The sequence below is a fragment of the Sphingobacterium sp. UBA7855 genome (genome assembly GCA_002500745.1).
Lineage (GTDB): Bacteria > Bacteroidota > Bacteroidia > Sphingobacteriales > Sphingobacteriaceae > Sphingobacterium.
In genome coordinates, this window is the sequence record DLST01000011.1 from 115,343 (window position 1) to 173,013 (window position 57,671).

At 40.5% G+C, this 57,671-nt stretch carries 55 protein-coding genes and 1 tRNA gene (2 of these 56 running past the window's edge); 21 read left to right on the top strand and 35 right to left on the bottom strand.

Annotated features, from left to right (window positions below):
• Positions 1-409, bottom strand: partial view of an ABC transporter permease gene (locus B2107_RS09255; RefSeq protein WP_293955257.1) — the beginning only. It extends 809 nt beyond the left edge of the window; the window shows 409 of its 1,218 coding nt (coding positions 1-409); the start codon lies at positions 407-409; the stop codon falls past the left edge of the window.
• 142 nt (positions 410-551) lie between these two features.
• On the opposite strand from B2107_RS09255, the gene fmt reads away from it, so the two are divergent.
• The gene (gene fmt, locus B2107_RS09260; RefSeq protein ID WP_293955562.1) at positions 552-1,469 is read left to right on the top strand and encodes a methionyl-tRNA formyltransferase; all 918 of its coding nucleotides are present in this window, start codon (positions 552-554) and stop codon (positions 1,467-1,469) included.
• A gap of 5 nt (positions 1,470-1,474) precedes the next feature.
• On the opposite strand, the gene B2107_RS09265 is transcribed toward fmt, so the two are convergent.
• Positions 1,475-1,687: a helix-turn-helix domain-containing protein gene (locus tag B2107_RS09265; RefSeq protein ID WP_209575684.1), complete on the bottom strand. Its 213-nt coding sequence runs from the start codon at positions 1,685-1,687 to the stop codon at positions 1,475-1,477.
• A gap of 388 nt (positions 1,688-2,075) precedes the next feature.
• Between B2107_RS09265 and B2107_RS09270 the strand changes: the two genes are divergently transcribed.
• Positions 2,076-2,936 (top strand): sigma-70 family RNA polymerase sigma factor, encoded by an 861-nt coding sequence (locus B2107_RS09270; RefSeq protein WP_209575686.1) that lies wholly within the window; start codon positions 2,076-2,078, stop codon positions 2,934-2,936.
• Positions 2,937-3,002: 66 nt separating this feature from the next.
• Here the strand turns inward: B2107_RS09270 and B2107_RS09275 are convergent, their stop codons facing one another.
• Complete coding sequence (locus B2107_RS09275) at positions 3,003-5,858, bottom strand: M16 family metallopeptidase (RefSeq protein WP_293955259.1); 2,856 nt, start codon at positions 5,856-5,858, stop codon at positions 3,003-3,005.
• Between the two features lie 240 nt (positions 5,859-6,098).
• On the opposite strand from B2107_RS09275, the gene xerD reads away from it, so the two are divergent.
• Positions 6,099-7,001, top strand: a complete 903-nt coding sequence (gene xerD, locus B2107_RS09280; protein WP_293955563.1) for a site-specific tyrosine recombinase XerD — start codon at positions 6,099-6,101, stop codon at positions 6,999-7,001.
• Between the two features lie 206 nt (positions 7,002-7,207).
• Positions 7,208-7,279 (top strand) — tRNA-Arg (locus B2107_RS09285).
• Between the two features lie 404 nt (positions 7,280-7,683).
• Here B2107_RS09285 and B2107_RS09290 read toward each other — a convergent pair.
• From B2107_RS09290 to B2107_RS09300, 3 genes are all read right to left on the bottom strand, one after another.
• Positions 7,684-8,775, bottom strand: coding sequence for an acyl-CoA dehydrogenase (locus B2107_RS09290; RefSeq protein WP_293955261.1), 1,092 nt, complete (start codon positions 8,773-8,775; stop codon positions 7,684-7,686).
• A complete protein-coding gene (gene pnuC, locus B2107_RS09295; RefSeq protein WP_293955263.1) occupies positions 8,750-9,367 on the bottom strand; it encodes a nicotinamide riboside transporter PnuC in 618 nt (205 codons plus the stop codon). Before pnuC ends, B2107_RS09290 begins: the two co-directional genes overlap by 26 nt.
• Before the next feature lie 217 nt (positions 9,368-9,584).
• Positions 9,585-11,084 carry a malate:quinone oxidoreductase gene (locus B2107_RS09300; RefSeq protein WP_293955265.1) on the bottom strand — a complete coding sequence of 500 codons (1,500 nt, stop codon included), beginning with the start codon at positions 11,082-11,084 and terminating at the stop codon, positions 9,585-9,587.
• A gap of 467 nt (positions 11,085-11,551) precedes the next feature.
• On the opposite strand from B2107_RS09300, the gene fabG reads away from it, so the two are divergent.
• Positions 11,552-12,295 carry a 3-oxoacyl-[acyl-carrier-protein] reductase gene (fabG, locus tag B2107_RS09305; RefSeq protein ID WP_293955267.1) on the top strand — a complete coding sequence of 248 codons (744 nt, stop codon included), beginning with the start codon at positions 11,552-11,554 and terminating at the stop codon, positions 12,293-12,295.
• 249 nt (positions 12,296-12,544) lie between these two features.
• Complete coding sequence (locus tag B2107_RS09310) at positions 12,545-13,525, top strand: acyl transferase (RefSeq protein WP_293955269.1); 981 nt, start codon at positions 12,545-12,547, stop codon at positions 13,523-13,525.
• Between the two features lie 111 nt (positions 13,526-13,636).
• On the opposite strand, the gene ypfJ is transcribed toward B2107_RS09310, so the two are convergent.
• Positions 13,637-14,506, bottom strand: coding sequence for a KPN_02809 family neutral zinc metallopeptidase (ypfJ, locus tag B2107_RS09315; RefSeq protein WP_293955270.1), 870 nt, complete (start codon positions 14,504-14,506; stop codon positions 13,637-13,639).
• A 281-nt stretch (positions 14,507-14,787) separates the two neighbouring features.
• Here ypfJ and B2107_RS09320 point away from each other — a divergent pair, with 281 nt between their 5' ends.
• Positions 14,788-15,369: a PhnA domain-containing protein gene (locus B2107_RS09320; protein WP_293955272.1), complete on the top strand. Its 582-nt coding sequence runs from the start codon at positions 14,788-14,790 to the stop codon at positions 15,367-15,369.
• Positions 15,370-15,454: 85 nt separating this feature from the next.
• Here B2107_RS09320 and B2107_RS09325 read toward each other — a convergent pair whose 3' ends face one another.
• Positions 15,455-16,378 carry a polysaccharide deacetylase family protein gene (locus tag B2107_RS09325; RefSeq protein WP_293955274.1) on the bottom strand — a complete coding sequence of 308 codons (924 nt, stop codon included), beginning with the start codon at positions 16,376-16,378 and terminating at the stop codon, positions 15,455-15,457.
• A 234-nt stretch (positions 16,379-16,612) separates the two neighbouring features.
• Positions 16,613-17,125, bottom strand: coding sequence for a hypothetical protein (locus B2107_RS09330; RefSeq protein WP_293955276.1), 513 nt, complete (start codon positions 17,123-17,125; stop codon positions 16,613-16,615).
• 223 nt (positions 17,126-17,348) lie between these two features.
• Between B2107_RS09330 and B2107_RS09335 the strand changes: the two genes are divergently transcribed.
• Positions 17,349-17,924 (top strand): NADPH-dependent FMN reductase, encoded by a 576-nt coding sequence (locus B2107_RS09335; protein ID WP_293955278.1) that lies wholly within the window; start codon positions 17,349-17,351, stop codon positions 17,922-17,924.
• Between the two features lie 51 nt (positions 17,925-17,975).
• On the opposite strand, the gene B2107_RS09340 is transcribed toward B2107_RS09335, so the two are convergent.
• Complete coding sequence (locus B2107_RS09340) at positions 17,976-18,842, bottom strand: aminotransferase class IV (protein WP_293955280.1); 867 nt, start codon at positions 18,840-18,842, stop codon at positions 17,976-17,978.
• A gap of 19 nt (positions 18,843-18,861) precedes the next feature.
• Positions 18,862-19,908: an RluA family pseudouridine synthase gene (locus B2107_RS09345; protein WP_293955282.1), complete on the bottom strand. Its 1,047-nt coding sequence runs from the start codon at positions 19,906-19,908 to the stop codon at positions 18,862-18,864.
• 18 nt (positions 19,909-19,926) lie between these two features.
• On the opposite strand from B2107_RS09345, the gene B2107_RS09350 reads away from it, so the two are divergent.
• The 7 genes from B2107_RS09350 to B2107_RS09380 all read left to right on the top strand — a co-directional run bounded on the left by B2107_RS09350 (position 19,927) and on the right by B2107_RS09380 (position 26,516).
• Positions 19,927-20,874 (top strand): 1-aminocyclopropane-1-carboxylate deaminase/D-cysteine desulfhydrase, encoded by a 948-nt coding sequence (locus B2107_RS09350; RefSeq protein ID WP_293955284.1) that lies wholly within the window; start codon positions 19,927-19,929, stop codon positions 20,872-20,874.
• Between the two features lie 129 nt (positions 20,875-21,003).
• Positions 21,004-21,567, top strand: a complete 564-nt coding sequence (locus B2107_RS09355; protein ID WP_293955286.1) for an NADPH-dependent FMN reductase — start codon at positions 21,004-21,006, stop codon at positions 21,565-21,567.
• A gap of 78 nt (positions 21,568-21,645) precedes the next feature.
• Complete coding sequence (locus B2107_RS09360) at positions 21,646-22,224, top strand: DJ-1/PfpI family protein (protein ID WP_293955288.1); 579 nt, start codon at positions 21,646-21,648, stop codon at positions 22,222-22,224.
• A 10-nt stretch (positions 22,225-22,234) separates the two neighbouring features.
• Positions 22,235-22,612: a hypothetical protein gene (locus B2107_RS09365; protein ID WP_293955290.1), complete on the top strand. Its 378-nt coding sequence runs from the start codon at positions 22,235-22,237 to the stop codon at positions 22,610-22,612.
• A 150-nt stretch (positions 22,613-22,762) separates the two neighbouring features.
• Complete coding sequence (gene ppk1 / locus B2107_RS09370) at positions 22,763-24,832, top strand: polyphosphate kinase 1 (protein WP_293955292.1); 2,070 nt, start codon at positions 22,763-22,765, stop codon at positions 24,830-24,832.
• A gap of 110 nt (positions 24,833-24,942) precedes the next feature.
• The gene (locus B2107_RS09375) at positions 24,943-25,623 is read left to right on the top strand and encodes a M15 family metallopeptidase (RefSeq protein ID WP_293955294.1); all 681 of its coding nucleotides are present in this window, start codon (positions 24,943-24,945) and stop codon (positions 25,621-25,623) included.
• Between the two features lie 2 nt (positions 25,624-25,625).
• On the top strand, positions 25,626-26,516 hold the full coding sequence (locus B2107_RS09380; protein WP_293955296.1) for a helix-turn-helix domain-containing protein: 891 nt from the start codon (positions 25,626-25,628) through the stop codon (positions 26,514-26,516).
• On the opposite strand, the gene B2107_RS09385 is transcribed toward B2107_RS09380, so the two are convergent.
• From B2107_RS09385 to B2107_RS09410, 6 genes are all read right to left on the bottom strand, one after another.
• Positions 26,499-27,206 carry an HAD family hydrolase gene (locus B2107_RS09385; RefSeq protein ID WP_293955298.1) on the bottom strand — a complete coding sequence of 236 codons (708 nt, stop codon included), beginning with the start codon at positions 27,204-27,206 and terminating at the stop codon, positions 26,499-26,501. The two genes, B2107_RS09380 and B2107_RS09385, sit on opposite strands and share 18 nt — an antisense overlap.
• The gene (locus tag B2107_RS09390) at positions 27,207-28,196 is read right to left on the bottom strand and encodes a lysylphosphatidylglycerol synthase transmembrane domain-containing protein (protein WP_293955300.1); all 990 of its coding nucleotides are present in this window, start codon (positions 28,194-28,196) and stop codon (positions 27,207-27,209) included.
• Complete coding sequence (locus B2107_RS09395) at positions 28,186-29,139, bottom strand: CDP-alcohol phosphatidyltransferase family protein (RefSeq protein WP_293955302.1); 954 nt, start codon at positions 29,137-29,139, stop codon at positions 28,186-28,188. The genes B2107_RS09390 and B2107_RS09395 overlap by 11 nt, the downstream gene beginning before the upstream one ends.
• Entirely contained in the window at positions 29,120-30,004 is an 885-nt protein-coding gene (locus B2107_RS09400) for a hypothetical protein (protein ID WP_293955303.1), read from the bottom strand. The genes B2107_RS09395 and B2107_RS09400 overlap by 20 nt, the downstream gene beginning before the upstream one ends.
• 13 nt (positions 30,005-30,017) lie before the next feature.
• Positions 30,018-30,743, bottom strand: coding sequence for a nucleotidyltransferase family protein (locus B2107_RS09405; RefSeq protein WP_293955305.1), 726 nt, complete (start codon positions 30,741-30,743; stop codon positions 30,018-30,020).
• Between the two features lie 167 nt (positions 30,744-30,910).
• Entirely contained in the window at positions 30,911-32,239 is a 1,329-nt protein-coding gene (locus tag B2107_RS09410; RefSeq protein ID WP_293955307.1) for an inositol-3-phosphate synthase, read from the bottom strand.
• A 507-nt stretch (positions 32,240-32,746) separates the two neighbouring features.
• On the opposite strand from B2107_RS09410, the gene B2107_RS09415 reads away from it, so the two are divergent.
• Positions 32,747-34,606 carry a CocE/NonD family hydrolase gene (locus B2107_RS09415; RefSeq protein WP_293955309.1) on the top strand — a complete coding sequence of 620 codons (1,860 nt, stop codon included), beginning with the start codon at positions 32,747-32,749 and terminating at the stop codon, positions 34,604-34,606.
• Between the two features lie 391 nt (positions 34,607-34,997).
• Positions 34,998-36,308, top strand: a complete 1,311-nt coding sequence (locus B2107_RS09420; RefSeq protein ID WP_293955311.1) for an NYN domain-containing protein — start codon at positions 34,998-35,000, stop codon at positions 36,306-36,308.
• A 170-nt stretch (positions 36,309-36,478) separates the two neighbouring features.
• Here B2107_RS09420 and B2107_RS09425 read toward each other — a convergent pair whose 3' ends face one another.
• Positions 36,479-37,144 carry a DUF2625 domain-containing protein gene (locus B2107_RS09425; protein ID WP_293955313.1) on the bottom strand — a complete coding sequence of 222 codons (666 nt, stop codon included), beginning with the start codon at positions 37,142-37,144 and terminating at the stop codon, positions 36,479-36,481.
• A gap of 196 nt (positions 37,145-37,340) precedes the next feature.
• Here B2107_RS09425 and B2107_RS09430 point away from each other — a divergent pair, with 196 nt between their 5' ends.
• Positions 37,341-37,871, top strand: a complete 531-nt coding sequence (locus B2107_RS09430) for a YfiT family bacillithiol transferase (protein ID WP_293955314.1) — start codon at positions 37,341-37,343, stop codon at positions 37,869-37,871.
• A gap of 78 nt (positions 37,872-37,949) precedes the next feature.
• On the opposite strand, the gene B2107_RS09435 is transcribed toward B2107_RS09430, so the two are convergent.
• Both B2107_RS09435 and B2107_RS09440 read right to left on the bottom strand, forming a co-directional pair.
• The gene (locus B2107_RS09435; protein ID WP_293955316.1) at positions 37,950-38,174 is read right to left on the bottom strand and encodes a hypothetical protein; all 225 of its coding nucleotides are present in this window, start codon (positions 38,172-38,174) and stop codon (positions 37,950-37,952) included.
• A gap of 93 nt (positions 38,175-38,267) precedes the next feature.
• Complete coding sequence (locus tag B2107_RS09440) at positions 38,268-39,995, bottom strand: WG repeat-containing protein (protein WP_293955318.1); 1,728 nt, start codon at positions 39,993-39,995, stop codon at positions 38,268-38,270.
• Between the two features lie 221 nt (positions 39,996-40,216).
• On the opposite strand from B2107_RS09440, the gene B2107_RS09445 reads away from it, so the two are divergent.
• Positions 40,217-40,696: a hypothetical protein gene (locus B2107_RS09445; RefSeq protein ID WP_293955320.1), complete on the top strand. Its 480-nt coding sequence runs from the start codon at positions 40,217-40,219 to the stop codon at positions 40,694-40,696.
• Between the two features lie 151 nt (positions 40,697-40,847).
• On the opposite strand, the gene B2107_RS09450 is transcribed toward B2107_RS09445, so the two are convergent.
• The 5 genes from B2107_RS09450 to B2107_RS09470 form a co-directional block, all read right to left on the bottom strand.
• The gene (locus tag B2107_RS09450) at positions 40,848-41,552 is read right to left on the bottom strand and encodes an NUDIX hydrolase (protein WP_293955321.1); all 705 of its coding nucleotides are present in this window, start codon (positions 41,550-41,552) and stop codon (positions 40,848-40,850) included.
• Positions 41,553-41,555: 3 nt separating this feature from the next.
• Positions 41,556-42,467: a hypothetical protein gene (locus B2107_RS09455; RefSeq protein ID WP_293955324.1), complete on the bottom strand. Its 912-nt coding sequence runs from the start codon at positions 42,465-42,467 to the stop codon at positions 41,556-41,558.
• Positions 42,468-42,571: 104 nt separating this feature from the next.
• A complete protein-coding gene (nadE, locus tag B2107_RS09460; RefSeq protein ID WP_293955326.1) occupies positions 42,572-43,354 on the bottom strand; it encodes an NAD(+) synthase in 783 nt (260 codons plus the stop codon).
• Positions 43,344-44,840, bottom strand: a complete 1,497-nt coding sequence (locus B2107_RS09465) for a nicotinate phosphoribosyltransferase (RefSeq protein WP_293955328.1) — start codon at positions 44,838-44,840, stop codon at positions 43,344-43,346. Before B2107_RS09465 ends, nadE begins: the two co-directional genes overlap by 11 nt.
• 4 nt (positions 44,841-44,844) lie before the next feature.
• Positions 44,845-45,657, bottom strand: a complete 813-nt coding sequence (locus B2107_RS09470; RefSeq protein ID WP_293955330.1) for a hypothetical protein — start codon at positions 45,655-45,657, stop codon at positions 44,845-44,847.
• A 314-nt stretch (positions 45,658-45,971) separates the two neighbouring features.
• Here B2107_RS09470 and B2107_RS09475 point away from each other — a divergent pair, with 314 nt between their 5' ends.
• Positions 45,972-46,463 carry a hypothetical protein gene (locus tag B2107_RS09475; RefSeq protein WP_293955332.1) on the top strand — a complete coding sequence of 164 codons (492 nt, stop codon included), beginning with the start codon at positions 45,972-45,974 and terminating at the stop codon, positions 46,461-46,463.
• 21 nt (positions 46,464-46,484) lie between these two features.
• Here B2107_RS09475 and B2107_RS09480 read toward each other — a convergent pair whose 3' ends face one another.
• Genes B2107_RS09480 through B2107_RS09515 form a run of 8 tightly spaced genes read right to left on the bottom strand, consistent with a single transcriptional unit; the run spans position 46,485 to position 55,147 of the window.
• Entirely contained in the window at positions 46,485-46,727 is a 243-nt protein-coding gene (locus B2107_RS09480) for a hypothetical protein (protein ID WP_293955334.1), read from the bottom strand.
• On the bottom strand, positions 46,696-47,667 hold the full coding sequence (locus B2107_RS09485) for a Gfo/Idh/MocA family oxidoreductase (RefSeq protein WP_293955336.1): 972 nt from the start codon (positions 47,665-47,667) through the stop codon (positions 46,696-46,698). The genes B2107_RS09480 and B2107_RS09485 overlap by 32 nt, the downstream gene beginning before the upstream one ends.
• On the bottom strand, positions 47,660-48,871 hold the full coding sequence (locus B2107_RS09490; RefSeq protein WP_293955338.1) for a M20 metallopeptidase family protein: 1,212 nt from the start codon (positions 48,869-48,871) through the stop codon (positions 47,660-47,662). Before B2107_RS09490 ends, B2107_RS09485 begins: the two co-directional genes overlap by 8 nt.
• Before the next feature lie 40 nt (positions 48,872-48,911).
• Positions 48,912-50,477 carry an SLC5 family protein gene (locus B2107_RS09495; protein ID WP_293955340.1) on the bottom strand — a complete coding sequence of 522 codons (1,566 nt, stop codon included), beginning with the start codon at positions 50,475-50,477 and terminating at the stop codon, positions 48,912-48,914.
• Positions 50,458-51,849, bottom strand: a complete 1,392-nt coding sequence (locus tag B2107_RS09500; RefSeq protein ID WP_293955342.1) for a hypothetical protein — start codon at positions 51,847-51,849, stop codon at positions 50,458-50,460. The genes B2107_RS09495 and B2107_RS09500 overlap by 20 nt, the downstream gene beginning before the upstream one ends.
• Before the next feature lie 3 nt (positions 51,850-51,852).
• Positions 51,853-52,620 carry an SDR family NAD(P)-dependent oxidoreductase gene (locus B2107_RS09505; RefSeq protein ID WP_293955344.1) on the bottom strand — a complete coding sequence of 256 codons (768 nt, stop codon included), beginning with the start codon at positions 52,618-52,620 and terminating at the stop codon, positions 51,853-51,855.
• A gap of 16 nt (positions 52,621-52,636) precedes the next feature.
• The gene (dgoD, locus tag B2107_RS09510; protein WP_075991901.1) at positions 52,637-53,815 is read right to left on the bottom strand and encodes a galactonate dehydratase; all 1,179 of its coding nucleotides are present in this window, start codon (positions 53,813-53,815) and stop codon (positions 52,637-52,639) included.
• Positions 53,816-53,824: 9 nt separating this feature from the next.
• Positions 53,825-55,147 carry an aspartate aminotransferase family protein gene (locus tag B2107_RS09515; RefSeq protein ID WP_046675766.1) on the bottom strand — a complete coding sequence of 441 codons (1,323 nt, stop codon included), beginning with the start codon at positions 55,145-55,147 and terminating at the stop codon, positions 53,825-53,827.
• Positions 55,148-55,307: 160 nt separating this feature from the next.
• On the opposite strand from B2107_RS09515, the gene B2107_RS09520 reads away from it, so the two are divergent.
• Positions 55,308-56,105 (top strand): SMP-30/gluconolactonase/LRE family protein, encoded by a 798-nt coding sequence (locus B2107_RS09520; protein ID WP_293955348.1) that lies wholly within the window; start codon positions 55,308-55,310, stop codon positions 56,103-56,105.
• A gap of 33 nt (positions 56,106-56,138) precedes the next feature.
• Here B2107_RS09520 and B2107_RS09525 read toward each other — a convergent pair whose 3' ends face one another.
• Entirely contained in the window at positions 56,139-56,777 is a 639-nt protein-coding gene (locus B2107_RS09525; protein WP_293955350.1) for a GntR family transcriptional regulator, read from the bottom strand.
• Between the two features lie 66 nt (positions 56,778-56,843).
• Positions 56,844-57,671, bottom strand: the 3' end of a protein-coding gene (locus B2107_RS09530) for a hypothetical protein (protein WP_293955352.1). The gene runs 1,821 nt beyond the window's last position; only the last 828 of its 2,649 coding nucleotides appear in the window; its start codon lies beyond the right edge, outside the window — the gene reads right to left on this strand; its stop codon occupies positions 56,844-56,846.

The window sequence follows — 57,671 nt, forward strand, 5'->3', positions numbered from 1 at the left end:
CAATCAGCATACGCTGAAAGGGCTGTTGATTATACAATGAATCGATACCTTTGAGCACTACGCCTTCAACCTCATTATTTACATTAATAATCCCTGCCTTAGTCGCAAAAGAACTGATCGAACTCACTTCTGGAATAGCCAGTATTGACTTTTGAAGCTTTGGCGTAAGCGAAATGGCGGCATTCTCGTATGACTTATTGAGGTCGTAACGTAGCACCAATACATCTGCAAAAAAGCTTCTTTGCTTACTTATAATTTCGTCTTTGAATCCACGCAATACTGCAATAGAGATAATTATTGCTGCAATTGCAAGAGCAATAGCACCAATAGTTACCCGAACGATCAATTTTGAAAACGTTCTCTTGCCAGAAAATGCAATCCGATTTGCTAAAAAATAAGGAAAATTCAAGCTTTAAATATATTTATGTAACTTCGCAAAGTTATAAAAATTTGTTAGTCTCAAAACTGAAATGACAAATAATTAGGTGTTTTGTAGCAGGTCATTTCAGGACCCGTTAGGACACGTGCTTAAAGAGTTTAAAAAAAATATGATGCGTATTATTTTCATGGGTACTCCCGATTTTGCTGTCGCTTCACTGGAGGCACTTATTCAATCTGGCGAACAAGTCGTAGCTGTAGTAACGGTTCCGGACAAACCTGCTGGGCGGGGACAAAAAATACACGAGTCGGCCGTAAAAATATTTGCTAAGCAACATAACATTCCTGTTCTCCAGCCGGTCAAGCTGCGCGACGAATCTTTTTTAAACGAACTGAAGAGTTACCAAGCGGACCTACAGGTTGTAGTTGCTTTTCGCATGCTTCCTGAAGTTGTGTGGAATATGCCTAAATTTGGAACAATCAATGTTCATGCCTCTCTTCTACCACAATATAGAGGGGCAGCACCTATTAATCATGCGATTATAAATGGAGAGAAAGAATCCGGAGTAACCACCTTCTTACTGCAACACGAAATCGACACCGGCAATATTTTATTGGCAAAAAAAGTAACGATCAAAGACACCGATAATGCGGGCGATCTTCATGACAACCTCATGGTTGCTGGAGCAAAAACGCTTCTTCAAACTATCCAACAATTAAAAGCAGGAACTTTACAGCCTAAGCCCCAAGAAGTCCTCGCAACGGGCGAGCCTTTAAAACATGCGCCAAAAATTTTTAAAGAAGACTGTAAAATAAATTGGGATCAACCAACAGAAAAGGTCTACAACTTCATTCGTGGATTAAGCCCCTACCCCGCTGCATTTACGCTGTTAAATGAAAAGGTATTGAAAATCTATGAGGCGAAAAAAGAAACGGTCAATACCCCAACTGTGCCAGGCACACTGGCCACCGATAAAAAAAGTTTCTTAAAGATTGCGACTCAAGATGGATACCTTATTATCTCTGACCTTCAGCTGGAAGGCAAAAAAAGAATGCATATCGTGGATTTTCTAAAAGGCTATCGATTTTAGCCTTTCTAGTCTCCACCATCATCGTATTGCAGCAGATCACCGGGCTGGCAGTCTAATGCTTTGCATATCGCTTCAAGGGTGTCTAATCGCAATGCCTTTGCTTTTTGGTTCTTAATGATTGAAAGATTAGACAATGTAATTCCGACCTTGTCACTCAATTGATTGAGTGACATCTTTTTCTCTTTCATTATTCTATCCAAGTGAATTAAGATTGGCATAATATAATTTTTATTCTTTAAAATTTATTAATGTCATTGGTAAAACAAAAACACGCACAGTTTTGTTTTATCATAAAATTATCATTTTAAAATAAATTTCGAAAAATTAGAATGGCAACATGAATCAACTATCGGACCGTTAGATTGTCAATAACAAGAAAAAATTAAACCCTTTAGCACTTTAGCAGTCAAATAGTTGAATACGATTAGTGGTAAATATAAGAAAAAAAACATTAAAATGGAATAGTTTTTGATAGCTTTAAATTCCATTTCAAAAAACCTTAACTCATTAAATATGAGTGGTTAGTTAATCAATTTTCCATTAATAATTCAAAAAATTTTCGTATTTTCGCAAACATTTCTTAGAGAGGAGAATTAATAAAAATTAATGAGACAGCTCAAAATTACACAATCTATTACCAATCGTGAGTCACAGTCTTTGGACAAATACTTACACGAAATTGGTAAAGTAGACTTAATTACAGCAGAAGAAGAAGTTGAATTAGCACAACGCATCCGTGAAGGTGACCAAGTTGCCTTGGAAAAATTGACTAAAACCAACCTTCGTTTCGTCGTATCAGTAGCAAAACAATATCAAAATCAAGGTTTAACCTTAGGTGATTTAATCAACGAAGGTAACTTGGGCTTAATTAAAGCAGCTAAACGTTTTGACGAAACAAAGGGGTTTAAATTTATTTCTTATGCGGTTTGGTGGATTCGCCAATCTATTCTTCAGGCAATTGCTGAACAATCACGTATCGTACGTCTGCCATTGAATCAAGTTGGTTCACTGAGCAAAATCAGTAAGGCTTTCTCAAAACTAGAACAAGAATACGAACGAGAGCCGTCTCCAGAAGAATTAGCAGATATTCTTGAAACTACGGTAGACAAAGTTTCGGATACCCTAAGTAACTCTGGGCGTCACGTATCTATGGATGCTCCCTTTGTTCAAGGTGAAGAAAACACACTTTTGGACGTACTGGAAAACCATGATCCAGACACAGACAGTTCTTTGATCGATGAATCACTATCCGAAGAAATCAAACGATCATTGGCTACATTAACAGAAAGAGAACGTGAAATTATCGTACTTTTCTTTGGATTAGGTTCCAACCACCAACTGTCGCTTGAGGAAATCGGAGAGAAATTCAGTTTGACACGTGAACGCGTTCGTCAGATCAAAGACAAAGCCCTTCAACGTTTGAGACACACTTCAAGAAGCAAAATCTTAAAATCCTACTTGGGTTAATAAGAGATACTTATTAAAAATTTTGGCAATCCCAATCAGAAATGATTGGGATTTTTTATGTACCTCCTATTTTGAATCCGGCATCAAAATAAATTCAAAAAGTCGATCCTTTTTCAAATATTTTACTGCAACGTCCTGTACGGACTTTGGTGTCACCTTTTTCAAATTATCCAACCTGCGCGTATAACGCATAAGATCAAGATCATTTTGGTAAGAGCTGGATATGTAGTTCAACCAATAGCTATTTTCACGAAGATTTAACTCATTTTGTCGCTGTTGCTCTGCCAGAAATTTATCCAGATCACCTTTTTCGGGCCCTTGATCCTGAATCTTTTTGACCTCGTCCAATGCCGAGGCGATTAAGGCATCTGTCTTATCAACTGCCGAACCAAAGCCAATAGAAAAAGCATAGCGGGGTTTCGGTAGCTTACTGAAACTTGCCTGAGCCCCAACACCATAAACTCCACCTTCTTTTTCACGAAGTCGTTCAAGTAATTTGATCGTCAACACACTTTCTAGCGCTTCCATATTGACATTTTCAGTTTCTCCATAACTATAGTCTCCATAATACGCCAGTTGTGTGCTCGCCTTTTCTTCTTTGCCCTTATGGACAATTACGCGTTCGCCTTTGCTTGGCTCCACAATATTCAGATCTTTGTAACTTTCGCCTCTTTTTTGAATCGGTAGAGAAGCGAGATAAGTTTCTAAATAAGGCTTAATCTGATTCTCGTCAAACGAACCTACGATGGTAAACACAAAATCAGAGGCATCGGCAAAGCGTTCTTTATAGATCGCCAACGCACGGTCCCTATCGATTTTGCTGATCATTTCGACCGTCGGATTTTGACGGCGGACATTATTACCGTACAATACTTCTTTCACTTTGTCGGAAAACACATTATTGGGGTTGCTTAATCTATTTTCCAAAGATCCTTTCGCTCTGGTCATTGTACTCTGGAAAATATCCTGATCTAAACGAGGTTCGGTAAAATAGCCATAAATCAATTCAAAAGCGTTTTTTAAACCTTCTTTATCTGTACGGCCTGAAATACCCTCATAACGTTCGGAGATGTATGGAGAGATGGAAACATCCTTTCCTGAAAGGTACTTTGTGAGCTCAATGTTGCTCATTTGTCCTACACCACTGGCATCAATTAAAGAGGATGCGTTGGAGGCCGAAAAATAATCCGCATCGCTATAGAGTGAAGTTCCGCCCGGACTATACGCCATAATCTGGATCTCATCGTTTTTAAAATCCGTAGGCTTAAGGATCACTTTTACGCCATTACTTAGTGTCAATTCTTTTGCTTGAACGGCATCAATACTTTTAGACGATACTACCTCACCTTTCACAGGTTCTTTTGAGAGCAACGGAAGATCAGACATTTTATCATCATAGGCTGTGACGGGGCTCTCTTCAACTGCTTTTACCCAGCCCATTACCGCAGCTTCAGTAGGTAAGGTTGCTTTATCTTTTTCGGGTGCCATCACCAATACATCGCGGTTCAGATCGGTATAATATTTTTTTACTAAGCCATTGACCTCAGACAATTTTAAGGTAGGTAGCAGCTGCTTAGTGAGGCGGTAGGCATCTTCATTGCTTAAAGCAGGTTCGCCATCGATAAAATAATTGAGATAACGATTGACATAGCTATCCGATTTCTTTTTATCGCGTTCGATAAAAGACATCTCATTCCCTTTTTTCATATCTGCAATGGCACGGTTTAGCTCCGTCTGCGTGAAACCATACTTTTGGATGCGCTCAAATTCGGTTAACATAGCTTTAAATCCCGACTCGAGCTCTCCGGGCTTAGGCACAACCAACAATGAAAAGGTATTGAGGTTAGCGATAAAATCACTAATACTTCCACCGGCTTGCATAAATGGAGGATTTGGCTGTTGCATCAATTCGGAAAAACGACCAGCGATCATCTTGTTGAAAACACTTTTCAAAAGTTCGTTTCGGTAATCCCCTACCGTTTCAACTTTATCCTTTTCGCTTTTGATGAGAATCTGCGCCACCGTATACGGTAACTCTGGATCTGAAATTGCTAAGAACTGATTTTTGTTTAACAGGTCTACCCGGTATTTTTTACGCTCCAATGCTTTCTTGGGCATTTTCATATCGGCAAACAACACCTTCACCCGTTCTTCCATTTCTTTGGGATCAATGTCTCCGACGATAATTAAGGCTTGTAAATCGGGACGGTACCAGTCTTGGTGAAATTTGCGTATTTCCGAATACGGGAATGTTTTAAGTATTTCCTCGGTACCTATTGGTAAGCGTTTGGAGTAAAGTGAACCATTCAGCAACATTGGAAAATACTGATCTTGAAGCCGTTGTTGCACTCCTCTCCCTCCACGCTTCTCTTCCAAGATAACTCCGCGTTCTTTATCGATCTCCTCGCCATCCAATAATGCATCTTGGGCCCAGTCGCGCATGACTTGCAAACCATTTTTCAAAAGTTCAGGGTCATCAGAAGGAATCGGTAATTGGTAAACGGTCTGATCGAAGCTGGTGTAGGCATTCAGATCCGACCCAAAGCGAACCCCGGCCTTTTGCAGATAATTAACCAATTCATTTTTCGGAAAATGCTTGAGACCATTGAAATTCATGTGCTCCAAAAAATGGGCTAAGCCCAGCTGCTTTTCATTTTCCAGAATAGAGCCTGCTTTCATGCCCAAATACATCGTAACACGACCTTTTGGCTCGCCATTTTTACGAATAAAGTATGTAAATCCATTTTTGAGTTTACCTGTAACAACTTCATTGTCGAAGGGTAATTTCTGATTCAAAGCCAAACTATCTTGCGATAGAATCGCTCGCGCTTCCGCAGTTAACGTGGTTGGCATTGTTGCTTCCGCTACATAGAAGGTAGCTGGTAAGAGAAAAGCTAATGCTAATGGTTTAATGAATTTCATAGAAAAAATTTCTTTTTTTTCAGTTATTTTTATCAATTGTTTGCTATTAGGGTAAAACGGAACTGGAGATCAATGTTCCGATAAATCATAAAATATAGCTTACTACGATTGTTCTCCAACACCTTATTGAACAGTATGCCGCTGCCGCTTTTAGTGGATGTGGTTCACGCTGTAGAAACCGTTTTAAAAATACTGAATATCTTTCAAAAAGAACGACAGTTAATTGTAATTTTGCTGCAAATGGATTTTAAAAACTGGAACGTCATCAAAAAGGAATTCGAACAATTCTTAAAGTTCGAAAGAGGCTTAAGTGCAAATTCTATTGACGCTTACTTAAATGATGTATCCAAATTTCAGATTTATTGCGAAGACAATCAACTGGTTTTAAATACCATAGCAAGAAAAAATATTCAGGAATTTTTGGTTTGGCTGCAGCAATTCAATATTTCACCTTTCACGCAGTCGAGATTGATATCTGGACTCAAAACCTTTTTTAGCTTTTTGATGATTGAGCATGAATTCAGCAACAATCCGACAGACCTTATTCAAGCACCGCGATTGGCGCGCAAGCTGCCCAGTGTTTTGAGTATACAGGAGGTCGATCAGTTGATTTCTGCAATTGATCTCTCTTCATCCGAAGGCCAACGAAATAAAACAATCATCGAAATCTTATACGGATGTGGCCTTCGTGTTTCGGAACTTACCACACTCAAACTATCCAATCTATTTTTAGATGTAGAATTTATAAAAGTCGAAGGGAAGGGAAGCAAAGAGCGTCTCATACCAATTGGTCAACATGCCATTAAATACCTTCGCATATACCTGGAAACCATCAGGCCGCATATCAAGATTAAACCGGGAAATGAAGATATTGTATTTCTCAACAGACGAGGAGCTGCATTATCCCGGGTCATGGTTTTTTTGATCATCAAAGAACTTGCCTTAAAAATAGGGTTACAGAAAAACATTAGCCCACATACCTTCCGCCATAGCTTTGCCTCTCATTTAGTGGAAGGCGGGGCCGATCTGCGGGCTGTACAGGACATGCTCGGACATGAAAGTATCACCACTACCGAAATATATACGCATATAGACAAGGAATACCTGCATTCTGTAATCACGCAATACCACCCGCGGTCATAACCAACCTGCTGTCAACTAGCATCATTTTTTGATCCGAAGTATGCACAAACGAATCATTAGCACTGAGTTAAAAAAAAAACGAGGAGCGGGTGAAATTTATATGCAAAAAAAAGGCGCTAATTATCGCTAAAAATTGCCTGCTAAAAGTTTCAATTTTATCGTAAAGATATTTGTTAGATCTAGAAAATAATATATCTTTGCGGGACGTTCCCGTAGTTCAATGGATAGAATTTCAGATTCCGGTTCTGACGATGTGGGTTCGACCCCCGCCGGGAACACAAAAGGAGACATTTCGATGAGATGATCTCCTTTTTTTTACGCTACGAACTCCAGCTCCGTGTTGACGTGGGCACGCGAATATTTTTCAGCAATGTATACGAATCGGTTGGCCATTTCATGGCGAAAAAAATAGCTAATATACCAATTAGATAGCAGATATCCAAACACCAATTTACCCCTAGGCACAGCCTTAGAACAATTGTTACCCAGTACTCGTTCAGTGCTTGTTCACTCGTCACTGAATCATCACTGAACAAGCACTGAACAAGCACTGAGCAATCACTGTAAAAACGGGCAAGTTGGTTACTAGCGGTTCTTCTTTTGGCACACCAAAAATTAGCAGCGGAAAATCTGTAGATAACCCAGCATTTGTAACAAAAAATTTTTAAAACGAAGCTATTGTCTATATACTCTTCTGCAACAACTTATGCTGTGAAGCAGTAAAAATATTTCGGAAGATGATATTGATCTCTTGGTCGACGGCAGCCCCCAAAATCCCTGCCTGAGGATAGAGTTTAACGATATTCGTTAAAATGGAAGAGACAAAATCACGGCTTTGCGTGGCTATTTGCGCATAAATTGTGGTATTATCGATACCATTACTGAGGTTATCCCAAGAATGGGCAGCCAAATGCAAGATAGCATCCTTTCGTATGGTGTAATCCTGTTGAAGCTCATCGAGCATGCCGAAAGCAGCTTTACTCGCTGCCTGTTCCCAATTGGACGCTTTACTTTTTAACACAAACAGTTTTTCAATCAAATCCAGAAATCGCTTATACATCCCGATAAAATTGGCCAGCAAGGTCAACTCAGCAAAAGGCATAAAGGGATATTGATAGCGTAGATCACTGCGTGTGCTTTTCGCCGCATTGATTTCAAAACACTGTTTACCATCAACTAGGACGTCCTGCAGCGAAAAAGAGTGCGAGGCAGTCACCTCTAATCCGAACGTATCCCAGTCATAATGAACCAGCGCATGTTCTCTATCGACAAAAAATGATTTTACAAGTGGATTCCCTTTGTCATCCATTACGGGTTTCCCCCCTTCCTGAATCGTTGCATTCAACGTAAAATGGGTTAAATGTGGAGCCCCAGTAGCGTACTTCCAAAACCCTGTGAGTCGATAATGTTCACCATCGCGCGTTGCTGTGCCCGATGCCTGCCCGCTACCACCGAAACAAACCCGTTCCATTTTAAAGATTTGATCGCCTAGAACGCGATCAATAAAACCGACAAAAAGATTTGCTCCCGAACATAATGTCACTGTCCAGGCCAGTCCGCCGTCCCAATACGCTAAATCAGCCAATACATTCAGACCTTCTGGTACCGTTAAACCTAATCCACCCAGTTCAACGGGAATCCAGATTTTAAACCATTTTCTGCGATAGATTAGTTCCAACTGTTCATCCGACAAAGATTTCTGCTGAATACCTTTTGCCTGACTGTCTTTCAGAATGGCAATATCCGCACTATTGAGTTGCATATCTCTCTTCACGTATTATTTTCCTCCAATTTAAATATCCACTAAATGCCATCACAAATAAAAACAAAGTCAGTCCGGAATAGAGAAACAATCCTTTATGGATCAATAATGGAATGGCCATTAGATTGCTAATATTCAACAGTATCCAATTTTCTATTTTGCGTTTTGCCAACAACCACATTCCTGCCCAAGCGGTGCAGGAAACGGCGGAATCCCATAGTGGAACATCGGAGTCTGTTAAATGCACCAATCCAAAATAGAACAACAAAAAACCAGCGGTGCAGATAAAGCATACTATCCACCAATCTTTCTTTTCACAACGTGTGATCGGCGTAGCAGCGTCACTGCTATATTTCCAATACATCCAGCCGTAAATGCTCATGACTAAATAATACAGGTGCAGCAATATTTCAGCATACAGTTTTGCGTGAAATAATACATATACGGATATCAGTATACCTATAATGCCAAAAATATAATGGATTGATTTATTTTGCCGTGAAAACCAGACTTGCAAAATGCCGAAAGAAACACCTAGCCATTCTGCCACTGTGGCTTGTTGCATCTGTTTTATCAAAGCTTCGATCATGGATTCGGGAGTCATTCGAATTGTTTATTAGTGCGTGCGATCTTATAATAAACCTTCGGGGAGAAAACAGCTGTTTTTATTGAAATTAAATCCCTACGCCAGCATTACCTGGATCAGGTATATAAAAGCGATTGTACAAAGAGGAACAATCGCTTTTATTGGGTATAATCTCAGCCTAGAACGGCAGAAGCCGTTCGAAGCACCCCTCAAGTATATTGTTGGTCGGGCCTGATTAATCGATAGCGATTAATTTCAACGCTTTGTGTGTGCGTATACGTGTTTCTTTACAAAGCTGTGCGTCGTCGTTCAATGATTTCCCGTGTGATGGTATCATCTCACGTAACTTCTTCCTGTATTCATCTGATTTAGCACGTTCAGGGAAACATTTCTTCAGCAAGCTGATCATGATCGCGACAGAGGTAGAAGCGCCAGGAGAAGCACCCAATAACGCGGCAATAGAACCATCTGAACTAGAGACGACCTCTGTTCCAAATTCCAAAATCCCACCTCTCTTTTCATCTTTCTTGATCACCTGAACCCGTTGTCCCGCCTTCTCAATAACCCAGTCCTCCAATTTTGCTGTGGGCATAAATTGTTTCAATGACTCCAGTTTATCTTTCGGAGATTTCATGACTTCTGTGATCAAATACTTGGTCAAGGGCAAATTATCAAGTCCGGCAGATAGCATCGGACGGATATTCGACAACTTGATCGAAGCAGGTAGATCGAAATAAGAACCCTGTTTGAGGAATTTTGTGGAAAAACCCGCATAAGGACCAAATAACAAAGCTTGTTTGCCATCAATATAACGCGTATCTAAGTGCGGTACAGACATCGGTGGAGCGCCCACAGAAGCTTTGCCGTACACTTTGGCGTGATGTGCTTTAATAATCTCATCATTCACACAACGTAGCCATTGGCCTCCTACCGGAAAGCCACCATAGCCTTTTGCTTCTGGTATTCCGGATTTTTCCAACAACAGCAAGGAGTGTCCACCAGCACCAATAAATACAAATTTCGCTTTGATTTCTCTCTTTACTCCTGTTTTTAAATCTTTGACCTCCACTTCCCAACGACCATCATCTTCACGTTCAATGTCAATGACTTCATGGTTTAGCGAAATGGATATATTTTCTTTATTTGCAAGATTAGTGATCAAATCACGTGTCAATGAGCCAAAATTGACATCTGTACCAAGATCCATTTTCGTTGCAGCAATCTTTTCATTTTTATCACGCCCCTCCATCATCAATGGAATCCATGATTTCAGCAACTCAGCATCTTCAGTATACTCCATTCCCTTAAACAAGTTTTGGGTGGTTAACGTTTCCCATCTTGTTTTTAGAAATTTAGCATCTTTTTCACCAAAAACTGCACTTAGGTGTGGAATACTACGGATAAAATTTTCAGGTTGGGTAATGACGCCTTTATCAACGAGGTAGGACCAAAACTGCTTAGATACCTCAAATTGCTCAGCAATTTTCACTGCTTTATCAATCTTTACAGAACCATCTTTCTGTTCGGGTGTATAATTTAGCTCGCATAAGGCAGAGTGACCCGTGCCAGCATTATTCCAAGCGTCTGAACTTTCAGCAGCCACAACATCCAAACGCTCAAGAATTTCAATATTAACGTCTGGGCTTAATTCATTGATTAGAGTACCCAAAGTAGCACTCATAATACCGGCGCCGATTAGAACAACGTCAACTTCTTTATTTGATTTTTTGCTCATGTTTTTGTGATTGATGCAAATTTAATATAGTTTTTGATAAACGTCCAAGTCTTTTGTCAAAAAACTGTACTTTTTAGAGGCACTTATTCAAAAATACCATGGATTTATTAAAATTATATAAAGTGAGTAAACGCTTACTGCTAAACACGAAATCCGTTTGCTAGAAAAATAAAAAGCAACGCCTTTGTAAACATCCGCAGCTGGCATCATGTTCTGCTAATTTAAAACCTTATTTATCGAAAGATTTTGTGTTATAATATAGTTTTAACATTTTTGCAAAATGTCTATAGACGACAGCGATAAAAAATAAAAAAAAGAATCGTTGTGGCATAGCTAGATGGCGGCCGAAGGAATTGAGCACGTTTGGTATTGATCTCCATAATGAGTGAGATGAGCAACGCAGCAGGAAGTCGGGACGATGGCTCTATGTCGTATCGTAAATAATTAAAGATAAATAACTTATACAGATGAAAATACTCGAAGGAAAAATCGCTTTAATAACAGGAGCATCGAAAGGAATCGGAAGGAAAATTGCAGAAGTTTTTGCACAACATGGTGCTAACGTCGCTTTCACCTATCTTTCTTCTGTCGAAAAAGGACAGGCGTTAGAACAGGAGCTTCAGGCTTTCGGTACGAAAGTAATCGGCTATCGTTCTGATGCTTCAAAATTTGAAGAAGCAGAACAATTAGTCAACTCCATTGTTGCCGATTTCGGCGGACTGGATATTGTCGTAAACAATGCCGGTATCACAAAAGACGGCTTATTGATGCGTATGACTGAAGAAAATTGGGACGATGTCTTAAATGTCAATCTAAAATCGGTCTTTAACGTGACCAAGGCAGCTTCAAAAATTATGATGAAAAACCGCAAAGGTTCATTTATTAATATGTCTTCCGTAGTGGGTGTTCAGGGAAATGCTGGTCAGGCGAATTACGCTGCGTCAAAAGCAGGTATTATCGGATTTACAAAATCTGTCGCAAAAGAATTAGGTTCGCGAAATATCCGTGCGAACGTGGTTGCTCCAGGTTTTATACGGACGGAAATGACGGATGTATTGGATCCGAAAGTTGTTGCCGGATGGGAAGCAGGAATTCCGTTGAAACGTGCTGGACAGCCGGAAGATGTTGCTAATGCCTGTCTTTACTTAGCATCAGATTTATCGGCATACGTAACCGGTCAGGTCCTTCCTGTTGACGGCGGTATGCTATAAAATTGAACAAGCTCAGATGCTTTTTTTAAAATTGGATCTGAGCTTGTTAGACGATTTGTAGGACATGCGTTTTCCTATAGTACACAATTGAATAAGTGCACTGCAGCTTAGTCCGAAGAATAATTACCTACACTGCTCATCGGCTATGCTATCATTCAATATCACTACGCTTTCGATAAAACTGAAACAATAAGACCTGTTAATGTTTCTAAATTTTAATTAATTTTGTCTATCAAATTTTTAAATGCTATGACGAATTGGAAGGATTTTTTTGAGATTAAAACCGAGGACGATTTTAATCAGCAGTGTTTAGAGATCTACCAATTCCAAAGCCAGCATTGTAAAATTTATCGGGACTATATCCGCATCCTGGGAAAGGATAAGGCCCCCATTGAACACTATACGCAGATTCCTTTCCTGCCCATTGAATTTTTCAAAACCCAGCAGGTTATCACCGAAGGAATGGAGGCTGAAATAGTCTTTTCCAGCTCCGGTACAACGGGAATGATTACTTCAAAACATTATGTAGCCGACCTCAATATCTATGAGCGTACCTTTCGTGGGATCTTCGAAGATTTCTACGGCCCTTTGAGCAATATTGCCGTACTCGCGCTTCTCCCATCCTACTTGGAGAGAAGTGGATCTTCTTTGATATATATGGTTGACGATCTTATGGAACAAAGTGACCAACCTGAAAGCAATTACTTTCTGTATAACCATCAAGAGCTATACAAAACCCTTGTACAGCTCAAAAATAAGGGGACGAAGACGATTCTCTTTGGAGTAACGTATGCGCTTCTCGATTTTATCGAACAATATGCCTTCGATTTTCCAGAATTAATCATTATGGAAACAGGAGGAATGAAAGGAAAGCGCAAGGAAATGGTCAAAGAAGAAATCCATCAGCTTCTTGAAAAAGCGTTTGGTGTGGTCGGAATTCACTCTGAATATGGAATGACGGAACTGCTATCTCAGGGCTATTCCTCTGGTCAAGGAATTTTTCAGCTACCAAAATGGATGAAAATACTGATCCGGGATACGAATGATCCACTGAGTTTGATTGATTCAAATAAATCTGGAGGAATTAATGTTATCGATCTAGCGAATCGTTATTCCTGTTCGTTTATCGCAACACAGGATCTAGGGAAAGTACATGCGAATGGATCCTTTGAAATATTGGGCCGCTTTGACCAAAGTGATATACGGGGTTGCAACTTGCTGGTTCAATAAGGATTTAAAAAAGAGTATAAGATAGCATTGTACCCGATTGCCGGTACTTAAATAAAAAAAACACTTGATCACGTTGTGCTCAAGTGTTTTTTTATTGCATTAAAATCAACCTTATTTCAGGCTTGGGTCCTCAAAAGTGTTACCCGATCGCATATCCCCAGAATCATATCCTTTTTTAAACCAGGCCATTCGCTGTGCAGATGTTCCATGGGTGAATGATTCGGGTACAGCATAACCCTGTGCTTCTGTTTGCAGCTTATCATCGCCGACCGCCTCAGCCGCTTTCATGCCATCCATAATATCGTTATAATCAATTTTTATATCGGTATACTCGTTGAGATAATGTGCCCATACGCCTGCATAAAAGTCCGCCTGTAGTTCGGTCATGACAGAGATTTTATTATTTTCCCGCTCACTAAGCTTAGCGCGTGCTGCATTGGTTTGGGGTAACAGTCCAACCAACTGCTGAATATGATGTCCAACCTCATGTGCTATCACATAAGCCATCGCGAATTCTCCTTTTGCGCCAAATTTATCTGACAACTCTTTACTAAAGCTTAAATCGAGGTAAATTTTTTGATCACCAGGACAATAGAATGGGCCATAAGACGCTTGTCCCATACCACAACCGTCTGTTTGCGTGCCACCATCGTAAAATACGAGTGTTGTTGGTGTATAGTTTTTCTGCATTTGTTCTTTAAATAGCTTTGTCCAGACATCTTCGGTGCTTTGGAGCACAGTCAATGAAAACTCTGTTAGCCTTTTTTCTTCAGGATTTAACTCACGCGGCTGCCCCGACTGTTCGGTCTGCGCCCCCATATTTTGGGCTTGTTGTAAGAGTTGCGTCGGATCTCCTCCCATCAGAAATCCTATCACTAAAACAATAATTCCCCCTATTCCTCCTAATGCTATTTTTCCACCCCCCGACATCCCCCTGCGGTCTTCAAAATTACCACTTTGTTTTCCACCTTGCCATTTCATAGTATTGCCAAATTATAGTTAATATTCGTTTCCAAAGCTGGACTAATACAAAATCAATACCAACGTTCTAGATACAGAGGTTTTATTTTAAGAAAAAAATTGTAACGCATTTTGCAGGCCAACATTTTTTAGGTCCATAAATTCACCGCTATCGAAAGATGTTCATCATCCAAAGTAATGCATTAAAATAGCACTAGAGGCGGCAAAATTAGTAAAGTTGTGATATTGGTCATTGTGTGTCAGAACAAATTTGGCTAAGTTTGGACTTTCAAAAAATAGATATGAAGTTAGAAGAACAATTACAGGCGAGAGCTGGTGGAAAATGTGAATTAACGGGCAATGAATTGACATTAGTTGCCTATACACTACCTCCAGAAATAACGGCAAATTTGGACAATACCTTACTGATTTCAGAAAAATTAGTCAACCAGCTCAATAAAACAGAACAATTAAATCCCGAAGACTGGAAATTTCTTCCAAATGCGATGTGGTCTGAAAATGCGGCTGTACAAATTGTATGTTGGCGGATGTTAAGCCGTTTAAAAAATGAAGGCTGGGCATCGGAAGCATTGGATATTTTATATTTGGATGACGAAACGTTAGCTGAAGCTAAAAAAACCGGCGACCACGAAAATGACGGCTATGTTTCCTTTCATGAAGATAGCATTGGTCAAAGACTCTTTGAAGGTGACACGGTTGTATTAACAAAAACACTCGACGTAAAGGGCTCTTCTCTCAAAGCCACGTTAGGTACAGTTGTGAAGAATATCAGACTGGTAGCCAACAATATCGAGCAGATTGAAGGAAAGATTGAAGGTCAGACGATCGTTATTTTAACCAAATATCTCCGTAAGCAAAACTAAGTATCGCCACTTTCAAAAGCGAAAGGCTTAAAAAGAGTGGAGTAACCCGCTCTTTTTAAGCCTTCTTATTTTTTAACTATTTTCATCATCTGGGATAATTCCGCACAAACTCAAAGTGATAGTTTGGATGTTGTTTTAGGCTATCGATTAAATCTGATAAAAGTCGCTGCCCTTTTTTAGTCTGGTACATATTATCATGTGTCAACAGTACCACATTGTTTTTCGTATACGACGTTCCTTTACGAAGTAGATTCTTCATTTGGGTATATAATTGATTTACGGACAGGTCTGGCTTTCCCGTCACACCATTAATTTTCCATTCACAATCCCAACCAATGACCTTATAACCATTCTGATGTAGTAATTCGGCTGTCGACCCCCCTGTTTTTAAATCAACTTTCTTACGGTCTCCGATATACCAGATATTCCTTCCCGGCAATCGCACGATTTTATGCTCGAGCCCCAAGGATTGCTCAGCAAGTTCAAAATCCTCAAAAGCAGCCTGCGGATTGGAATAAAATACAGTATACTTGTCATGTGCGTGCCAAAAGCTATGGTTATAACAATCAACTAAAGGATTACGCTTGTAACGTTCGGTATAGCTGTGCAACTTCTTACTCATTTTATCATGATGACCGATCAGAAAAGTATTGATTTTAATACCTTTTGCAGTTGCAATGGAATCAAGATACTGACTTCCATTCAGAGGCCCATCGTCAAAAGTAAGATATATATAACGCGGAGAAACAGTATCGGTCAATAATACAGTTGTATCCTTGGCGCTTTTAAAGGGCTTATCTTCCTCTATTTTATTCAGGGTGTCTTTTTGTAAAGAATCTACGCTACTGACCGAGTCCTGCACTGTAACTAAACTATCTTTTACGGCCGGGATGGAATCATCCGGAGTACCACCATTTTTAACCTTGCTCTCCCCACCTTGATTACAGGCATATAACCCTAAACTAACAATCCCTACCCATACCGCACCGAAACGAATCCCTTTTCTCATTACAAAAATTAACTTACACATTGCTATTGTTTCACAAACCTATGGTAGACACGACATGCAGCTCCGATAGATTTATTGTAGCGCAAAAATAAGATAATTTTTACGAATCAAGGTATTCTGTTTTTTAATTTATTTAGGAGTAAAAAAAAGAAGAATCTATGGCCTTATAGATTCTTCTTTATACTTCAATTGAACGACGTACTCAATTAAACGATCGTATTTCAATGTAACGAATTAGTGCCTGTGCTTTCCAGGTCCATGCCCAATACCGCGTCCATGATGACCATGTCCTCTATCTTGTCGACGACCTTCGTTCCATGAATGTCCACGGCTTACCTTGCGGCGCTCGCTGGCAAATGAATACCCACCGCCGTGACGGCTGTCGCGAATTGCCACCTGTCTTCCGCGGTATCCCCCGTAACGACTTCTATACCGGTCGTGATGATGCCACGGTGTACGGTCATTAATAACCACCTTGTGCACTCGGTAAAAATCATAATGTCTATATCTTCTTGGAAGGTTAGCTCTCCTTACCCAGCCGCCATGGTCGTAATAAACATAACATCTCGCGGGCACATCGTAATACATATTATACTCTGGAATATAATAATATCTGGCATAATCATAACCAACTGGGCCCCAACTAGGCTGACTTCCGATGTTGACGCGAATACTGACTTGCGCCTGTGCAGCATTCACCATAAAAAGGCCTGCAATGACAGCAGCTGCATAAAGCAATTTTTTCATAAGTAACTCCTCCCTTAGTTTGTAATTTCTTCTTTACAATACGACAACAAACTGCATGCAAAAGATTAATATCAAAATGTTAATTTTTGTTAACTAATTGATAAAAAACTCATTATTAACACCTTGACTAACCTGATTATTCACAATAAAGTGAAAACATTATTGGATACTATGTTGTTCAAATAATAGATAATAGTTAATAGAAACTTTAACAACAGATATGATGAGCACATATAACGTAGGTATATTAGTTGGTAGCTTAAGAAAAAACTCTTTTAATAAAAAGATTGCGGAGTACATCGTTGATCAGGAGGAATCTAAATTTCGCTATAGCCTGATCGATATTAGCGATCTTCCTGTGTATAATCAGGATTTCGATGATGAAGGCACTCCGCCGGCTAGCTATACAAGATTTCGTCAAGAGGTTAATGCATTGGACGCTGTACTCTTTATCACGGCAGAATATAACCGTTCAGTTCCTGCTGTATTGAAAAATGCACTCGATGTGGGGTCAAGACCGTATGGTAAGAACAGTTGGGATGGCAAACCTGCTGCAATAATATCTTCTTCCATTGGTGCATTAGGCGGTTTTGGTGCCAATCATCATCTGCGGCAGTCGCTTGTATTCGTCAATCTTTTGACAATGCAACAACCCGAAGCATATATCGGTAATATTGAGTCCAGTATCGGATCTGACGGAAAAATTGAATCTGAAGAAACGAAGGATTTTCTAAATAGCTTCAAGGATGCATTTGAGCAATGGGCTGAGCAATCTATAACTACAAAAGGGCAGGATTAATTCCCGCCCTTTCTAAATTCTTGCCTCTCTTGGCACTATGACTCTACCGTGCTAGTCTTGCTCATCACTGATATTATAGTTCCAAGTGAGTAGTTTTTCCTGCAGAATACGGGATATTTTATTAAAGTAGCGCTTTTGCTTATACCCCATCACCCATTGCACACCTTGTACAGCATTGGTACAAAAAATCTCATCGGCCCTTTTCATAATCTCGGGGCTTATTTGGGCTTCAACGACTTCAATACCTTCATCTTGAGCCATGTCCATGACTACCCTACGCATAACTCCCTCGATACATCCTTCGGACAGTGCAGGGGTATAAAGTACTTTCTCATAAAAGACAAAAATATTGGATGTCAGTGATTCACATAAATAGCCCTCCTGATTTAGGATCAATACATCGTCAAAGGCCATTTTCTTTTTATAAATACCGGCCAGAACATAAATCTGCGCATTTAAAGACTTGATTTTTGACAGATCGCTATATGGTTTCTTAAATTCATTGTACAAGCCGACGATCAGCCCCACCTTCTTATCCCGAAGATTGGGTTCTAGCCGTTGTACCTGCAAAACAAAACCGGGCTTATTAGTTGTCGGACTATACAGACCGCCACCTGATCGAAATACGATCAATCGGATACGAACCTGCTGCCCCAACATATTATTTTTACGGATTAATTCTTCAGACCGCGAACGAATAAAAAATTCGTCAAATAGATTTGCATCGTCCAGATGAATCAATTCCATGCCTTTCTGTAAACGTTCGACATGAAAATTTAGAAAACGGATATCACCATCCTTATAGAGCATGGTTTCGAACAACCCATCCCCGTAACGAAAACCTCTATTCTCAATGCTAAATATTTCCTGATTTTCCGGCACTACATTGCCATTGAAATTAATATAGTTTGTTGGCATCTTAATTTTGTTCTAAATTTTAACCATTTTCTACAGCCATTGAATTTGCTGCGTATCCGCGCCATTTTTCTAAAGCTAAACGAAAATCTTCAGGGTATGGTACTTCAAAGTACATTTTTTCTTTTGTGGTAGGATGAATGAATCCCAGTACTTGCGCATGCAGTGCTTGACGAGGCAGCAAAGAAAAACAGTTATCGACAAACTGCTTATACTTTGAAAACACGGTACCTTTTAAAATCTTGTCTCCGCCATACATAGCATCGTTAAATAGCGGATGCCCGATAGACTGCATATGCGTACGGATCTGATGTGTTCTTCCCGTTTCTAGCTGGCATTCGATTAAAGTGACATAACCTAAGCGCTCCAAAACTTTATAGTGTGTTACCGACCAACGCCCCTTCTCTTCACTATCATACATCGCCATGATGCGTCTGTCCTTAAGATGACGTCCAATATAACCTGTTATCGTTCCGTCTTCTTTTAAATCACCCCATACCATGGCGATATACTTGCGTGTAATGCTGTGGTCGAAAAACTGTTTCGCCAAAAAGGCCATGGACTTTTCATTTTTGGCGATAACCAATAACCCAGATGTATCTTTATCAATTCGGTGTACTAATCCCGGACGATCAGAATTTCCCGGTAGCTGTGGCAGCTGCTGAATATGATAGGTGAGCGCATTCACCAAAGTTCCTGTATAATTATTATATCCTGGATGTACAACCATTCCAGCCTCTTTGTTCACAATCAGAACGTCATCATCTTCATATTTGATATCCAAAGGAATATTTTCTGGATAGACTTCATTATCACGCGGGGGATCAGGCAACACCAATGTAATTACATCACTAGGTCTGACTTTATAGCTCGCCTTAATTTCCTTACCGTTGACCATGACAGAACCTGCTTCTATCGCATGCTGAATTTTACTCCGCGTAGCATTTTCCACTCTGTTCATCAGATATTTATCAATGCGGAGTAATGCCTGCCCCTTGTCCACCTCTATCCGTAGATGTTCAAATAATTCTTGTTCTTCCTGATCTTGTAATCCAATTTGTTCTGTCATCCTACAAAAATAAACCAAATGAAACAATTTTCGTTAAATTTGTTTTCATTTAATGTTATGTTGCCGTTCAAAATCCACAGTCCCGAAACTGAATTGCATCTCCCTGCTTGGGAGAAGAAGCATGTAAAAGTAACGCTTAAGCGGGATGACTTCATACATCCTTTTATTTCAGGGAATAAATGGCGTAAATTAAAATACAATCTAGCGGAAGCAATACGGCTTCAGAAGAATCATCTTGTTACATTTGGAGGTGCCTGGAGCAATCATCTTTTAGCTACAGCCTGCGCCGGAGCAAGCTTTAAGTTTAGAACAACCGCATTTGTCAGAGGGGAAGAAGGCGTCAACAACCCAGTTTTAGCCATGTGCCGACTGTTTGGCATGCAGCTTATTTACGTCGACCGCGAATCATACCGAAATAAAGAAAATTTATACGAGCGTTATTTTGGTCAGGATCCAACGACATTCTATATACATGAAGGCGGTTACGGTACGCTCGGAGCTAAAGGTTGCGCCGAACTGGTCGATGAACTCCAACAAGAATACCAGCATATTTTTACCGCTTGTGGTACCGGCACAACATTGGCGGGAATAGCCAACGCCATAGATAAACGGGATGCATTGACGCGTGTGCATGGTATACCTGTTTTAAAGAATGGAGGCTTTATTCAAGCGGAAGTCGATCAACTTTACCCCAACATAACTGCTCCTATTTTACATCTTAATTACCATTTTGGAGGCTATGCAAAAGCAACTGCCGACTTATTGTCTTTTGTTCAAAATTTTGTAACAACTACTGGGATACTGATTGAGCCTACATATACCGGCAAATTGCTCTATGCCGTGGATGATCTGATAAAAAATGATTACTTCACTCCAGCAGACAAAATACTTGTGGTGCATACCGGCGGATTAACAGGCATTCTTGGTATGTATGAACGTTTCAATTTTATTGATGTACATCAATAAATACACTTCCGTATCCCACAAAGACATTTGATTGACTTTTTTTTAACGATTATATTGTATGTTTGACCATCTTTTAAAGTAAGAAAGACTGTAAATAAAAGGAATAAAGATTAAATTAATAATATAACGATGAAAATATTAGCATTTGCAGGCACAAGCAATAAAAATTCTATCAATAAAATGTTCGTCACAAGTACGTCGAAATACTACAAAGAAGCAGAAGATACCATCGAATTGCTCGACCTAAACCATTTTGAAATGCCTATCTATTCTTACGATAGAGAAGCGGAGCTAGGCATTCCGCAATTGGCTTATGACTTTGCCGCAAAAATGGATGCGGCAGATTTTCTTTTGATTTCTTTGGCTGAACATAATGGTTCGTATACTTCAGCCTACAAAAATATTGTTGACTGGGTTTCGCGTATTCCCAATCGTAAATTATTCAACGGCAAACCTGTTTTCTTGTTAGCTACGGCACCAGGTCCAATGGGTGGTGCAACTGTATTGAACACTGCTGTCAACCGAATTACCTGGGATGGTGCGGATATATTAGATTCATTCTCTCTTCCTGAATTTCACAAAAATTTTGAAGAAGGTAAAGGGATTATAGATCCGACCTTAAGAAGTCAATTAGAGGCTAAAGTAAGAAAGACAAAACGTATTCTTGCGGAAAAATTAGCGATACAAGGTTGACAAAAGATTAACAAATAATCATTGTGAAAACCTCTTTTAATATGTAAATTGAAAACCTATTAAAAGAGGTTTTTTGATATGGCAAAAAAAATATTATTACTAGTAGGAGACTTTGTAGAAGATTACGAAGCGATGGTTCCATTTCAGGCAATGGGTTCCATAGGAATAACTGTAGATGCAATTGCACCAGACCGAAAAAGCGGTGATGTAGTGCCAACAGCAGTCCATGATTTTACGGGCGACCAGACCTATAAAGAATTGCGCGGACATAATTTCGCTATCAATACGGATTTCGATCAGGTAAATGTTGAAGATTATGATGGTTTATATATTGCTGGTGGCCGATCGGCAGAATATATACGCCTTAACAAACGTGTTTTGGAGATTACAAGACACTTCTTTGAACATAATAAACCTGTCGCGGCAATATGTCATGGTATTCAAGTGCTGACGGCATCAAAGGTTCTTGAAGGACGTACGCTCACCGCCTATGTTGCTGTAGGTCCGGATATCGAATTGGCTGGTGGTACGTGGAAAAATATCCCTGCAGATCAAGCAGTCGTGGATGGAAATTTGGTCACTTCTCCCGCTTGGCCAGGACATCAGGCAATTTTGAAAGAGTTTTACAAATTATTAGGCATAACAATTACAATTTAAGTGTATTTTAATGAAGAAGAATAAAAGGTTATGGCTGCTGGCCATACCAATTTTGGTGCTGTTGGGATTTATTTTAAAAGATAGCTTCAATCAAAAAAGTATTGAAGATTTACCAGGGGGGTTTAAGGAAGTTGCGTTTGTCAGAAATGAACAAAATAAAGGTGGTATCATCCGTATCTATGCTGTGACCGTGGGTGACATTTTAAATGCAGATTATACAGGCTGTCTTGAGCTCATGCCTGTTAATGATTATGGAAGTATAACAACCGTGTACTTCTTCGATCGAACGGCTCCTTATCCAACAAGTCTATCGATCGATACACCGCATTTCGACACCACAAAATTCAAAGCAATTCAAATCTCAAAGAAATACGGAAAAAAGGACTAGACCTTGCCAAACGGAAAGATATATCCCCGAAGTTTTTATAAACCTTCGGGGATATTTTTTGGAATAACTTAATAATTCGTTAACACAAAAAAGTTCGATTATACCCGATAGAGCTATAGTTTTGCTTTTTAAATTTACGTATATTTAGTTATGGCGAAGAAATTTATTCCTAGAGATGTTAGTTGGTTGAGCTTTAATGGAAGGGTGCTCCAGGAAGCTGCGGACGAAACGGTTCCTTTACCCCTAAGAATCAAATTTTTAGGTATATTTTCAAATAACCTTGATGAATTTTTCCGTGTACGTGTTGCAGGACTAAAGCGAGCTATAGACCTAAAAGACAAAAGTGCCAACCAGTCATTTTATGAAGACCCACAGCTCATTCTCGAAGAACTCAATATCAGGGTGATCAAACAGCAAAAGAAATTTGACAGTACCTGGAACCGTATCCAAAAAGATATGGCCAAACAACATGTCTATATTAAAACCAGCGAAGAACTGAATGTCGAACAGCAAAAATTTGTCAGTGACTATTATCAGGATGACGTCGAATCGAACGTTATCCCCTTAATATTAGATGACGTACGACCAATGCCCTATATTCGCGACAAGAGTCTTTATTTGGGTATTGCTATGGGGAAAAGGGAATGGCAATATGAAACGAAATTTGCTCTCATTGAGATTCCTACAAGTTCAAATGGGCGCTTCGTACAGTTACCGTCACCAAAGGATGAAAAGCACATTATACTTTTGGAGGATGTGATCAAGTTTAATCTGCCATTGATATTTTCCTATTTTGGTTTCGATGTATTCCATGCTCATGTCTTTAAAGTAACGAAAGACGCCGAATTTGACATTGATAACGACATCAATACAAGCCTTGTTGAGAAAATTAGCAAAGGGGTAAAAAATAGAAGAAAAGGCAAACCGACACGCTTTGTATTCGACCAAGAAATGAACACGAAGTTGGTGGAATTCTTGATCAAAAAACTTAACTTATCCAAAAAAGATAGTATTATTCCAGGGCAGAAAATACACAACTTTAAACACTTTATGGACTTTCCAAATGTATTTAAGTCCTACAATCAACCATTGGAGAGAACGTCTTTTCCGCATCCTAGTTTTCAAAATTACGAGCGTGTAACGGATACTGTACTAAAAAGGGATGTGCTACTCTCCTTTCCTTATCATGAGTTTAGACCGATTATTGATCTTCTCCGCGAGGCAGCGATGGATCCGGATGTGAAGACCATACAGATTACAGCATACCGCTTAGCTTCAAGTTCAAAAATTGCAAATGCCTTGATCAATGCCGCTCGCAATGGAAAAGAAGTCACGGTGATGCTCGAACTCCGTGCAAGATTTGATGAGGAAAATAACCTGGACTGGAAGGAAAAGCTCGAATTGGAGGGCATTAAAGTATTGACTGGTATCCCAAATAAAAAAGTACATGCAAAACTATGTGTTATAAAAAAACGTGCTGGCATGAAAACAATCCAATATGGTTTTGTCAGTACAGGAAATATCAATGAAAAAACAGCAAAATTATATGGAGACTATTGCCTGTTAACGAGTAACAGAGATGTGATTGCCGATATCAATAAGATTTTCAATTACCTTCGACGTCCTAAATCAAACCCCGCTGAAATTATCAAAAATTGTAAAAGCCTTTTGGTATGCCCAACGGATATGCGCAAAGAGCTGCTTCATTATATCGATCAAGAAATTGCAGAAGCCAAAGCTGGGCGAAAAGCTTACCTTATTGTGAAGGTAAATTCACTGAGCGACAAGGAAATGATTAAAAAGCTCTACGATGCGGCAACGGCTGGTGTTAAAATCGACCTTATTATTAGGGGAATCTACTGCGCAACAAACCAGAAGAATTTTAAACTGCAGATGAATGCCATTTCAATAGTAGACGAATATTTAGAACATGCACGTGTGATGTATTTTTATAACGCTGGCCGAGAGCAGCTATTTATTTCGTCAGCGGACTGGATGACACGAAACCTCGATCATCGTATTGAAGCAGCCGTAAAAATAACAAACAAAAAAATAAAGGAGGATTTAAAAGAAATGCTTCAAATTCAGCTTAATGATAATGTCAAGGCACGGATATTAAACAATTCGCTGAGCAATCATTATGTAGAGAATACCAAGGCGCCATGCCGGTCACAAATTGAAATATACAATTACCTGAGAAAGAAATTAGCTGATCATTAGGTGCATTTTCTATTTAAAAGACAATAGACGGAAATTGGCGGATGATTTAAATACGGACGAGAATCAACGTTTTATTATATTAATTCAAGCGCAAGTTGTATCTTCATTCCATGAAAATCAACTTGTGTCTTGCACTTGGTTTAAGCTTTTTAAGTTCATTTATCTGTGCACAGGAAAAAAGCATACCATCGGATTTTGTATATGTCACGGACATCATTCCTAAGATTAGCTTGGAAATGCGTTATTTCGGCAGTCACAACTTTACAGGAAGACCAATACGGGGTTATGCAAAGCCTGTTGCGATTTTAACTAAGCGGGCAGCCATCGCACTGCAGCAGGTGGAAAACCATTTAAATAAAAAAGGTTTGGGCTTGAAAATATTTGATGCCTACCGTCCGCAGCGCGCTGTTGACAACTTCAAGTCTTGGTCATTAAAAACTGACGACACCATTGCAAAAAAAGAGTTTTATCCACATCTCGATAAGAAGAATTTGTTCAGCCTAGGGTTTATCGCTTCCAAATCAGGCCATAGCCGTGGCAGTACAGTAGATCTTACGATCATTAGCCTGAAAGACAACAAAGAAATTGACATGGGCGGGCCGTTCGATTTTTTCGGAGCTGTGTCACACCATCAATATGCAAATCTGACGGCAACACAAAAAGAAAATAGAAAAATTCTAAAAGAAGCGATGGCTAAATTTGGGTTTAAAGCTTACGATAAAGAATGGTGGCACTATACGTTGCAAAATGAACCTTATCGTAAAACTTATTTTGATTTTATCGTGAAGTAAACATGACTGTAAAGGAAATACCATTCGAAAATAAGGGCTTTTATGTTTTTCATTTTAAAGGCAATAAATCAAAACCTGTCTTCAGTTCCGAGCAGCAGCACATCCTAAAAAAGGGTGAACTCTATTCGCTCTGTTTAATAAAAAGGGGCGAAACGTCTTTTATCATCAATAATGAGCGCATACAGGTAGCACAAAATCACTTATTGTTAACCAGTCCATCATCGAGAGTCAATAGCTCTTCTGTAGCCAAATCGTGGGACTGCGAAGTGTATTTGCTTTTCTTCACATTGGATTTCACCTTCAAATTGGACTTTCAGCAGGATTTTTTTGATGTAACCAAAAAATCGCTGGCTATCAACGATAGTTACATCTGGTCGCTATCCAGTCAAGATGCGACTAACCTGTCTAATTTATTTAAGCAGTTTATTCACTACGATCGGCAAGCGTCGAACTACCTATTCAAAAGTCAGATTGTAAAGTCTTTAACAGAAATATTATTTTGTGAAATTGCGCGATTAGGAAGTCAAAACCTACGAAATACATCTGCTATCCCTTCACGGAAACGAGAAATACTGGCAAATTTTTACTTGCTGCTCAAAAAGTCATTTCATAAAGAACACATGGTACAATTTTATGCCGTGCAACTCGGTATCACGGCGAAGCACCTCTCGGTAATTACAAAGGAGCTTACAGGAAAATCAGCAATGGAACTTATTCAGAATGTCTTGGTGGAAGAAGCAAAGTCTTTACTCTGCCAAGGGCTTACGATGCGTGAAATTGCAATGAAATTACACTTCTCGGATCCGTCTTTTTTCGGCAAATTCTTTAAGCGAAATGTGGGTATCTCGCCTAAAGAATTTCGTCAGAACCTCTATTTAAACAAAGTCCATTAAATCAAAGATACTTGTAAACTGCTGATCTGCAGCCGAAGTATCCTGCAATTTGTCTTCGCCCCACGTCTGCCCCTTCAGCCATAAGGTTTGGCATCCAACAGCTTTAGCAGGGACCATATCCTTACTATACGAGTCGCCTACGACAACGATTTCTTGTGCAGGAAGTCCTAATTTGTCGACACCTAATGCATAAATTGCAGGATCAGGTTTGCGTACACCGACAACGGCAGATTCCACAACCGACTGAAAATAAGGTAAAATACCAAAATCGGCAAGCACAGATTTCAGATTGCCATAAAAGTTGGAAACCATCACAATCGGATATTTTTCATGCAGTGAATTTAGAAGCGGCTTCACCTGATCAACTGTATTCTTCGCGAGGGAATAGCCATCAAATGCTATTTTATCAGCTAATGTTTTATCTAGTTCGTACCCTGCAGCAATAAGGTATTCAAATTGTACATTGAGCTTTGCCTTCAATACCGCTAAAAAATCAAAGTCAGGCTTAATAATCGGTTGTAAAGCCATTTGACGTTCTACGTAACTATAGGCTTCCTGAAAAGCGTTCAAATTTACAGGAACCTCGTATTTTTCATAACCCGACCAGATAACGGCTCCCCAATGACCACCATTTGTATCCAAGGTTCCACCATAATCAAAAATAATCCCCTTCATGTTAAACTTATTCATTTATTTCTTTTTTACTAAACTCATCCAGCCCAAGCCGATCATAATCCATACAATTTCTCTAATTCGCGTGACAACGCCCATAAAAATGCCGACTTTAGCAGGTAATCCTATACTCATGACAGCCATGGCTAAACCTCCCTCCCGAGTCCCCAATTGCATGGGAAAGAAAAACACAAGATTAGCAAATAATGATGAACCTGAGCTGATGATCATGGCATCAACAAAATCAATATTGATATCTAAGGCTAAACCGATGAAATAAATCTCAAAACAGCCCACTACCCGAGCTACAAACTCCCAGAAAAGAGCTTTGTAGAAACGGTCGCGCCGATTTTGAAAAAGATTTTTCACCTGCTGATCCACATCATTTAAGGTTTCATACTTCGTTTCTAACAAATGATTGACTTTTTTACCTACCAAAGGTAATTTAGACAATGCTTTCAAAAGCGAAACTGTAATTCCCTTCTTATAAAATTTTGTAAATAGCCAAGTACAAATAATTGCCATTACAAAAATCGCAGCACAGGCCGCGTTTACCATCGTACTGGCCGGTACAAACCAAAGGATAAGGAAAACAGAAGCTACCCAAAATAAAATATGGGACAAGATATGCATGACACCGTACAACAGTACCGAAGAACCAGCCTTCGAGCCTCCAACATATTTTTTGAGTTCAATAATACGATAGGGTTCTCCTCCTAAAGCAACAAATGGCGTAATATAATTTATTGCATAACCCGATATCGTCAGTTGTAACACTTTCCAAAAAGGCACATCCGTCTGAGGTAATTCGGGCTCTTCAATAATTGCCTTGAATGCCATGGCATTCATCCAGTAGAGTACTGCCCAACTGCCAAGTACAGGCAAAAACCACCATCCGATTTTTTCAAGGTTGTTCCAAATCTCATCAATGCCCATTGCCTGAATCATATAGGCAAGTGTACCTATACCAATCAGCATAAAGAGTACTTTATAGATCTTACTCCCCATAGGTTGGATCATTTTTTAATTTATCCACAAAATAACCACTTACTTTCTCCTGTCGGTTACACATATAGATTAATATTGGATTTAAGACAAACATATCAAAGAAAAAATAAATCCAAGGCTGACCAATAAACAACCAAACAAATAGGAAGATCACTCTGGTGTTGAACTGAACAATATTGGTATATTTCATCAATGGCTTATTCTGCGCTCTAAAATCTAACATCAACTGCTGTGGCAGTTCATCTTTATAGCGACTCTTCACAATACGCAATAGTTTTTGCAACTTCGGAGAAAGCTTTTCTTGGTTTCGCGTATAGCCCATATAGCCATTCAAGACAAATTTGCTAAAGAAATTCTTACGCCAAGACAAGGCTTCATAGTCCGCTTTTAAATCACGGGTATTGTCCAGCTCACTTCCGGCTTTACCTTTTATAAAATACAGGTGAACATTGCGGTAATAATCGGCCATTGCTGACTGAATCATATGCGATACACCGGCAAGCACACAAAAGACCCATAACCATTGTGACCATCCCTCATTGATACTGCGCAAGCAGATTGCTATATGAATGGAAGCAAACCAAAAATCGCCGGCAAAACCATCCAAGATGCGGCCAAAACGACTTTTGTTATCTGTCATTCTTGCCAGCTGCCCATCGGCACTGTCTAAAGAATTGGCAAAAACCAATAAAAGCATACCAATTACATTGATCCACAGTGCTGGGTAATAGAATAAAATACCCGCAGCAACGCCAAAGAAAATACTGATAATCGTCACTGCATTCGGCGTAACACCTATTTTAGCACATACTTTTGCGATGCGATAACCAATAGGTCGATAAAACCAGATGTCAATTCGCTCTTCTGTATCATTAGATTTTAAAGATTGTTCGAATGCACTCAAATTTGCGTCTTCGATTACATTAACTTGTTCTTTCTGCATTGTGGTTCTTTTCAGTAAATTTATGGTAAACCATTTGAGCAATAGCCTCAGCCGCCTCGGCCCGGCATGGTGCAAAACTTGGCCAGTCATTTAAATCTATAATATGGAAATCTCCATTGGCATCAATAATCACATCGCCGCCGTAGATATGTACATCAAGGACTTCAGCAGCACGATTAGCGACTTGTTTTAAATTGTCTAGGTCAAAAGGAAAATGTACCACCTCATCATTAATTTGCTCGTACAAATCATATTTATGATGATTGTGTTCATAGGGGTAGAAATAATAAAAGAACGCCGTTCCCCGTACAGCATAAAACTTCAATAAGTCTCCGGCAAGATGTTCAGAAATTACAGCTTCTTTAATTCCACGTAGCGCATATTCATTCAAGATATGTTGCGCTTCCTTGAGACTTGCGGCAAACGTAACGTCTTCTTTATGAATAGCATGAAAATCGCCACGCTTAATCCATACTCCCTTCCCTTTCAATTTCTCAAAAATAGATTGAATGTCTGCTACAGTAGATATCACAATGCTTTTGGGATAAGGAACTCCGCCTTCCAAAAGTTTAAGTGTCATATTCTTACGATAGCAATTTTCAATCCCAAAACCCGAATTCAAAACAGAGGTACCGTTGCTTTGAAGCGATTGCAACTTTTTGACTAAAGTCTTTGTTCTGCCCATCGTTAAGATATTGTCTTGCTTTATGGTTGACAAAGACAAAAATTCATCTTCATTACAAATTTCGACCGAAGTACCTTTTTCGTTCAGTTTTAAAATTACTTCATTGAATATAGCGGCGTCATTTCCCACATGATTGGGTGAAAAGCGATTTTTTCGAGTTACGCCTAAAATTGAAATCATATCGCTCATTTTTCTAACTAACTTCCTCACTCAAAAATTGTTCAGCGACTTCTCGATCTCTTAGATGATCAATGTCGACGACTTTTTCAAACACAAATGCTTCAACTTTCAAACTATTTTCCAGTAAAGCACGCTGAAAATTACGCATTCTCGAATTTCCAGCAGCAACGGAACTTAATGCACAATCCATGGCGGCCTTACGGAAACAATAAATTCCACCAGAAACATACCTCGTTTCGGTTGTCGAACTATCTAAGAAAGCTTCCACTTCAAGTTGTTGATTGGTATTGACATACAAAGGGCTCTCATCATCAATAAAAGGGGTAACAGCCATAAAAGCATCTGCATTTTTATGTTGATGAAAATCATCTAAGTAAGCATGAAATTCATGTGGCTTAAAAACCGTATCGGTTGTTGTAAGACAACAGGAAGCCCAATTAGGATTGTTTTTAACAAGCAAAGCAAAACTGTGTAAGGAACTTTCAGTATCTTCCTCGAGCAGCACAATAGGTAATGCAAAAGTCGTTTTTTCCAAAAACAATTTCAATTCCGGAGATTGTTTATTGATGATGACATGAACTTTTTGTGCTCCTTCTTTGGCAAATATGCGAATCAATCGTTCAATTAATGGAACTCCATGTAATGGTAGCAAGGGTTTCGGTAAATTGAATCCCTCCTTTCGCAATCGAGAACCTTCTCCCGCTGCTATAATAGCAAATTCCATCTCTTCTAATTGCAAAATAAAATCATTTATTAAAAAAAGCAAAACCCCCGTCATTCGCTCTGCGTTGATAAACACAAAAGCCTACAGAGGGTTATATCAAGTCTCCAACCGCATCAATGGTGTTGAAGAAAAAGGGGAAAAACTGTCTTTAACAATTGTTTCCCCCATCTTATTAAGGTCGCTTATTGAATGCTATCTACTAGCTCTTGGTAATAATCCAATCCCAAATGCGTGATTAAATCTTCACCCATAATGTGACGCAATGTATTTTGCAATTTCATTAATTGTTTGAAGATATCATGTTCTGGAGGTAAACCTGGGGCCGTTTGAGGCGATTTCAAGTAGAAGGACAACCACTCTTGAATACCTGACATACCTGCACGTTGAGCCAGATCGATAAAAAGTGCTAAATCCAACGCAACTGGAGCTGCTAAAATTGAATCACGGCACAAGAAATTGATCTTAATCTGCATTTTGTAACCCAACCAACCGAAGATATCGATGTTATCCCAAGATTCTTTATTATCACCATGCGGAGGATAATAATTGATGCGTACTTTGTGATAAAGGTCACCGTACAGTTCCGGATTCTTTTTTGCATCTAAAATTTCTTCCAATACCGATAATTTAGAGACCTCTTTTGTTTTGAAATTTTCCGGATCATCTAATACCAATCCATCACGGTTACCCAAGATATTGGTCGAAAACCAACCTTCAACACCTAAAGCTCTTGCTTGAAGCCCCGGTGCTACGATCGTTTTCATTAATGTTTGACCTGTCTTAAAATCTTTACCTGCAATAGCTACCCCGTTTTCGTGTGCTAGCTCAATGATTGCTGGCACATCACACGTTAAATTTGGTGCACCATTGACATAAGGAGCACCTTCTTTTAAAGCCGCATAACAGTAAATCATGCTTGGCGGAATGCGCTGATCGTCATTATCCAAAGCCTCTTCCAGTTTAGCTAAAGTTGAAAAAGCTTCGTTAGTTTCTATATAACGTTCTGTAGAGCCACACCATACCAATACGACGCGGTCCAATCCATTTTTCTCTTTAAATTCACGAATATCACGTTGTACGGCATCTGCCAATTCACGACGTGTTTTTTCAGATTTGATGTGTGTTCCATCTAAATTTTTAACAAAATTACGATCAAACACAGCCTTCATTGGTTGGATAGCCTCCAATTCAGCTTTAACAGCATCCAATTGACCTTGCTCCAATACCTGTGCTTTTGACGCAGCCTCGTATACGTTATCTTCATATACGTCCCATCCGCCAAAAACTACATCTTCCAATTTTGCTAAAGGGACGAAATCTTTGATTAATGGATTTCTGTTCTCAGTGCGTTTACCCAGACGAATTCTGCTCAGTTGAGAAACAGATCCGATTGGTTTTGAAAAACCTTTGTTTATAGATGCCACACCAGCGATCAATGTTGTAGCCACAGCACCTAATCCCGGAATAAGAATACCCAATTTCCCATTGGCATCTTTCACTTGTTGTCCCATATTAATTCTATATACTTAAATTGTTATTTAATTGATGTATTATGATAAAATAATTCTTAAAATTAGCTTAAAAAAACATAATTCATACCACTTGGCATTATATTTATAAAAATCGCGAAAAGTATCGATAATAATGCGACTTGAGACCTAAATAAATAACCTGAAAAACAATTACTATTCGTATTAAACTACACCATCTCACTGAGATTTAATGATTTTGGCTAAACCTGTCAATCGAAAAATAACCTCCTACTAATCCTACTCAATATATCAACATTCGAAAACTAATCCAAATTCAAAACAAAAAAAGTTTTTATTTCTAAAAAACTGGTCAATTTTTCCTTTTCTATTTCTCACAAATATGACAATAAAATTGGAAAATGGCGTTACTAGCACTACCTTTAGTTTTAAAATCTAATACCCGCAATAATTCTACAGCATTATTAGTAAACAATCTAGTGTAAAATAAGGTTACACCGAGTAAGTACCGAACAAATAATTATCTAAATGAAAAATACGATTTCGTACCTCACCTTAACGTTTTTATGTGCCAGCCACTTATATGCGCAAACAGCTGCCGACTCTGCTTACGTTAGAGATTTTTATGAAAAGACTGAAGTGACAATACCAATGAGAGATGGTAAAAAATTGTTTACTGCGATCTATAGTCCAAAAGATAAGTCGAAGAAATATCCAGTTTTGCTCAACAGAACGCCTTACACTGTTTCTCCCTATGGGCGAAATGAATATAAGAAAAGTCTAGGAAACTTTCCGGCAATGATGCGTGACGGCTATATTTTCGTCTATCAAGATGTGCGCGGTAAGTGGATGAGTGAAGGTGATTTTGAGGATATACGTCCGACTACATACAGCAAAGATAAAAAAGCAATCGATGAAAGTACAGACACCTACGATGCACTGGAATGGTTGCGCAAGAATCTTAAAAACTACAATGGTAACGCGGGGCTTTACGGAATCTCCTACCCGGGCTTCTATTCTACTGTAGGGCTTGTCAAAACACATCCAAGCTTAAAAGCAGTCTCCCCCCAGGCTCCGGTAACAGATTGGTATATCGGCGATGACTTCCATCATAACGGGGTTTTGTTTCTGCAGGATGCGTTTAGCTTTATGTCAACCTTTGGCGTCCCGCGCCCCAAGCCCATCACGCCAGATCAATTTAAAAGCAAAATCCAGATTGAAGAAGCGGATAAATACAACTTCTTTTTAGAAGCTGGAACAGCACGAGAACTTAAAGAAAAATATTTTGGGGATTCTGTTCAATTCTGGAATAACCTATTTAAACATCCCGATTATGACGATTTTTGGAAATCGCGTGTAATTACCAATGCTTTACAGGAAGTGAAACCAGCAGTGATGGTCGTCGGGGGCTTTTTCGATGCTGAAGATGCCTATGGAACATTTAAGACCTATCAATCGATTGAAGATAAAAGTAAAAAAAACAATTCGATTTTGGTTGCCGGGCCTTGGTATCATGGCGGTTGGGTACGATCAGAGGGAAACTTTCTGGGAGATATTCAATTTGATAAAAAAACCAGCATAACGTATCAGGACCAATTTGAGCAACCATTTTTCAAATTTTACCTGAAAGGTGAAGGGAATTTCACTCCTTCAGAAGCTACTATTTTTGTATCGGGCACCAACGAATGGAAACACTTTGAACAATGGCCTCCTAAAAATGTGGAGACAAAAAAACTCTACTTCCATCCTCAGGGAAAACTGGCATTTGACAAAGTGCAGCGTACAGATTCCTGGGATGAATATGTAACTGACCCCAATAAGCCCGTCCCACATCAGGGTGGATTAATTCAAAACCGAACGCGGGAATATATGGTCGACGACCAGCGCTTTGCAGCCAGCCGTCCTGACGTAATGGTATATCAAACAGAGCCATTGACTGAGGATATTACGATTGTTGGTCCCGTCAAAAACCATCTTAAAGTTTCCTCAACGGGTACCGATGCAGACTATGTCGTTAAACTGATTGATGTTTATCCGAATGATGCGCCGAGCTATCAAGGAAAAACAATGGCCGGATACCAAATGATGGTTCGCGGAGAAATTATGGCCGGAAAATATCGAAATGGTTTTGAAAAAGCAGAGGCACTAACGCCAGGAATGGTCGAAAAGGTGAATTTTGAAATGCCAGATGTGGCACATACGTTCAAAAAAGGACATCGAATAATGGTTCAGGTACAAAACTCCTGGTTTCCGCTAGCAGAACGAAATCCACAGGTATTCTTAGCGCCATATACCGCTACCAAAGCTGATTTTCAGAAAGCTACCCAACGGATCTTTCATGATGTGAATAATGCAACATATATTGAATTTGATATGCTTAAGGATTGATAGCTCTAAGTTAGACGACCTATCCGTAGCTCTTTAGCTACAAATATCAAAGGCAATTAAAAAAAAATGAAATAAGATTTGCAGAGGTGTAACATTTACACTATCTTTGTATCATCATAATTTAGGTTTATAATTGGTTATTTAAGGTTTTCATTCTCCCCGTTTGAAAACCTTTTTTTATTACTTTTAAGGTCTATCAACCGTTTTTCAACAACGCTCATTACAAAACAAAATTTACTGATTGCCTGTTCTCGAAGAATAGTGCTTAAATTAATTCTCAAAAAATGAGAGAAGTTCTTCAACAATACTGTATTTTTAGCGGATATATTGGGACTAAAGTACTCAGATGTATAAATAACAAATTTAAATAGTGGAAATATAATCGAAATATATGGCAGAACATGGGGATTTGCAAATCGCAATACTAATTGATGCGGACAATGTATCTTATCGAAAGATCGAAGAGATTTTGAATGAAGTCAAAAGATATGGAATTCCAACCATCAAACGCATCTACGGAGACTGGACCAATCCTTACGTTGAAAAATGGAAGGACAAACTTCTTACCCATGCTATTACTCCAATCCAACAATACAGTTATACACAAGGCAAAAATTCGACCGATTCGGCATTAATTATTGACGCGATGGATATTCTGCATTCGGACAGAGTGGACGGATTTTGTATCGTTTCAAGCGATAGTGACTTCACCCGTTTAGCCACACGTTTACGGGAGTCGGGTAAGCTTGTTATTGGTATTGGTGAAAAAAAGACTCCTAAGCCTTTCATCGCCTCTTGTGATAAATTCATTTACGTCGAAATATTTGAAAAAAATCAAAAGAAAGAAACGGTAGTAAAGAAAAAGCAGCAAACTCAGCCTAAACCAAATCCTGTTGAAAATGTAACGAGCATAGCAGTACTAGATGAGGAAACCCTAGAACTTTTGAAAGACACTGTGGATGATACAGCGGATGAAAATGGCTGGGCATTCCTGGGAGAGATTGGAAGTCTTTTTAATAAAAGGAAGCCTGACTTTGATGCGCGCAATTACGGATACGATAAGATGTCCCACCTTTTCAAAGCGTATAAAGAAGATTTTGAAATTGAGGAAAGGAACACGGACAAATCGCGTATCAAACACTATTATATCCGCAACATCATTAAGCGTCCTTTGTCCGCTGTAATCCCTACACCGCCGCTAGATAGTGAACCAAAAATAGTTTCGAACAGTACAACTACAACGGAACATACAGACAAACCAGCAAATCAAAACGGTAGAAAAAAAGGAAGGCCCGGGAAACGGCAGGATAAAGTACTTGCTGAAATAACGCCAAAAGAGATTGTGCAAAGCCCTGCGGCGCCGGAACAGAAAATAGAAGTGACTGCTCCAACATCAGGGGATTTGCCTAGCAGTATGCTATTCCCTTCGGAAGGCAATAAGATCACTGCGGATGATGTTAAAAAGACACAGATCCGGATCACAAAGGAATTTAAACCTTTGTTTCCAACCAAATCTCAAAAATTAAGGATTATGATCAATGCTGGTGAGTATGAATGTAATTTTACCTATCGGGGCAGAGGCTTTCACATACTTAAATTAGGAAAGGAAGCGGCAACCCAACTTGCACTCGCTGAGGGAATCCAAATACAAATTGTTAGACTGAACGAAGTGAGCTTTAGCCTTCAAAATAAATCTGTATAGGATTGCTGTTACTCCATCTGATTTTTTAGTCGATAAAACATAAGGTTTGTTTTATCGACTAATTAAAGTTTAGCGGTATTCTGCAAATGCAATATGATTTTCGACTGCTTTCGAATTGTTACCGCACTGGTATTAAACGGCTCAATTTTGGCTACTCTCAAAATAACTGATTAACGTCCGCCTGCAAATTCCATGGTAAAGTGGTAGTTCTCGTCAATAGCCACAGACTTACGGTCTACTTTTCGAAAGTCCCGCGCTTCGTCCGTCCATAGAAACGGGTAAAACGAAAATACCTGATTACCATTTAGAGATTTCACATCGTCATTCCAGCCTTTCCATTTGAACGTTTCATAAAACTTTGCGACATCCCCTTTTAATGCCCAAAAGATAAAATCCGAATAGCCACATTCCAAGCTCTCCCATTCTAAAGTATCTTGCGCAAAATAGTAAACCTGTCCAATAGCATCGCCTAGAGCCCCTGCATTGATCGCAAAGTAGCCACCCAAAACGTCATCAGCAATGAGTAGAAAACCACCCTTTTCACCTTCCTTAACAAAACTTTTCCCTTTATTCCACTCCATAATTCCGCGGTTGAGCTTTGGCGAACCTGAACCTAAAATTCGTAGCCAGCCTCCCTCGATTAAAATGCCACCAGTCTGGTGGATAATGGCTCCCATGGGAGATTTCGTGGTGATCTGTGCCCGTAAAAGTTCTTCATCAGCTCTCTTTGGATCGCGGGTAAGCACTTCATATGAATTTGTCGCTTCCTTCATCCAACGCTGCACGAGCTTCCATCCAGTATTACCTGTATCTATCAATTCTTTTAGACTTTTCATTTTTTGCTTTTTATTGCATGGTCAATCGCCCACCAACCGAATGGAACTTCCATGTCCTGATCAATTTTGCCGAAATTACCACAATTCTTTATCGCATCCAAATTGCACGAGCATAAGTACAAATACCAGAAAATATTTACTAAACCATCGCTATAAGTATTAGGAATCTTGCGTTTATTTTAATTAATTTTAGACTATGCAACATGAATTAGAAAAACTCAGATATCCTATCGGTCGCTTCGCCATACCAGATGCTATCGACAACACACTATTGAATGACTGGATTAAAACAATTACAGATTTTCCAACTAGATTAAAGTCCGAGGTCGGGGATCTAACGGACGATATGCTGGAGAAACGCTACCGCCCCGATGGGTGGACCATTCGTCAGGTTGTTCATCACTGTGCTGACAGCCATATGAACAGCTTCATCCGATTCAAATTGGCCTTGACAGAAGAAGACCCTACCATCAAATTATATGAAGAAAAATTGTGGGCCGACCTTCCAGATGCCAAGATAATTCCCATCGAAAGTTCGGTAAAATTGCTTGAAGGCCTACATGAACGTTGGGGGATTCTGCTCAAAAGCCTAACCAATGAACAGCTAGAAAGAGGATTTATTCATCCAGCCACCAAAAGGTTGATCTCTTTAAAGGTAAACATTGGTTTATATGCCTGGCATTGCAACCATCACCTCATGCACATTGCCAATGCCAAAAACCATTAATAGCGTTGGCTTTGTCGCAATGATCATTTCACTGATAAAAGATTATTGCAATAAAGCCAACGACAACATCACGCTTTATTAAAGTGACAATACCCATAGAAAGGCCATTAATCCTGCAATAGCAACCCCAATAAGGCCTGAAAGTAGAAACGACAGCAAATAATACCCTACGGTTCGTGTTTTCTTCTTCACAATATGAATAATACCCACCCCTAGCGTATAAACTGTTCCAAATCCACAAAAAACAATCGTGATCAAATCGATTAGAATGCCGCTGAAATCTATATTTGCTGATGATAACATGATGTTACTTATTATGTTTAACTAATTTATTAAATACGTTTTTCTTCCCTGTATGATAGCGATATTTGTCATTATTCCTTATCGAAATACTGTTCATATCCATCCCCCCTTACGTTTCATCCAGGCTTGATGAAACTGTACAAAATAGCTTTGATCGCGTCCCTGTAGCTGATAGCGCTCAGTATATAAATATTCGAATGCCGTCTCAGGTATTTCTATCACATTTCGGCTTAAGTCAAGATAAAACAGCCTCTCTCCCTTAAAAAGCAACAGGAGTTCGCCTGAGATAGCCATAGGCGCTGGATAGTGAAAAGGCGAACAGATATAATCATAAAGCTCACTACAAAACTTAAGCTTCGTATCGAAATAGCACATTCCCTGAGGGCAGTGTATGCGCATAAAATCCAAAAAGCAATGTTCGATTTTCTGATAGACATCGGCAGGTTCAAGTAACCACTCTCCGCGATGCGCATCATAAATCCCCTGTGTGTGGGAGCAGCGTACGACAAAAATATCTTTACGGTACTGCTGTATAGTATCTACTGCGACATTTTCTATCAGACTATCCTCCAGTCGGAATATCTCTTGTTCAAGCGAATAAATCTGCCATTTCTTCGTCTTGAGATAGGCGATACTTCGGTAGCCTTCTAACACCATAATCCGGTCGATTCCTTCATCCAAGGTATTACCATTGGGTTGAATGACAGTGATTTTTTGTTGTAGCTTATTGGGTTTAATCCAAAAATATCGATTGGCTAACGGCTGGAGGCTACCTTCCAAAAAAGTCCCCAAGTACTGACCGTCCATGAGATAATATTTCCTTTTTATCGTTCCTTTTTGTGGACTATAGAACAGCTTGTTATAGTCATACATAAAAGGTTCGGCCGCAGGATCTGAAATAATGAATTCTCCTTCAACCGAAAGGAGAATGTTGCCCTCCCCTTCCCTCGCATTTAAAAAACCATATGCGATCCAGTCAAGCTCATCGTATAAGGCAGGTACACTCAGCTGTCTGCTATCAATATGTAGTACTCCGCGTTTTCCTGCCACTTCCACTTCTGCGTAGTTATTTCCGTTGATATACCTGGCATCAAAAGCATCGCTATATTGACAAGATATCAATTCTGCGCCGCTTGAATCGATATAGCCGAATCGTCCATTTGCTTCAACTACAGCGATACCCTCTTCATTGAATTCGAATATTTCATCATATATTGCCGGAATCAGGAGATTACCATTCGCATTTTTTAATCCTTTCTTTCCACCTGCTTCGAAAACCTCAGCTCCTTTGTCCCGCAAGAGCTCTTCCGACCATAATCCCAATCCGTAATCAATCCAATCGGTTTGAAGAGCATCCAAAAAAGAAGAATAGCCAGAAGTTTCCACCAGCGCGCCCAACGGATCTAAGGATTGTTCATCGACAGCTTGTTCATACAATAAGGCTTGCATGCTGATTTCATCGGCCCATGCTTTGGCCTGCAGGGTATCTTTCTCCGCGTTCATGCTAAATACATCCCGTCCATCGATCTGAAATGTATCGAAAGGCAATGCTTCCAAAAATTCAAACATTCGGTTCACAGGCTCATAATATTTTTTTTTATAATGCAATTGGTACCTATCGGCCAACAACGCATAAAAATAGCGAAGCTTCGCGATCCCATCTTTCTTATTTGCAAAAAGCTGGCTACCTTTGGACCGGATATTGGCCGATAATAAAGGCCGCATGAGGATGGGAATTTCGTAATTCCATTCGGCCAGATAAAAAGGGTATGTTTCTTTGGTCTTGAGATTTACATTATAAATATAAATGCGATGTGCCATGTGTTAATTTTTCTTTTTTTCGTCTCTGTCGCATTGATCTAAATCATCCTGTGACTCGTGCAACTGTGGTAAAAATACTGCATTTATCAGTTTTTTCGATTAGCGGAAAACAGGGATTTTTTTTCGGTCTCTAAAAAAAATGTATCGAGATCGAATAATGAAAACTACATGTCAATCCATATGTTTATCATCAACGACAATCATTACTAAAAGAAACGACAATGAAATTAATACTAAAGATTATTGTTCTGCCCTGCGTGGCATTGCTTTTTAAAGACCAAACCTCCCTATCCACTGATGACCTTACGGTTTTCAAGCAACTCTATCCCATTACCGTTCTTCAGCCGGAAAGCAAAAATAGTTTTAAAAAATATGGGATCGAATTCTCCGGAGTATGTTATGCCTGTGATCTTGCAGAAATCAAAATCAGTAAAGAACAGTTTCATCTCGTCAACGTCTGTGATTCCAATGAAATCCACCAGATCAAGAATTTCACCTATACCAGCAGCGAGGGGGTCTTAATCCTAAAAACTCAGCACAATGAATTTATCTTCAAGCGAGTAGAGAAAGAACCTATTTTCGAATTGAAAATAAAGGGGGATGCTCTTTTGCTAAAGAACAAACGTATCGCAAAATACTACACACAGAAAGCGCTGATCGATCAGTTCGAAGTCCACGATTGCGGTGATTTTCAGGGCTAGCTAAACGTCACGCTACCTAACAGACGCTACCTTAAAATAACGTACTACAATAAATATGTCCCAAATCTTTGCATAAGATCTTGAAAGAACCCAACAGAAATAAAAGCAGGCAGTAGCTAATTTCTTTACCGCCTGCTCAGCTCGTTAAAACCTATACTTCAAAATAAAAACCCGATTCAGTAAGTTCTTTATATTTTATTCTGTCAAAACTGTAGATTTTCGCGGCCCTTGCACGCCGATCTTTTTGCTTATCGCTGTGGTCGATTAATAACCCCATGCTGAGTATTTTTTTTCGAAAATTCCCGCGGTCGATTGAGCGCTGCAGAACAGTTTCATACAAATTGTGCAAATCGGGCAAAGTAAACTGTTCGGGCAAAAGTTCAAAACCAATCGGCTGGTAACGTATTTTCCCCTTGAGTCTTTCGATGGCGGTATTCAATATCTGCATATGATCAAAGGCGAGATCTATATTTTCATCAATACCAAACCACTTGACCGCTTCAATATCTACACCTGCTTTCAACATATACGCTTCAGGCTTTACAAGTGCATAATAAGCAATGCTGATCACTCTTCCGCGCGGATCACGTGCTAAGTCTGAAAACGTATATAGCTGTTCAAGGAAAATATCTTGGAGACCGGCCTCCTCCCACAGCTTACGAAGGGCACAGTCTTCGGCTGTTTCTTCTTCCTGGATAAAACCGCCAGGAAATGCCCATTTTCCCAAGAAAGGTTCTATTGCCCGTTTGGTCAATAATACCTTGAGCTGATTTTTATCAAAGCCAAAGATGACACAATCCACCGTGACGGCCGGTCTGGCATATGCGTAGGTATATTGTTTTGTTGAACTTGCCATGTGCTACAAATTTACTTCTGTTGACAGTTTGAGCTGTATCCCGTATTTTTCTTTAAGTGCATCAAACTGCAGTAGCGTTTGCTCTTCGAATCCGGCAATCGGCGACATGCAGTCTATCAATAAAGTAATACGGGAGGTAATTGACCGATCATGTTCAAAATATTCCAAAATCTGCAGTGCCGAAGCCAATACGCAGTGGCTTGATGCCTCCCCTGCAATATAAATGGCATCGTATGCGCATATTGCTTCAAGAACAGCATGGTTTACGAATTTATTGTCATCGTATTCGGCTTTAATAATACCATACATCTCCGTGTACGGATCCTGTCCTTTGTAAACCAAGATCGGTTTTACCTTGCGCACCGCACTATGGAAATAGAGCATATTCGTAAATTGACTCTCAAGCTGCGCACCCCAGGTTCCCTCCAAACAGTGGTATGGCCAGATGCACAATTGTTTTTTACCTGCAGATTCCAGCTGCTGGAGATAATCGAGTGCTAAGGCTTTATGGCCATTGGCAAGGCGCCAGAGACCATCGCGGACATCCGCATAGCGAATGATGGTAAATGGCTCCGGATGATTTCCCGCCGCATCCACCCACCAGTCGGCATGGAAAATCTGCATCATCGAATGACAATCAAGACTGCACATCACTTGTGTAAGGGAACCCAAATTGCGGTACATCCAGTGTGTTAGGCGCTGAACATCTCCTTTAGACCCCTTGACGGCAAGGCTCCCAATAGATTCCATAAAGTCGTTCTGAACATCTATTGCCAAAAGCAGGGATCGTTTCGCGTCCAGGGCTGCCGGCTCGACCTTTTCCTCTTTTGCCAAGGCCAGCATTGCCGGTATTTTATCACTTTTGCCGCTGGCAATATCTTGCACATCGACAATCTGATCAAATGATGTTTTCATGCTATTCATTTTCTTTAAATCAATATTTATTGCGTTAAAACACTAGTCTTCTTCGCAATCTGCGCCAGTTGAGCGCATGCGCTAGTTTATTTAAGCAGTTAAAACTACCCCTTAAAAGTAGGTATGGCAGCAAATTTATGTGCAGATTGCGCAATACGCTTACGAATAACTTCGTCTATTACAAGGTCACCCGATGTACCTTTCAAAATAAACCCATCGATTTGCGCATAAGTCATTCCCAGTTCATCTTCATCCGTCTGTCCTTCCCAAAGGCCGGCAGACGGACTTTTATACTGAATAGATTCGGGTACGCCCAGGTATTTTGCCAAGGTATACACTTCCTGTTTGGTAACCATCGCCAAGGGATTCAGATCGTAGGCGCCGTCGCCCCATTTTGTAAAATAACCTACGGTAGCTTCGGCCATATTACCTGTGCCGATGACAAATCTGCTACCCAGCTGCGCAAATTGATACAAATAGGTCATTCGCACACGTGGACGGATATTGGCCAGACTCAAGGCTCTGTTTGCTGCTGTGGCTTCCGTTATAAACTCCTCGTGCTGGATCATCAGGGCGTCAACCGCGGGTTGAATATCATACACATGATAGGGAAAATCAAACTTCTGAATAAGCTCCATCGCATGCTGATGACTTTTACTAGTATTCATATCGCTGCCATACGGCATCATAACCAAGTGTACATCTACTTGTGCAAGGCGGCATAAACAAGCCACAACACTGCAGTCGATACCACCGCTCATTCCCAATACAAGTCCTTTACGGCCGGCCGACTTCACTTGCTGAGCAATCCAAGATGCCATTAATTGTGCATATTTTGCTACGTTTTCATCCTGGATGAAAAACGGTTTTTTTACGCTATTTTCCATATACTCGAATTGTTTCGGTTTTTAATCTATTTCTTATTTCATCAAAGCTAGACGTGTGAATAAATTCACCATTTAAATAGAAGTCTTGCAGCATGTTTCTATTTTCTAATTCAGCTACAGTTTGTGGATTCAGGTCGTCTATTAAACGATACTCATCATTTTCGAACACGACAGCCACCATACCTTTTTGCGATTTTTTAAAGTTTCCAGTATCTGTAGCGGGGCGCTTCTGAATTGCTTTAAATTCTCCATTGACAATTTCGGCAGTTCCTTTTAAGGCAAAACCAAAAGTATCGCGTGTGACATATTGATAGGTGTAAGAGCCTATTCCCAATATGGCATTGGTGGAAGCAAACCCCTTATCAAGCAGACCTTGACAGATTTTATTGGCCCTATCCACCGTAATGGAATCGCCATACACCACGCCGATATGTGAATCCAGCTCCTTAAATCCCTTGCTGTTGGTCGTGCCCCCAAAAAGTTCATATAGACGTTCGACAATACCTTTCCGAACAGTACTGCTATCAGATTCTGCATCCCCACAGATAATTTTTACCGGATCGCCACTATCGGGACGGATGACGACTTTACCTTCTCTTGCCATAATAAGATTCTTCAACTGAGGCAAAACATGATCGACTACATGCCACAGGTCATAAGTGTCCGATACAATGGAGACATTTCCACTTGGGTATACATTCGTGATGAGATGCCGGAAAGCTTCCACTTCATTTGCGCCATAGGAACACATTACACTGTGCTCCGTAGATGGGGTATACATCATCACATCACTTTTTGCATGGTAGTAGGATTTCAGATACTCCCTGACAGAGAGTGTTGCCGAAACACCAAAGCTTAACAAATGCCCACCTGCTGTACGATAAGCTGTTTCGGGAGAACCCATACCGCGCATGGAAAAATCTCCGGCTTGCGTGAAAACTTTATTGACGTCGCCCGTTTTCTCCGCAAAGCCCATTAATACTCTTTTATATTGATCCGCTATGGTCGCCGCAGTCATCGGTGACCAAATATAAGCAGATAGCTGTGTCTCCAGATATCCTGGCAGCCAGAAAAAATCCGGATGCGTATTTTCAATCGTAAACATCGGCACACCGATAGGCACTAGACTACCTTCGGGCAAAGCTTTTACTTTGATTGGGAGATAACCCAATCGATGCAGATCGCGGACATGCTTTGATTCATGCATAGATGCGAACTTTGCGTTTGTATTTTCAAAAACAGCTGCTATTGCTTCCTCATACACAGCAACAACTTCTTCTTCCGGCTGTGCAAAAAAGTTCTCGTCAAATGAATTGGTGATTTCGGCTAGCGCCCCTTGAAGTCCAAAGAAAACAACATGATTGATACCATCTAGGCGTGACATGCGTGGAGTCCAGGTTTCGTATACCCATTGTGTATGATCCGGATATTGATCCCTATGACATAATTTGTAACCATCTGTCCAAAGGATTGGGTTTTTGTTCATCGATTTAAACATGGTGCTCATTTGTTAAGTTGATATAATTTATTTTAGGATGGACCGTATCCATCATTGAGTTGGTGGTAAAGACACAGGCTATCGGTGAATCATCATCCAGCAATGCGCCTTTAAAAATGCGAGGTTCACAATGTGTGACCAAAAGATAGACTGCACTGGCTCCCATTTCTTTCAAAATTTTCCCTGCCCAAAGAAAGGTTCCACCTGCAGAACACAAGTCATCGACAATAATGCATTTTGCGCCGGGAGGAATATCCCCAGCCTTGAGCTCCATCCCTTCAATTCGGCCTGTTTGAGGGTTTCGCTTCTTCTCAAAAATGCAGCTATTTTCATAGCCACTGTTGATATATCGTGCCGCGGCTCCCTTATCCGGAAAAACAATCCGATCTTGATCTGAAAAATCAAGTTTTTCCATTAATTGTGGCAACCAGTCCAGTGCCGGATAAATTCCCACACTGTTCGCCAGTAACTCCAACGTCACATTGGAATGTGGCTCGACAACAGATACCGTATCAAATTGTAAACTATTTATAAAGTCTGCCACATACTGTAAGGTAAACAAATCGCCTTCAATCTTACGATCCATACGGCTATAAGGCATATAACGAATCAGTAGACGGCAAGATTCGCAGGGAACCTCGTCCAATCGCTTTTTGACAAAAAGCAAGCGGATCAAATCGCCATCCCCTTGATAAGTAAATTCGATGAGATTGTTCTTTAAGATCAACTGATCAAAATCTTTCACTTTTGTCTCCCCATTTGGAAATTGCTCTGTGACTATCTGATGCTTATTTAATACAATCATAACTTCTAATTTTTCTGTATACTATTGAGTACTTTTTACTCAACAAATATGAAGATTAAATTTAACGCTTCAAAATATATTGAGTACTTTTTACTCATAAAAGCAAAAATAGAATGTATAATGCTTTAAATCAGACAGATAACTTAAAAAAATCTATGTAACGATCATGTTCATCTAGTTTTCATAGAAATTAGCGGATTATAGGGATTGAAATTTTACGATAAAATAGGATCTTTGTCTATACCATATTCACGAAATTCTTTTCCAGCACGTTTGTAGGCTGAGGGAGACTTTGATTTATTTAAGCATAAAGCATGGAATTAGCCAATCTTATTAAACAAGATATTGAGTCAATTTTACAAATTGAATCTCAGGACATCAACCAATTGGTCGAAAACTATCGCGAAGACTTAATGGATGCGGATACCTATGACGCCATCGATGCGTACAATATGCTCTATTCGAATATTTATGAAATGTCAGAGGAAGAATACCTCGATGCTTTTCGTACATTGGGTGAAACCTATCCGAACTTTGGCAAGGCGGATGAAAATGACTGTGAAAAATCAATTGCTGAACTGGAACGTTTAAAACATGCGTTCAACGAACTGAAACTCCATACGAACGAAGGGAAGCATCTATTAGCCCTGCAATTAGCTGTTTTGGAACTGGACATTCAGGTGTACCAAAAGCTAACCTTATCACCAACGACCACCGAAATAGAGGCTGAAATCAATTTATTGGAAACAGAATCTTTCGGTCTGACGAATCAGATCAATCAGTTTTTAGAACAGTATCACGATTAATTAGGCGATCATTTTATCCTATTAGTCTGAGTGGTCAATAGCTGAAAGTGTGACTTCGTTTAACCTTTTTCCTATCATTTCTACCCATGGTACTTTTTTCTTTTCAAAACAGGATCTTGGTAGGGCAACAGACGTTGCCTCTCTCGTTGCGATCTTCAATAGCGCGCTTTTGATCACGGCACTCAGCTTATGATCACGGTACTCTTTTATCCATATTTCGGATCGGCGCTGCTTATTTTTGAAGCTGAATGGTACTTCCGCCATTTAATTTACTTTCTTCGGCTGCATCTATAAATGCGCATATTGCCAGGGTTTCCTTTTCGTCAACCGGACTTATACCCGTTTCGAAAAATGGAAGGATTTTATCTAACAATGGGCCGTATCCCATAAATTGTCCCAAATGGACAATCTGATCTTTCAAAAAAACCGTTCCCCCAAAATCATCCTTTCCCTCGCGAATGCCCCGAAGTGAGGCAATTCTTCCATCCGCCCACTCCCCAACATAAAACGAGGTACCTTGTTCCTGAATCGTTTTTACCGATCGGCATCCCGGTCCCATCAATGCAAATAACATTTCGACCCCATGGATTCCATACCAATACAGATCCTTATGCGAAGGCTCCGTTACTGCCGGACAATAGACATCTGCGCCTATTACCTTAGTCCTATCTAATTCCTGAAGTCCGGTAATAAAACGCAAGGAGCTTGATGAAAAAACAGGGCAACCGTAGTTTTTTGCCGCTTGAAAAATTTGGAAAGCGTCCCTATAGGAATTCGCTATTGGTTTATCGATAAATAAAGGTTTTTTAGCTTTGATTACTTGAAGTGCCTGCTCCAGATGAAGATTTCCATCATTTGTCTCCAAAAACACATAGTCTACTTTTTTCAATAGCTCGGCAATACTTGATACAATCGAAACACCGAGCTGTTGCACTTCAGCTGTAATTTTCGGAATACGCTCAATACTTAAGGGAATTGTTTTGCTTCCGTAGGGATAAGCCGCAACAACCCTGTATTTTCCGTAGGGATGGTTGCTAGCAGCCGTATTAATCGCTCTTGTAAAAGCAACAGCGTGTGTAATGTCTAGCCCAATGATCCCTATCTTTTTTACGTTATCATGCCCAGAGAACACCTTATTATTCGCATTAACGAAATAGGATAATCCAAATGCAAAGGAGGACATCAAGAATTTTTTTCTATTCATTTGATTCATTCAAAAGGGAAATAGCTGCATTGACTAAAACAGCTATTGATGTTTCGAAAGCCTTTTCATCCAGATTGAACTGTGGATTATGAAGACCATATTGTGTGGCAGAATCGTCATTATTTGTGCCTATCAACATAAACACGGCGGGATAACGATAAGAATAATAAGCAAAATCCTCGGCTGCCATCCAGATTTCGAGATCTTGTGGCACACTATTCCCCATCGTCTCCGCAATAATTGTTTTGACTTTTTGCGTTAACGCGGGATCATTATAAAGCGCGGGATAACCATGCCGGACTTCAACTTCTACCTTTGCACCAAGCGATACAGGAAGCGTTGCCGCTATTTCAGCAACCATTTCCAGCGCCTCCTTGCGCCACACCTCATCCATTGTACGAAATGTTCCGGCTAATTTAACTTCCTCGGGAATAACATTGGCAGCACCATCTCCAATAAAACGACCAAAGGTCAATACAGACGGTACATCAGGGTTGGCTTTCCGACTGACAACTTGCTGTAATGTGGTGAGTAACTGAGCGCCGATCATAATGGGATCAACAGCCCGATGTGGCTCCGCAGCATGGCCACCACGTCCCTTAATGGTGAAATAGAACTCGTCGCTCGAGGCCATAAATCGCCCGGAACGTAAACCGACTTTTCCTACAGAAACACGGGGACTTACATGTAAACCCAGCACAGCTTTAATCGTTCCACCAAAAGATTCCAGAATCCCGGATTCCAAAACCTGAATCGCTCCGCCAGGAATCTTTTCCTCAGCAGGCTGAAATAGCAGAACAATTTTACCGGAAAATTCCGTTTTATAATCATTTAATATGGACGCCGCCCCCAATAGATTAGCCGTATGAAAATCATGGCCACAAGCATGCATGACACCACTATTCTTCGATTTATATCCCACATCATTTTGCTCGTCTATCGGTAAAGCATCAATATCTGCCCGTAATACCACAATATCATCACTCGCCGATTTTTGACCGGTTAGCACAGCCACAACACCTGTTTGAGCAACAATCTCAAATGGTATACCCAATTCCCCGAGTTGTTGCTGAATATAGGCGCTTGTCTCGTATTCTTGAAAGGACAATTCAGGATGCTGATGGATATGTCGGCGTATTGCAACGATTTTCGGAAAAATGGTCTCTATCTTGGTATTTAATTCTTTCCGTATTGGCTCGATCATCTGGATAAGTTTTAAAAGTTTAACACTTCAACAAGTTAAGCTAAAAATAACGTACATAAAAATAGAGCACCAATACCGTTATAATTATCCACCATACCGTCGGATTTCGAAATCCACGGTAAGCGGCTTTATCCTGAACCGGTACCTGAAAAGAATCGCCGGTCAACACAAGATTTTTTAACCTTGCTTCTGAGACCGCAGGTGTCAACAAACTGACTACTGCGCAAGCAATCATACAAGTCCAGAATACAATACCTGTTCTATTAAAAAACGGCATTTCAGGTAAGGCGTATTCCAAAAGTAAAGAAAGGGGAATTGTCAGTAAACCTGCTGTCAAAGCACCCTGCGATGTCGTTCTTTTCCAAAAAACCCCCATTAAAAACATTGTTGCAATGCCTGGCGTAAAAAGACCGTATAGATTCATCAAATAAAGGAAAACTGGTTTATCCGAATAACTGATCAGTACAACCGCACTCATGATTCCGAGCACGATAATAGCGACTCCGGCGCGCTTACCAAAACGGACTGCTTCGTAGTCACTTGCATTTTTATTAATATACTGGCTATAGATATCAACGGTCAGAATTGTTGTACAGGAATTGATCGCTCCTGAAATATGGGACATGATGGCCGAAATTAACCCCGCCATCACCAAGCCAACCAAACCTTTGGGCAATAAGGTTTCCACGAGTGTCGCAAACAGTAAATCGGGCTGATCGAGATGCGGCAGGAATTTTGGCGCCACCAATGCCGGAATAGTAATAATCAAGGGAACCAAAAATTTAAGATAGTCACCAAAGATGACCCCCATGCGCCCATGCCATTCATTTTTTGCAGCCAATACGCGCTGCACAATAAATTGGTTCGTAGCGCAATAAAACACGCTGATACACAACAGTCCGCCTAAATACATCGTCCAGGGAAAGTCAGGATCAGATGCGGGATAAAACATTTTCCAATCCTTGGAGGATTCTACCACAGACTGAAACCCTCCTGCCGCATCAATGGTGGCAAAAGTTAATACTATTCCGCCCAGCACCAAAATGACAAGCTGTACCATCTCCGTCCATATCACCGCTTTTAAACCGCCTAAAACGGTATATAAACCGGTCAAAATTGCCATTCCAAAAATACTGTATAAAATAGGAATGCCGAATAAAGCGTGCAGCGACAGACCGCCCAAATAAAGAACGGCGCCAATCTCCACAAAAACATAGGTAAACAGGATCAAAATAGCGTACAACACGCGGGTAGCGTTGCCGTATCTTTTTTCGAGGTACTCAGGAATCGTATAGAAACCGTTGCGGATATAAAAAGGGAGAAATATCCATAACAATGCATTAAAACCGATGAGAATCGCTCCCCATTCCAGGGTGATCGCCACAAAACCGCGACTATAAGCAGCCCCCATAGCGCCAACGAGATGATGGCTGCTGATATTTGCGGCGATGATACTTCCGCCAATCATCCACCAGGGCAGCTTATCACCTGCAAGAAAATAATCCCGCTTCGAGGCGGAGTTTTTTTTCGAAGCGTATAAGCCCAATACCACTATACCAATAATATATACGGCAAAAATAACGACATCAATCCAATCCAGTTTCATCGGTCAATAATGTTTGAATTCCTAATTTAGTTTGTTCAATAAGTATTTCAAGACCGCCGCTGGCATAGGGGCTTTGCCACACAGCATAAATATTCTTATCATAAAGCTCCTTCGGTGCGAGATACCCCACATAGCCATTCGCGATATTGATAAAAACGATCGTATGATCTGGAAATTGGGCTCTCACTTCGATTTGATAACAGGAATAGGCTTCGTTGGCCTGCGCCACCAACACGGCATCCCCCATTTTCCAGATCCACACCGGAATAATAGCTTCCTGTTGATCGCCAATGGATTTACGGGTATTATATTTCCGCCAAAGGCGATCTTTCATAACACGATCCGTACAGCGTTCGTATTCATTCAAAATTGCTTCGGGACTAGGCAGTTTTTTGTAAGGCACTTTAACAGATAATACCCTTTGCTTAAAATCGATTGGAGCGGTCTGTTCCCGAAATCCCCAACAGGCCAGTGGAGCCCCCGAAATCAAGGATTCCTTAAAAACCCAGTTTTTATGACTATGCTGTTCCTGGGCCAGCGTCGCGAGAACAGCATAACCCAACTGCTTTCCGTTGGCTTCGACCAGTGCTGGATCCTTTACATACTGTCTCCGTGGAGCTAAATCACCTGATGCGCCCTGTAAAAAAAGACAAGGCACGGATAACGAACGCTCTACGGTATTTCGCATTTCGCCCACAAAATCAGGCGAGAGCAGATCATTCTCGTAAGCAAAGCTGGTTGGGTGGCATGCATAATTACAAATAACCGCTTTCAAGCTTTCAGTTTCATCATACAGCCGTCCGACCAACAAGGTTGTATCTGCTGCTTTCAATGGATTGTAACCAATCAAATAATGAGAATCTACTTCCAGATCGCGGTTGCTGGCCAAATCGCATACACCATAGTTCCAGGTTAAACTTCCCTTAAATAACCCATTTTGTGCCATTTCAACACAAGATATCGCCTGTTGTTTGAGGAATTCAAGGTACGGCAAAATCAGTTCACCTCCAGGTTGCGCTGCATCTGTCGAACAGATACTAGGCCCCGCATGGGTATGCGATAGCGCAAAAATCAGCTGCGATTCAGCCAGATTGAAATGACTGAGCAATGCTAATCGTAAATTTTGTTCATCAGCTGCATTTTTCCACCAGCCTAAATCAGCGGTTAACAGAATTGCAGGCAAGCCATCGCAGGATTGCATATATAGACAATGCATCATCAAAGGCTGATGAACAGCCGTTGCCCGGTCAAATGCAGCCGCCCCCCAATTACGGGAATAGATGCCGATCGGTGGAGTAATATCACATTGGCTAAGTCCAAATCGTCCGTACAAACTACCCGTCGTTTCTTTCAAGAGGTCTTTCTGTTTCATACATTAAGGTCTAATCAAAGACAGTCCACCATCCATCACAATTGCGGCACCAGTCATATGTTTACAATTGTCCGAACAGATCCATAGCACCTGTTTAGCAACCTCTTCGGCTTCTATAATCTGACCAAGTGGCACCACAGCCTTTGCTTTCATTTGAAGTTCGGCGTTTGATGACCAGACCACTTTGCTCAACCCCGCATTGACATAACCTGGTGCAATCTCGTTGACACGAATTCCGTATGCTGCATATTCAAGAGCCATGGCTTGGCAAAGCATCCGCAGGCCCGCCTTAGAGACACTATAGGCCGGTAAATTTTGATGTACGGCATGTGCAGCCCAGCTACCCATAAAAATGATCGAGCCTGCGATCTCATTCTCCACAAATGACTTTGCACAAGCATTCGCCAAGAAGAATGAACCGTCGAGATTAACGGCCATTTCATTCTTCCATTCCTCGTTGCTTAACGTGCTGAAATCTTTAATAGTGACGCATGCGGCATTCGCGATACAGATGGATATTGCGCCCAACTCCTGCCTTATGCGTTTCACCCAGGCGTCCACCTGCCTGGCGTCTGCAACATCGACCTGATCATAAAACAAACGTGCTCCAGCATCTTCCAACAAGGGCCACTGCGCTCTCGCCGCCTGTGGTTCAAACCGATCCGAGATGCATACAATTGCCTGCTGGGTCAAAAATGCTTCAGCCATAGCCCTTCCGATATCACCAAGTCCCCCACTGATCAATACGACTTTATTCTTATATTCCTCCATTATCGCTATTTTTAGACTACCAATCCCCTACACTACCGTCTTTATAGAAGGTTCGCTGCAATATTTCCTGTTGAAAAGGATGCTTCTTTACCTCTTCTTCATTGATTTCAATACCCAAACCGGCGCGCTTATTCGGCAGAACAATCCGCCCTTTCTCTTGAACTGTAAACCCTTCGGTAACCACGTCCTGGCGCCATTCAACGTCCTTATGCACACTTTCGCAAATAATATAGGATGGTGTTGCAAATCCCAGCTCAATGGAGGCGGCCGTACTCACAGGTCCCTGAGGGTTATGTGGCGCCATAGATACACGGTAAGCATCAGCCAAAGCTGCGATCTTACGCGCTTCAGAGAGACCGCCACAATGGGTAATATCAGGTTGGATCACACTCACTGCCCGCTTCTCGAGCATATCCCGAAATGCATGCACTCCGATCAAACGTTCGCCTGAAGCAATAGGTGTCGTCACTGCCCGTTGAATCAAGGCAATATCTTCCATGGTTTCTGGCCAACATGGCTCTTCAAAGAAATACAGGCCATAAGGCTCCAATGCTTTCGCAAATTGCATCCCCATACGTGGGCTTGGCCGAGCATGGCAATCCACCATAATATCAATATCGTCGCCAACAGCGTCACGCATGGCCTTCACGCAAGCTTCAGCATATTTAATTGGACGGAGACCTTCCAACGACATGGTCTCTGGGACAGCCATCGATTTAAAAGCGGTAAAACCCTCATCAACAGCTTTCAGCGCAAGATCACCAAACCGCTTGGCATCATCCGGAGCAGTCTCATAAAAATCCTCCATGCGACCTCCACCTAAATGACAATACAAACGGATATAATCACGCACACGGCCTCCCCACAACTCGTGACAAGGGACATTGTGAATTTTACCTAGGATATCCCATAAGGCGATGTCGATACCACTGATGGCCGTACCACGAACGATCCCGTTTCCATGCCAGAAGTGTTGTCTATACATCATCTGCCACAGGTATTCAATACGACGCGGATCTTCACCGATCAACAATTGAGAAATATCTTTGATTGCTCCCACCACACTTTGCGTATGCCATTCCAAGGTGGCTTCGCCCCAGCCCCAAAGTCCGGGCTGATCGGTAATAATTTTGACAAAAATCCAATTTCGCATGCGCGCATGGCACACAAAGGTTTCAATAGCGGTTATTTTCATAGTTAGGGTTTACAAACTTTTTATTACGCGTTCAGTTGCTTCTAAAGTCCGATCAATATCATCCTCCGTATGCGCAAAGGAGATACTGCCTTGTTTAATTGGTGCCGGGAAATTGAAAATCCCTTCCTTAATAAGCTTTTTACGATATTGGGTATCCAGTTCAAAGTTGTGGTTATCCAAAATATCATGAAAATTGACTGGCGCATGGTCCATAAAATATGTACAGAAGGCAGATCCTTGACGTGCGACATAAAACGGTACGCCTAATTTAGGAAATATTTCCTTATATCCCTGTTCCAAGCGCGCACCAAGTGCTTCTACGTGCTCATAAACGCGGTGCTCAGCGCTTCCTAATTTTTTCAAAGTCGCAATCGCCGCCGCCGTCGTTAGCGGAAAAGCATTAAAGGTACCGGCAATCATAACGCGCTTCGACTTATCAGGATCCACAAAGTAATCCATATATTTTTTCTTCCCTGCAATAACCCCCAATGGGTAGCCGTTTGCAACCGCCTTTCCGAAGGTTGAAAGATCCGGCTGAATACCACAGATGGACTGATAGCCACCCAGCGCATGTCTGAATCCGGTTTTCACTTCATCAAAGATCAACAGAAATCCATGCGCGTCGGCCATGTTGCGTAAGCCTTCCAAATAACCCTCCTTTGGCTTCACAATCCCGATATTCTGAAGAATAGGCTCCAACAGAATACAGGCAACATCATATTTTTGAACCACATACAGCACACTTTCCAAATCGTTGTAGTTGACAATGTGTACTAAATCGCTGTGATTTTTGGGAACGCCAGCACTTAATGAATCGAATGGATATTCCCCCGGACTTTGATATGAGCCAACATCTGCACGTTGACTGATCACATTGCAGGCCACATCGTTATGCCAGCCATTGTAGCCCCCTTGCATAACAATCACATGATCACGCCCTGTTACTGCACGGGCAATACGAATCGCATGGTAAGTCGCTTCCGATCCTGTAGTTGTAATCTGAACACTCTCCACCGAAGGAACAGACTGACAAAAAAGCTCCGCAAACTCACCTTCCAGTAACGTTGGCCCAGCCCCCATCAATACCTGCTGCTCCTGCAATGTCTGTAACACTGCGGCGTTCACATCAGGATCATTATGCCCCAGAAAGGATGCTGCAAATCCAGCCTGATAATCGATGTAGCTGTTCCCGTCAATATCTTCGACCAAACTACCATTCCCTTTGACAAAGCAGATATTCGGATCTGACTTCCGATTTAACGATACCACTCCACCAGGTATCCATCTTGCATTCTCCCGCAGTATCGCGGCTGATTTTTCATTTTCTTGCATGCCTATTAAAAGTTTTGCTATTTGTTATTATTATAATTGGACGATCACCGCCGCACATGTTGCAGTCATCAATAATTTGTATTTAAATACACCTTATTTTATGTATACCAAATTACAATATTTTTGTATACATTTAAAATAAATTTTAAAATTTTTAAAAATGAATATTCTCATTGAAGGACTTCTTTTTCCAGAAGGCCCCGCTTTCGACCGGGAGGGTGGTATATGGCTTGTGGAGAAAGAAGCAGGAAACTTGATCTATTACAAAGACAATCAGTATAGCAGAATAGCTGTGAATGGACATCCCAACGGAATTGCAATCGATAAAAACGGGATAATATGGTTTTGCGACTCACAACAAAACAGCATCCGTTGCTATGATCCCTTCGACAAAACCATGACGACAATAGTCACGGAAATCGCAGGAAAGCCATTAAAAATGCCCAACGACTTATGTTTTGATACCGAAGGGAACCTACTATTCTCCTGTCCGGGAAGTGACCTCGAAGATGGCACAGGCTACATCTGCTGTCTACATAAACATGGTGCGCTTACGAAGATACACACAGGCCTTTTTTACCCAAACGGATTGGCCTTTGCAGCAGACAACCGTACGCTTTTTGTCGCTGAAACAGGCACAAAATGGCTCTGGAAAATGCACTGGAACAGCTTGACACAACAGGTAGAAAACATCGAAAAATTCATAGAAACAGGCGGCAGTATCGGCCCGGACGGCATAGCGCTCACACAGGACAATTATCTTTTTGCAGCGATTTATGGATCGCAACATATCCTATCCATTGATACCAAAAACAAAACGACCGAGAAAATACCCACGCCGGGGAAGAATCCAACAAATTGTGCTTTAGACCCAAACGGCATTCAGGGACTTATGATTACAGAAGCTGAAAAAGGGCAATTGTTGCAGTGGGACAGCACAAAAAAGGGTCTATTGTAAATAATAGACCCATTATAAAAATCCAAAAAAATATTAAACCAGTTCCAAGGCTTCTTGCTCGCCCCGATCCAGATGATGAACCAGCGTGGTATAAGCCTTATTCCAGTCATCCGCTTTCAGCGCATCAACAATAGCCCGATGCTCCTTCTCCGTATCCAGGTAATCTTCCATCTGCCCCATAATAGCCCCAAGCTTCATATGGAATAAGGGAATGTTACTATTCTTGTAAATAGCAATCAACCTTGAATTGCAAGTTCCCTCAATAATCCGCTCATGAAAACGAACATCCGCCTCGCAAGCCCCCCCATAATAACCTTTACTGACCATGTCAGAAAAATCGTTGCAGATCAGTTCCAAATCTTCGATAAGCTCTTTACTTTTCTTTGAAAACAGAATCTTTAATGCACCTATCTCCAACAGCTCACGCAGCTCACGAATATCCTTCACATCTTCGACCGTCATTTTCTTCACAAAACAGCCACCTTTTTCACCAAACTCAACCAGACTCTCCCCTGCTAAACGCATAAAAGCCTCACGAACAGCCACTCTACTCACCGCCATCTTATCCGCCCAAGCACTTTCCACCAATCTTGCCCCGCCAGTCAGCTGGCTGGACAAAATTTTCTTACGTACTTCTAAATAAACTTTATAGGCAAGCGAATCCTCTTTCATATTGTATACAATTTTATGCAAAAATAAGAATACAAAATCATTAAAAAAATTTAAACAATGTATTCTTTAATTAATCTTTCCCTCTTGGGCTTCATACGGCCTTCCCGGCGACAAATAAATAGTTTCGGCTTTAGATTTCCAACTGGTGGTATGATTTCCTTTCAGGACATTTATATTAAAGCTACTATTTTTTAATGAACTTTTCATATTCCAGAAGCCATCTTTCAAACCGACCACAACCACTTCATACTGTTGATCTCCCGGCACCACAAATTCAATGGACTCATCAAGATATTGATTTGGTTTGGCCACCACCAGTAGACGATCAGCCACTCTTATGAGGTAATAATTCGCTTTTTCCTCCGAATACACCGGTAATTTTGAAGAGCCACTCTCTGTCATCTGAAAAACCGAAGCGTAACTGGCCTGATCACTTTCCTGCTTGGGTGAAACCATAATCCGTGTTCCCCTAGCCTCCGGCCAAGGAGACTTGACCTGATAAAAATCACCAAAAACAAAAGCAGTCGAATCACCCGAATACAATTTCACTGCACACGCTTTTAACTGTGGCTTCAGCAAATCAACATAAGTAGAACCGGCTGCGTTTTTAAATTTACTAGTTAACACAAAACCTGTTTCACTTCGTACCGGCTTTTCAAGCGTATTGATCTGCCAATAGGGTTCGAATTTCTTATCATTGGTCTTAAGCTCATCCAATAAGACAATGACAGCAGGCACATCCTTTCTCTTCAAATTCAAAAACAGGAAACTTTTTGCATAGGATTTTACTTTAGCCGTATATGCCGCCGTTAGATCCATATTGAAATAGCTATAGCTCGGCTGAATGGGATCGTTACCAAATGCGGATGCCCTGATCTCTCCCGTATGGTACCA

Excerpts from the sequence above, each read along its gene's own strand:
- B2107_RS09490 (WP_293955338.1), bottom strand. The coding sequence starts at position 48,871 with ATGATCGAGCCAATACGGAAAGAATTAAATACCAAGATAGAGACCATT.
- B2107_RS09420 (WP_293955311.1), top strand. The coding sequence starts at position 34,998 with ATGGCAGAACATGGGGATTTGCAAATCGCAATACTAATTGATGCGGAC.
- B2107_RS09440 (WP_293955318.1), bottom strand. The coding sequence starts at position 39,995 with ATGGCACATCGCATTTATATTTATAATGTAAATCTCAAGACCAAAGAA.
- B2107_RS09380 (WP_293955296.1), top strand. The coding sequence starts at position 25,626 with ATGACTGTAAAGGAAATACCATTCGAAAATAAGGGCTTTTATGTTTTT.
- pnuC (WP_293955263.1), bottom strand. The coding sequence starts at position 9,367 with ATGACTCCCGAATCCATGATCGAAGCTTTGATAAAACAGATGCAACAA.
- B2107_RS09480 (WP_293955334.1), bottom strand. The coding sequence starts at position 46,727 with ATGGCGGAAGTACCATTCAGCTTCAAAAATAAGCAGCGCCGATCCGAA.
- B2107_RS09320 (WP_293955272.1), top strand. The coding sequence starts at position 14,788 with ATGAAGTTAGAAGAACAATTACAGGCGAGAGCTGGTGGAAAATGTGAA.
- B2107_RS09265 (WP_209575684.1), bottom strand. The coding sequence starts at position 1,687 with ATGCCAATCTTAATTCACTTGGATAGAATAATGAAAGAGAAAAAGATG.
- nadE (WP_293955326.1), bottom strand. The coding sequence starts at position 43,354 with ATGGAAAATAGCGTAAAAAAACCGTTTTTCATCCAGGATGAAAACGTA.
- B2107_RS09350 (WP_293955284.1), top strand. The coding sequence starts at position 19,927 with ATGAAACAATTTTCGTTAAATTTGTTTTCATTTAATGTTATGTTGCCG.
- B2107_RS09515 (WP_046675766.1), bottom strand. The coding sequence starts at position 55,147 with ATGCAAGAAAATGAAAAATCAGCCGCGATACTGCGGGAGAATGCAAGA.
- B2107_RS09330 (WP_293955276.1), bottom strand. The coding sequence starts at position 17,125 with ATGAAAAAATTGCTTTATGCAGCTGCTGTCATTGCAGGCCTTTTTATG.
- dgoD (WP_075991901.1), bottom strand. The coding sequence starts at position 53,815 with ATGAAAATAACCGCTATTGAAACCTTTGTGTGCCATGCGCGCATGCGA.
- B2107_RS09495 (WP_293955340.1), bottom strand. The coding sequence starts at position 50,477 with ATGAAACTGGATTGGATTGATGTCGTTATTTTTGCCGTATATATTATT.
- B2107_RS09445 (WP_293955320.1), top strand. The coding sequence starts at position 40,217 with ATGAAATTAATACTAAAGATTATTGTTCTGCCCTGCGTGGCATTGCTT.
- xerD (WP_293955563.1), top strand. The coding sequence starts at position 6,099 with ATGGATTTTAAAAACTGGAACGTCATCAAAAAGGAATTCGAACAATTC.
- B2107_RS09390 (WP_293955300.1), bottom strand. The coding sequence starts at position 28,196 with ATGGGGAGTAAGATCTATAAAGTACTCTTTATGCTGATTGGTATAGGT.
- B2107_RS09360 (WP_293955288.1), top strand. The coding sequence starts at position 21,646 with ATGGCAAAAAAAATATTATTACTAGTAGGAGACTTTGTAGAAGATTAC.
- B2107_RS09365 (WP_293955290.1), top strand. The coding sequence starts at position 22,235 with ATGAAGAAGAATAAAAGGTTATGGCTGCTGGCCATACCAATTTTGGTG.
- B2107_RS09500 (WP_293955342.1), bottom strand. The coding sequence starts at position 51,849 with ATGAAACAGAAAGACCTCTTGAAAGAAACGACGGGTAGTTTGTACGGA.
- B2107_RS09520 (WP_293955348.1), top strand. The coding sequence starts at position 55,308 with ATGAATATTCTCATTGAAGGACTTCTTTTTCCAGAAGGCCCCGCTTTC.
- B2107_RS09450 (WP_293955321.1), bottom strand. The coding sequence starts at position 41,552 with ATGGCAAGTTCAACAAAACAATATACCTACGCATATGCCAGACCGGCC.
- B2107_RS09325 (WP_293955274.1), bottom strand. The coding sequence starts at position 16,378 with ATGAGAAAAGGGATTCGTTTCGGTGCGGTATGGGTAGGGATTGTTAGT.
- B2107_RS09465 (WP_293955328.1), bottom strand. The coding sequence starts at position 44,840 with ATGAACAAAAACCCAATCCTTTGGACAGATGGTTACAAATTATGTCAT.
- B2107_RS09525 (WP_293955350.1), bottom strand. The coding sequence starts at position 56,777 with ATGAAAGAGGATTCGCTTGCCTATAAAGTTTATTTAGAAGTACGTAAG.
- B2107_RS09485 (WP_293955336.1), bottom strand. The coding sequence starts at position 47,667 with ATGAATAGAAAAAAATTCTTGATGTCCTCCTTTGCATTTGGATTATCC.
- B2107_RS09475 (WP_293955332.1), top strand. The coding sequence starts at position 45,972 with ATGGAATTAGCCAATCTTATTAAACAAGATATTGAGTCAATTTTACAA.
- B2107_RS09455 (WP_293955324.1), bottom strand. The coding sequence starts at position 42,467 with ATGAAAACATCATTTGATCAGATTGTCGATGTGCAAGATATTGCCAGC.
- B2107_RS09505 (WP_293955344.1), bottom strand. The coding sequence starts at position 52,620 with ATGGAGGAATATAAGAATAAAGTCGTATTGATCAGTGGGGGACTTGGT.
- B2107_RS09310 (WP_293955269.1), top strand. The coding sequence starts at position 12,545 with ATGACGAATTGGAAGGATTTTTTTGAGATTAAAACCGAGGACGATTTT.
- B2107_RS09430 (WP_293955314.1), top strand. The coding sequence starts at position 37,341 with ATGCAACATGAATTAGAAAAACTCAGATATCCTATCGGTCGCTTCGCC.
- fmt (WP_293955562.1), top strand. The coding sequence starts at position 552 with ATGCGTATTATTTTCATGGGTACTCCCGATTTTGCTGTCGCTTCACTG.
- ypfJ (WP_293955270.1), bottom strand. The coding sequence starts at position 14,506 with ATGAAATGGCAAGGTGGAAAACAAAGTGGTAATTTTGAAGACCGCAGG.
- B2107_RS09470 (WP_293955330.1), bottom strand. The coding sequence starts at position 45,657 with ATGATTGTATTAAATAAGCATCAGATAGTCACAGAGCAATTTCCAAAT.
- B2107_RS09355 (WP_293955286.1), top strand. The coding sequence starts at position 21,004 with ATGAAAATATTAGCATTTGCAGGCACAAGCAATAAAAATTCTATCAAT.
- B2107_RS09425 (WP_293955313.1), bottom strand. The coding sequence starts at position 37,144 with ATGAAAAGTCTAAAAGAATTGATAGATACAGGTAATACTGGATGGAAG.
- B2107_RS09270 (WP_209575686.1), top strand. The coding sequence starts at position 2,076 with ATGAGACAGCTCAAAATTACACAATCTATTACCAATCGTGAGTCACAG.
- B2107_RS09335 (WP_293955278.1), top strand. The coding sequence starts at position 17,349 with ATGAGCACATATAACGTAGGTATATTAGTTGGTAGCTTAAGAAAAAAC.
- ppk1 (WP_293955292.1), top strand. The coding sequence starts at position 22,763 with ATGGCGAAGAAATTTATTCCTAGAGATGTTAGTTGGTTGAGCTTTAAT.
- B2107_RS09415 (WP_293955309.1), top strand. The coding sequence starts at position 32,747 with ATGAAAAATACGATTTCGTACCTCACCTTAACGTTTTTATGTGCCAGC.
- B2107_RS09375 (WP_293955294.1), top strand. The coding sequence starts at position 24,943 with ATGAAAATCAACTTGTGTCTTGCACTTGGTTTAAGCTTTTTAAGTTCA.
- B2107_RS09340 (WP_293955280.1), bottom strand. The coding sequence starts at position 18,842 with ATGCCAACAAACTATATTAATTTCAATGGCAATGTAGTGCCGGAAAAT.
- B2107_RS09410 (WP_293955307.1), bottom strand. The coding sequence starts at position 32,239 with ATGGGACAACAAGTGAAAGATGCCAATGGGAAATTGGGTATTCTTATT.
- B2107_RS09400 (WP_293955303.1), bottom strand. The coding sequence starts at position 30,004 with ATGATTTCAATTTTAGGCGTAACTCGAAAAAATCGCTTTTCACCCAAT.
- B2107_RS09275 (WP_293955259.1), bottom strand. The coding sequence starts at position 5,858 with ATGAAATTCATTAAACCATTAGCATTAGCTTTTCTCTTACCAGCTACC.
- B2107_RS09385 (WP_293955298.1), bottom strand. The coding sequence starts at position 27,206 with ATGAATAAGTTTAACATGAAGGGGATTATTTTTGATTATGGTGGAACC.
- B2107_RS09395 (WP_293955302.1), bottom strand. The coding sequence starts at position 29,139 with ATGCAGAAAGAACAAGTTAATGTAATCGAAGACGCAAATTTGAGTGCA.
- fabG (WP_293955267.1), top strand. The coding sequence starts at position 11,552 with ATGAAAATACTCGAAGGAAAAATCGCTTTAATAACAGGAGCATCGAAA.
- B2107_RS09345 (WP_293955282.1), bottom strand. The coding sequence starts at position 19,908 with ATGACAGAACAAATTGGATTACAAGATCAGGAAGAACAAGAATTATTT.
- B2107_RS09300 (WP_293955265.1), bottom strand. The coding sequence starts at position 11,084 with ATGAGCAAAAAATCAAATAAAGAAGTTGACGTTGTTCTAATCGGCGCC.
- B2107_RS09435 (WP_293955316.1), bottom strand. The coding sequence starts at position 38,174 with ATGTTATCATCAGCAAATATAGATTTCAGCGGCATTCTAATCGATTTG.